The sequence below is a fragment of the Bifidobacterium sp. M3-N-101 genome (assembly GCF_023656805.1).
Taxonomy (GTDB): domain Bacteria; phylum Actinomycetota; class Actinomycetes; order Actinomycetales; family Bifidobacteriaceae; genus Bifidobacterium; species Bifidobacterium breve.
Genome location: NZ_JAMOKQ010000004.1, coordinates 1 through 57671, shown reverse-complemented (window position 1 = coordinate 57671; position 57671 = coordinate 1). Strand labels below are relative to the sequence as shown.

The 57671-nt window shown below is 59.5% G+C and carries 49 protein-coding genes, 1 pseudogene and 1 riboswitch (1 of these 51 running past the window's edge); of the genes and pseudogenes, 14 read left to right on the top strand and 36 right to left on the bottom strand.

Annotated features, from left to right (window positions below):
* The 6 genes from gmk to efp all read right to left on the bottom strand — a co-directional run.
* Window positions 1-372: the 5' portion of a guanylate kinase gene (gmk, locus tag NBH12_RS03890; RefSeq protein WP_250819190.1), read on the bottom strand. The gene continues 219 nt to the left of window position 1, outside the view; the window shows 372 of its 591 coding nt (coding positions 1-372); it begins with the start codon at window positions 370-372; its stop codon lies beyond the left edge, outside the window.
* Between the two features lie 36 nt (window positions 373-408).
* Complete coding sequence (gene pyrF, locus NBH12_RS03885) at window positions 409-1329, bottom strand: orotidine-5'-phosphate decarboxylase (protein WP_050824747.1); 921 nt, start codon at window positions 1327-1329, stop codon at window positions 409-411.
* Complete coding sequence (gene carB / locus NBH12_RS03880) at window positions 1329-4712, bottom strand: carbamoyl-phosphate synthase large subunit (protein ID WP_003832606.1); 3384 nt, start codon at window positions 4710-4712, stop codon at window positions 1329-1331. The genes pyrF and carB overlap by 1 nt, the downstream gene beginning before the upstream one ends.
* A 1-nt stretch (window position 4713) precedes the next feature.
* On the bottom strand, window positions 4714-5901 hold the full coding sequence (gene carA, locus NBH12_RS03875) for a glutamine-hydrolyzing carbamoyl-phosphate synthase small subunit (protein WP_003828697.1): 1188 nt from the start codon (window positions 5899-5901) through the stop codon (window positions 4714-4716).
* Window positions 5902-6124: 223 nt separating this feature from the next.
* Window positions 6125-6655, bottom strand: coding sequence for a transcription antitermination factor NusB (nusB, locus tag NBH12_RS03870; protein ID WP_003828696.1), 531 nt, complete (start codon window positions 6653-6655; stop codon window positions 6125-6127).
* A 54-nt stretch (window positions 6656-6709) separates the two neighbouring features.
* A complete protein-coding gene (gene efp, locus NBH12_RS03865) occupies window positions 6710-7273 on the bottom strand; it encodes an elongation factor P (RefSeq protein ID WP_014483972.1) in 564 nt (187 codons plus the stop codon).
* 127 nt (window positions 7274-7400) lie between these two features.
* Here efp and NBH12_RS03860 point away from each other — a divergent pair, with 127 nt between their 5' ends.
* Both NBH12_RS03860 and NBH12_RS03855 read left to right on the top strand, forming a co-directional pair.
* A complete protein-coding gene (locus tag NBH12_RS03860) occupies window positions 7401-8117 on the top strand; it encodes an ABC transporter ATP-binding protein (RefSeq protein WP_003828694.1) in 717 nt (238 codons plus the stop codon).
* Window positions 8114-8902: an ABC transporter permease gene (locus tag NBH12_RS03855; protein WP_014483974.1), complete on the top strand. Its 789-nt coding sequence runs from the start codon at window positions 8114-8116 to the stop codon at window positions 8900-8902. The genes NBH12_RS03860 and NBH12_RS03855 overlap by 4 nt, the downstream gene beginning before the upstream one ends.
* A gap of 217 nt (window positions 8903-9119) precedes the next feature.
* Here the strand turns inward: NBH12_RS03855 and NBH12_RS03850 are convergent, their stop codons facing one another.
* The 3 genes from NBH12_RS03850 to NBH12_RS03840 form a co-directional block, all read right to left on the bottom strand.
* The gene (locus tag NBH12_RS03850) at window positions 9120-10556 is read right to left on the bottom strand and encodes an EAL domain-containing protein (protein ID WP_236716303.1); all 1437 of its coding nucleotides are present in this window, start codon (window positions 10554-10556) and stop codon (window positions 9120-9122) included.
* A 67-nt stretch (window positions 10557-10623) separates the two neighbouring features.
* On the bottom strand, window positions 10624-11577 hold the full coding sequence (locus NBH12_RS03845) for a hypothetical protein (protein WP_236716304.1): 954 nt from the start codon (window positions 11575-11577) through the stop codon (window positions 10624-10626).
* An 88-nt stretch (window positions 11578-11665) separates the two neighbouring features.
* The gene (locus tag NBH12_RS03840) at window positions 11666-12817 is read right to left on the bottom strand and encodes a glycoside hydrolase family 18 protein (RefSeq protein WP_236716305.1); all 1152 of its coding nucleotides are present in this window, start codon (window positions 12815-12817) and stop codon (window positions 11666-11668) included.
* A 400-nt stretch (window positions 12818-13217) separates the two neighbouring features.
* On the opposite strand from NBH12_RS03840, the gene NBH12_RS03835 reads away from it, so the two are divergent.
* A complete protein-coding gene (locus tag NBH12_RS03835; protein WP_065465751.1) occupies window positions 13218-15485 on the top strand; it encodes a glycosyltransferase family 2 protein in 2268 nt (755 codons plus the stop codon).
* A gap of 391 nt (window positions 15486-15876) precedes the next feature.
* Window positions 15877-16113 carry a cupin domain-containing protein gene (locus NBH12_RS03830; protein ID WP_250819189.1) on the top strand — a complete coding sequence of 79 codons (237 nt, stop codon included), beginning with the start codon at window positions 15877-15879 and terminating at the stop codon, window positions 16111-16113.
* A 31-nt stretch (window positions 16114-16144) separates the two neighbouring features.
* On the opposite strand, the gene NBH12_RS03825 is transcribed toward NBH12_RS03830, so the two are convergent.
* Window positions 16145-17149, bottom strand: a complete 1005-nt coding sequence (locus NBH12_RS03825; RefSeq protein WP_250819188.1) for an AEC family transporter — start codon at window positions 17147-17149, stop codon at window positions 16145-16147.
* Between the two features lie 168 nt (window positions 17150-17317).
* Between NBH12_RS03825 and NBH12_RS03820 the strand changes: the two genes are divergently transcribed.
* A complete protein-coding gene (locus NBH12_RS03820; RefSeq protein ID WP_350448190.1) occupies window positions 17318-17581 on the top strand; it encodes a DapH/DapD/GlmU-related protein in 264 nt (87 codons plus the stop codon).
* Between the two features lie 9 nt (window positions 17582-17590).
* On the opposite strand, the gene NBH12_RS03815 is transcribed toward NBH12_RS03820, so the two are convergent.
* On the bottom strand, window positions 17591-18265 hold the full coding sequence (locus NBH12_RS03815; RefSeq protein ID WP_003832622.1) for a sugar O-acetyltransferase: 675 nt from the start codon (window positions 18263-18265) through the stop codon (window positions 17591-17593).
* Between the two features lie 114 nt (window positions 18266-18379).
* Here NBH12_RS03815 and NBH12_RS03810 point away from each other — a divergent pair, with 114 nt between their 5' ends.
* Window positions 18380-18580: a hypothetical protein gene (locus NBH12_RS03810; RefSeq protein ID WP_032739535.1), complete on the top strand. Its 201-nt coding sequence runs from the start codon at window positions 18380-18382 to the stop codon at window positions 18578-18580.
* A gap of 173 nt (window positions 18581-18753) precedes the next feature.
* Here the strand turns inward: NBH12_RS03810 and NBH12_RS03805 are convergent, their stop codons facing one another.
* The 3 genes from NBH12_RS03805 to NBH12_RS03795 all read right to left on the bottom strand — a co-directional run bounded on the left by NBH12_RS03805 (window position 18754) and on the right by NBH12_RS03795 (window position 23492).
* Complete coding sequence (locus NBH12_RS03805) at window positions 18754-19437, bottom strand: endonuclease III domain-containing protein (protein ID WP_176662447.1); 684 nt, start codon at window positions 19435-19437, stop codon at window positions 18754-18756.
* A 16-nt stretch (window positions 19438-19453) separates the two neighbouring features.
* Complete coding sequence (locus tag NBH12_RS03800; protein ID WP_051994500.1) at window positions 19454-20812, bottom strand: MATE family efflux transporter; 1359 nt, start codon at window positions 20810-20812, stop codon at window positions 19454-19456.
* A 175-nt stretch (window positions 20813-20987) separates the two neighbouring features.
* Entirely contained in the window at window positions 20988-23492 is a 2505-nt protein-coding gene (locus NBH12_RS03795) for an excinuclease ABC subunit UvrA (protein WP_003832628.1), read from the bottom strand.
* 282 nt (window positions 23493-23774) lie between these two features.
* On the opposite strand from NBH12_RS03795, the gene NBH12_RS03790 reads away from it, so the two are divergent.
* Window positions 23775-24641, top strand: a complete 867-nt coding sequence (locus tag NBH12_RS03790) for a LysR family transcriptional regulator (RefSeq protein ID WP_003832630.1) — start codon at window positions 23775-23777, stop codon at window positions 24639-24641.
* A gap of 55 nt (window positions 24642-24696) precedes the next feature.
* Here the strand turns inward: NBH12_RS03790 and NBH12_RS03785 are convergent, their stop codons facing one another.
* The gene (locus NBH12_RS03785; RefSeq protein ID WP_217296475.1) at window positions 24697-26103 is read right to left on the bottom strand and encodes an MFS transporter; all 1407 of its coding nucleotides are present in this window, start codon (window positions 26101-26103) and stop codon (window positions 24697-24699) included.
* 140 nt (window positions 26104-26243) lie between these two features.
* Here NBH12_RS03785 and NBH12_RS03780 point away from each other — a divergent pair, with 140 nt between their 5' ends.
* Window positions 26244-27167 carry a LysR family transcriptional regulator gene (locus NBH12_RS03780; RefSeq protein ID WP_032739536.1) on the top strand — a complete coding sequence of 308 codons (924 nt, stop codon included), beginning with the start codon at window positions 26244-26246 and terminating at the stop codon, window positions 27165-27167.
* Window positions 27168-27564: 397 nt separating this feature from the next.
* On the opposite strand, the gene NBH12_RS03775 is transcribed toward NBH12_RS03780, so the two are convergent.
* The 10 genes from NBH12_RS03775 to NBH12_RS03730 all read right to left on the bottom strand — a co-directional run bounded on the left by NBH12_RS03775 (window position 27565) and on the right by NBH12_RS03730 (window position 40597).
* The gene (locus NBH12_RS03775; RefSeq protein ID WP_032739537.1) at window positions 27565-28806 is read right to left on the bottom strand and encodes an AGE family epimerase/isomerase; all 1242 of its coding nucleotides are present in this window, start codon (window positions 28804-28806) and stop codon (window positions 27565-27567) included.
* Between the two features lie 46 nt (window positions 28807-28852).
* Window positions 28853-29083 (bottom strand): hypothetical protein, encoded by a 231-nt coding sequence (locus tag NBH12_RS03770; protein ID WP_016462385.1) that lies wholly within the window; start codon window positions 29081-29083, stop codon window positions 28853-28855.
* Window positions 29084-29432: 349 nt separating this feature from the next.
* Window positions 29433-30458, bottom strand: coding sequence for a LacI family DNA-binding transcriptional regulator (locus tag NBH12_RS03765; RefSeq protein ID WP_065454151.1), 1026 nt, complete (start codon window positions 30456-30458; stop codon window positions 29433-29435).
* Window positions 30459-30620: 162 nt separating this feature from the next.
* Window positions 30621-33308, bottom strand: coding sequence for a glycoside hydrolase family 2 protein (locus tag NBH12_RS03760; RefSeq protein ID WP_250819186.1), 2688 nt, complete (start codon window positions 33306-33308; stop codon window positions 30621-30623).
* A gap of 71 nt (window positions 33309-33379) precedes the next feature.
* Complete coding sequence (locus NBH12_RS03755) at window positions 33380-34198, bottom strand: ABC transporter ATP-binding protein (protein ID WP_032739540.1); 819 nt, start codon at window positions 34196-34198, stop codon at window positions 33380-33382.
* A 4-nt stretch (window positions 34199-34202) separates the two neighbouring features.
* Window positions 34203-35120, bottom strand: coding sequence for an ABC transporter ATP-binding protein (locus NBH12_RS03750; RefSeq protein ID WP_014483991.1), 918 nt, complete (start codon window positions 35118-35120; stop codon window positions 34203-34205).
* On the bottom strand, window positions 35117-36160 hold the full coding sequence (locus tag NBH12_RS03745) for an ABC transporter permease (protein ID WP_250819185.1): 1044 nt from the start codon (window positions 36158-36160) through the stop codon (window positions 35117-35119). Before NBH12_RS03745 ends, NBH12_RS03750 begins: the two co-directional genes overlap by 4 nt.
* A gap of 13 nt (window positions 36161-36173) precedes the next feature.
* Window positions 36174-37163, bottom strand: a complete 990-nt coding sequence (locus NBH12_RS03740) for an ABC transporter permease (RefSeq protein ID WP_003832644.1) — start codon at window positions 37161-37163, stop codon at window positions 36174-36176.
* A 9-nt stretch (window positions 37164-37172) separates the two neighbouring features.
* Complete coding sequence (locus NBH12_RS03735; protein WP_016462379.1) at window positions 37173-38891, bottom strand: ABC transporter substrate-binding protein; 1719 nt, start codon at window positions 38889-38891, stop codon at window positions 37173-37175.
* Between the two features lie 314 nt (window positions 38892-39205).
* Complete coding sequence (locus NBH12_RS03730; RefSeq protein ID WP_014483994.1) at window positions 39206-40597, bottom strand: GH1 family beta-glucosidase; 1392 nt, start codon at window positions 40595-40597, stop codon at window positions 39206-39208.
* Window positions 40598-40876: 279 nt separating this feature from the next.
* Here NBH12_RS03730 and NBH12_RS03725 point away from each other — a divergent pair, with 279 nt between their 5' ends.
* Together NBH12_RS03725 and NBH12_RS03720 are read left to right on the top strand one after the other, a co-directional pair.
* Window positions 40877-41962, top strand: coding sequence for an SGNH/GDSL hydrolase family protein (locus tag NBH12_RS03725; RefSeq protein ID WP_003832651.1), 1086 nt, complete (start codon window positions 40877-40879; stop codon window positions 41960-41962).
* 54 nt (window positions 41963-42016) lie between these two features.
* Window positions 42017-43921 (top strand): sialate O-acetylesterase family protein, encoded by a 1905-nt coding sequence (locus NBH12_RS03720; protein WP_003832653.1) that lies wholly within the window; start codon window positions 42017-42019, stop codon window positions 43919-43921.
* 16 nt (window positions 43922-43937) lie between these two features.
* On the opposite strand, the gene NBH12_RS03715 is transcribed toward NBH12_RS03720, so the two are convergent.
* Window positions 43938-44417, bottom strand: coding sequence for a response regulator transcription factor (locus NBH12_RS03715; RefSeq protein ID WP_171844491.1), 480 nt, complete (start codon window positions 44415-44417; stop codon window positions 43938-43940).
* Window positions 44418-44445: 28 nt separating this feature from the next.
* The gene (locus tag NBH12_RS03710) at window positions 44446-44730 is read right to left on the bottom strand and encodes a hypothetical protein (protein ID WP_226792375.1); all 285 of its coding nucleotides are present in this window, start codon (window positions 44728-44730) and stop codon (window positions 44446-44448) included.
* 134 nt (window positions 44731-44864) lie between these two features.
* Between NBH12_RS03710 and NBH12_RS03705 the strand changes: the two genes are divergently transcribed.
* Window positions 44865-46244, top strand: a complete 1380-nt coding sequence (locus NBH12_RS03705) for an ATP-binding protein (RefSeq protein WP_003832655.1) — start codon at window positions 44865-44867, stop codon at window positions 46242-46244.
* 290 nt (window positions 46245-46534) lie between these two features.
* Here NBH12_RS03705 and NBH12_RS03700 read toward each other — a convergent pair whose 3' ends face one another.
* Both NBH12_RS03700 and NBH12_RS03695 read right to left on the bottom strand, forming a co-directional pair.
* Window positions 46535-47578, bottom strand: coding sequence for a zinc-dependent alcohol dehydrogenase family protein (locus NBH12_RS03700; protein ID WP_003832657.1), 1044 nt, complete (start codon window positions 47576-47578; stop codon window positions 46535-46537).
* 40 nt (window positions 47579-47618) lie between these two features.
* Window positions 47619-47939, bottom strand: a pseudogene (locus NBH12_RS03695) (MerR family DNA-binding transcriptional regulator).
* A gap of 75 nt (window positions 47940-48014) precedes the next feature.
* Window positions 48015-48084: riboswitch (Fluoride riboswitch) on the top strand.
* A 62-nt stretch (window positions 48085-48146) separates the two neighbouring features.
* On the opposite strand from NBH12_RS03695, the gene NBH12_RS03690 reads away from it, so the two are divergent.
* The 3 genes from NBH12_RS03690 to NBH12_RS03680 all read left to right on the top strand — a co-directional run bounded on the left by NBH12_RS03690 (window position 48147) and on the right by NBH12_RS03680 (window position 49617).
* The gene (locus tag NBH12_RS03690; protein WP_052788240.1) at window positions 48147-48683 is read left to right on the top strand and encodes a fluoride efflux transporter FluC; all 537 of its coding nucleotides are present in this window, start codon (window positions 48147-48149) and stop codon (window positions 48681-48683) included.
* Window positions 48683-49048: a fluoride efflux transporter FluC gene (locus NBH12_RS03685; RefSeq protein ID WP_003832658.1), complete on the top strand. Its 366-nt coding sequence runs from the start codon at window positions 48683-48685 to the stop codon at window positions 49046-49048. The genes NBH12_RS03690 and NBH12_RS03685 overlap by 1 nt, the downstream gene beginning before the upstream one ends.
* An 80-nt stretch (window positions 49049-49128) precedes the next feature.
* Window positions 49129-49617 (top strand): GtrA family protein, encoded by a 489-nt coding sequence (locus NBH12_RS03680; RefSeq protein ID WP_052788256.1) that lies wholly within the window; start codon window positions 49129-49131, stop codon window positions 49615-49617.
* Window positions 49618-49701: 84 nt separating this feature from the next.
* Here the strand turns inward: NBH12_RS03680 and NBH12_RS03675 are convergent, their stop codons facing one another.
* From NBH12_RS03675 to rpsL, 7 genes are all read right to left on the bottom strand, one after another.
* Window positions 49702-50766 carry a YeiH family protein gene (locus NBH12_RS03675; protein ID WP_003828658.1) on the bottom strand — a complete coding sequence of 355 codons (1065 nt, stop codon included), beginning with the start codon at window positions 50764-50766 and terminating at the stop codon, window positions 49702-49704.
* A 114-nt stretch (window positions 50767-50880) separates the two neighbouring features.
* Complete coding sequence (locus NBH12_RS03670) at window positions 50881-51696, bottom strand: LysR family transcriptional regulator (protein WP_003832660.1); 816 nt, start codon at window positions 51694-51696, stop codon at window positions 50881-50883.
* Window positions 51697-51713: 17 nt separating this feature from the next.
* Complete coding sequence (locus NBH12_RS03665; protein ID WP_052788241.1) at window positions 51714-52445, bottom strand: DUF4391 domain-containing protein; 732 nt, start codon at window positions 52443-52445, stop codon at window positions 51714-51716.
* Window positions 52446-52652: 207 nt separating this feature from the next.
* Window positions 52653-53852, bottom strand: a complete 1200-nt coding sequence (gene tuf / locus NBH12_RS03660) for an elongation factor Tu (protein WP_003828654.1) — start codon at window positions 53850-53852, stop codon at window positions 52653-52655.
* A gap of 173 nt (window positions 53853-54025) precedes the next feature.
* Window positions 54026-56149, bottom strand: coding sequence for an elongation factor G (fusA, locus tag NBH12_RS03655; protein WP_003828653.1), 2124 nt, complete (start codon window positions 56147-56149; stop codon window positions 54026-54028).
* Window positions 56150-56182: 33 nt separating this feature from the next.
* Window positions 56183-56653 carry a 30S ribosomal protein S7 gene (gene rpsG, locus NBH12_RS03650; RefSeq protein WP_003828652.1) on the bottom strand — a complete coding sequence of 157 codons (471 nt, stop codon included), beginning with the start codon at window positions 56651-56653 and terminating at the stop codon, window positions 56183-56185.
* Between the two features lie 5 nt (window positions 56654-56658).
* On the bottom strand, window positions 56659-57030 hold the full coding sequence (rpsL, locus tag NBH12_RS03645; RefSeq protein WP_003813881.1) for a 30S ribosomal protein S12: 372 nt from the start codon (window positions 57028-57030) through the stop codon (window positions 56659-56661).
* Window positions 57031-57671 lie beyond the last annotated feature (641 nt).

The window sequence follows — 57671 nt, the reverse complement described above, 5'->3', positions numbered from 1 at the left end:
CTCAAGATCAAGCTCAGAGGCGCGCTGCTTGACGCGGCGGGCACCCTGCAAATCGATCTCCAGAATCGTGGGTGTACCAGCAGCCAGATGCTCTTCGACGGGCTTTAACAACGTGCCGTAATGGGCCATTCCATGCACCACTGCGGTTTCCAAGAACTCCCCCGCCTGTTCCTTGGCCAGGAACTCGTCTTCTGACAGGAACCAGTAGTTCACGCCATTGACCTCACCAGGGCGCGGATCGCGCGTGGTGGCGGAAACGGACACCCACACTTCCGGGTGATCGGCGCGCAGCTTGGCCTCCACAGTGCCTTTGCCTACGGCGGTCGGCCCGGTCAGGACGATCAGACGGCCAGCGTGAGTGTTCTCGGTCATGAATTCCTCCAATGTGCAGTAGCAGATTCCTGTGGGTTACTGGTTTTCGTCGCCCTCAGCGGTGGCTTCCATTAGCGCCTGGCGCACGTCGAGCGCAATCGACTCGGTGGCCTGGCTCAGCGAAGCGATATCCGGCCCGTGCGAGGCGATGAAACGGGATACGGTGACCAGCACGTTGCTGCGCGTGCCGCGGAACACGGTTTTCAGGTCCTTGGCTTCGGCACCCTGCCAGCCGTAGCCGGGAGAGAGAATAGGGCCGGTGAATTCGGAGGGGTTCACACCGGAGTCTTTCATCCACTGGCCAATGGTCGCACCGATGATAAGCCCGACCGAGCCCATACCGTCGATGCCTGCATTGTGCTGCTGCGCGTTGGACGCGATACCGAATGCCACGGTACGTCCCCGGTAATCGCCGGACTGACGGATGGCGGTTTGCAGACTCATGCCCTCCGGGTTGGACGTCAACGAGGCGATGAACACACCGCGTCCGTTTTCCAACGCTTCGGTAATCAATCCATTCAGTGAACGCGCGCCATAATACGGCAGCAGGGTGATGGCGTCCGCCAATAGCGGCGCACCAGGCTTGAAGTAGGCATCCGCAATGGCGGAGATGGTAGTGGAGAGCCCTCCACGCAGGCAATCCACGATAGTGATGACACCCATCTGACGGGCAGCGTAGAGCACACGCTCGAGCGCTTCAAAGCCCTTGGCTCCATAGCGCTCGAACATCGGCGTCTGGAATTTGACGGCTGCGGCCCGACCGTTGGCGGCCTGCAGCATGCGCATGGAGAACAGCTCGGCACCTTCGGCGTCGACATTGTACCCCCAGTCGGTGAGGAGTTTGCGGTGCGGGTCTATGCCGACGCACAATGGCCCGTATTTGGCCATCGAATTGCTCAAACGCAGGCCGAAATCGGAACGCTGGGCCTGCAACTCCTCATCGCTGGGCGCAACCATCAGAACTCCTGTTTCTCCAATTCGAACAGCTGCTTCGAATGCTCCTGGATGCTCATGATCTGATAATCATTATGCTTCACGGCCTCGATGGCGAGCAGTGCGGCTTGGAACTCGGTAATGGTGGTGAACTGCGGCAAATCGGCGGCGATGGCGGCGGCGCGGATGGAGTAGCCATCGGAGCGGGAGCCGCGGGAGTTCGGCGTGTTGAGAATCATGTCGATCTTGCCCTCTTCGATGAGCTGAACCACATTCTTGCCCACGGATCCGGCGGCATGATGCACCTCAACCGGAGCTTCCGGATCGGTGTCCACACGGGTGCTGATCTTGTCCACGATGTTTGAGTCGATGCCGTAACGGCGCAGCACGGAAGCGGTGCCCTCAGTGGCCCAAAGCTTGAAGCCAAGCTCTTCGAGGCGTACTGCGAGCAGCGGCAGCTGTCGCTTGTCAGTGTCGTTCACGGAGATGAACACGTTGCCGTGGGTCGGCAGGCCACCGTCATAGGCGGCGAGCTGGCTCTTGGCGAAGGCGTGCGGGAAGTCACGGTCGAAGCCCATGACCTCACCGGTGGAACGCATCTCAGGTCCGAGCAGAATGTCGACGGTCTTGCCCACCGGAGTGCGGAAACGCTTGAACGGCAGCACGGATTCCTTGACCGCGACCTGCTGGCCGGGGTGGATGTCGCCACCGTCGCCCTTGGGTAGCAGCAGACCGTTAGCGCGCTGGTCGGCAATGGTCTCGCCGGCCATAATGCGAGCGGCGGCCTTGGCCAGAGCCACACCGGTGGCCTTGGATGCGAACGGCACGGTACGGGAAGCACGCGGGTTGGCTTCGATGACGTACAGCGTGTTGGCCATGAAGGCGTACTGCACGTTGATCAGACCCTGCACGTGGCAGCCGGCGGCGATGGCGTAGGTGCCTTCGCGCAGACGGCGAATCTGGTCGTCGGACAGCGTAGACGGCGGCAGGGTGCAGGCGGCGTCGCCGGAATGGACGCCGGCTTCCTCGACGTGTTCCATAATGCCGCCGATGTACAGCTCCTTGCCGTCGAACAGCGCATCGACATCGATTTCGATGGCATCCTGCAGGAACTTATCGATCAGCAACGGGGAGGGCAGACGGCCAGAGACCACCGTATCGGCCTGGGCCTCGGCAAGCGCGCGATCCACGTACTTGTTGAGCTGCTTGTCGTCATAAACGATTTCCATGCCGCGGCCACCGAGAACGTAGCTCGGGCGCACCAGCACCGGATAGCCGATGCGATGTGCGGCTTCCTTGGCCTCTTCGAGGCTCAGGGCAGTGCCGTAACGCGGGGCATTCATCTCCGCCTTCTTAAGGACCTCGCCGAACAGCTCACGGTTCTCGGCCAAGTCGATGGACTCCGGGGTGGTGCCGAGAATCGGCACACCGGCGGCCTTCAGACGCGCGGCCAGCGAGAGCGGGGTCTGGCCACCGAGCTGGACGATAACGCCCTTGACCGGGCCCATCTTCTTCTCGGCCTCGTAAATCTCGAGCACGTCTTCGAAGGTGAGCGGCTCAAAGTAGAGGCGGTCGGACATGTCGTAATCGGTGGACACGGTTTCCGGGTTGCAGTTGACCATGATGGTGTCATAGTCCTTGCCGAGCTCCTGCACGGCGTGCACGCACGTGTAGTCGAACTCGATGCCCTGACCGATGCGGTTCGGGCCGGAACCCAGGATGATGACCGCCTCGCGCTCACGCGGACGAAGTTCGGTCTCATCGGCGTAGCAGCTGTAGTAGTACGGCGTGGCCGCATCAAACTCTGCGGCACAGGTGTCGACGGTCTTGTAGACGGGCTTGAGGCCATAGTTCCAGCGCAATTCGCGGATGGTGTTCTCGCCTTCGTCGCCGAGGCTGCGAAGATGGGCGATCTGCACGTCGGACAGGCCGGCGAGCTTCGCCTTCTTGAGCAGCTTCGGGGTCAGAGTCTCGGCCTCGCGCACGGCCTGTGCAGTCTCGTTGATGAGCAGCAACTGCTTCAGGAACCACGGGTCGATCTTGGTGGCCGCATACAGCTGATCCAGCGTTGCGCCACCCCAGATGGCACGCATGAGCTGCAGGTAGCGGTGTTCGGTCGGCGTATGAATGGCCTTGAGCAACTCAGCTACCTCATCTGCGGACGGCTTGTCGCCGTCCCAGTTGAAGCCCATGTGACGCTTGTCAATGGAGCGCATGGCCTTGCCGAGGGACTCCTGGAAGTTGCCGGCCAGAGCCATGGCCTCGCCCACGGACTTCATGGAGGTGGTCAGGGTGGGGTCGGCACCCGGGAACTTCTCGAATGCGAAGCGCGGCACCTTGGTGACCACGTAGTCGATGGTCGGCTCGAAGGAGGCCGGCGTGGACTGGGTGATGTCGTTGCGAATCTCGTCCAGCGTGTAGCCGAGAGCCAGCTTGGTGGCGATCTTGGCGATCGGGAAGCCGGTGGCCTTGGACGCCAGAGCGGAGGAACGGGAAACACGCGGGTTCATCTCGATGACGATGATGCGACCGGTCTTCGGATGGATGGCGAACTGGATGTTGCAGCCGCCGGTGTCCACGCCCACGCCGCGGATGATGGCGATGCCGATGTCACGCAGCTTCTGGTATTCGCGATCGGTCAGGGTGAAGCAAGGGGCCACGGTGATGGAGTCACCGGTGTGCACGCCGACCGGGTCGATGTTTTCAATCGGGCAGACGACCACGACGTTGTCGTTGCGGTCGCGCATGAGCTCGAGCTCGAATTCCTTCCAGCCTTCGATGCCCTCTTCGATCAGGACTTCGTCGGTGGGCGAGTAATGGATGCCGGCGCCGGCGATGCGGTGCAGCTCCTCTTCGTCGTGGGCGATGCCGGAGCCCAGGCCACCCATGGTGAAGCTCGGGCGTACGACCAGCGGATAGCCGAGTTCTTCGGCGATCTTGTCGCATTCCTCAAGGCTGTGCGCGATGCGGGAGCGGGCGGATTCGGCACCGGCCTCGTCCACGACCTTCTTGAACAGCTCACGGTCCTCGCCGCGGTCGATGGCTTCCAGGGAGGCCCCGATCAGCTCGACATTGTACTTCTTGAGCACGCCTGCCTCGCCCAACGCCATGGCGGCATTCAGCGCGGTCTGGCCACCGAGGGTGGGCAGCAGCGCGTCGGGGCGTTCCTTGGCGATGATCTGCTCGAGGATCGGGGTGGCGATCGGCTCGATGTAGGTGGCGTCGGCCATCTCCGGGTCGGTCATGATGGTGGCCGGGTTGGAGTTGACGAGGATGACGCGGATGCCTTCCTCACGAAGGACGCGGCATGCCTGGGTGCCCGAGTAATCGAACTCAGCAGCCTGACCGATCACGATCGGGCCGGAGCCGATGACCATCACGGATTTGATGTCGGTGCGCTTCGGCATATCACTTACCTTCCTTGGGGTTGTTCTTCATAAGTTCGCAGAAACGGTCGAACAGGTAGGCCGCATCGTGCGGACCGGCTGCGGCCTCCGGGTGGTACTGCACGGAGAACGCGGGAATGTCCACGCACTGCAGGCCTTCGACCACGTCATCGTTCAGATCGATGTGGGAGACGAACACCTTGCCGTACTTGCCGTTTTCGAATGGTGCATCGACCTGCTTGCCAATCGGGGCGTCGACCGCGAAGCCGTGGTTGTGGGCGGTGACCTCGACCTTGCCGGTGGTCAGATCCTTGACCGGCTGGTTGATGCCACGATGGCCGAACTTCAGCTTGTAAGTGCCAAAGCCGAGCGCACGGCCCAGCAATTGGTTACCGAAGCAGATGCCGAAGAACGGGTAGCCGGCATCGAGCACCTGACGCAACAGTTCGATTTCGGGGCCGGCCTGTTCCGGATCGCCCGGGCCATTGGAGAAGAAGACACCGTCCGGGTTCAGGGCTTCGAGTTCGGCAAAGGTGATGGTGGAGGGCACCACGTGCACGCGACATCCGCGCTCGGCCATACGATGCGGGGTCATGCCTTTGATGCCAAGGTCCACGGCGGCCACGGTGTACAGCGGCTCCTTGCCTTCGTATTCGCCGCACGGCTCGATGGTGTAAGTCTCCTTGGTGGAGACTTCGTCGTACAGGCTCAGGCCCTGCATCGGCGGGGTGTTCTTGACATCCTCAAGCAGTTGCTCGATGGTCTTGAGCTTGCCGGTAGCGGCATCGACCAAAGCCTCGCCGGAGAAGATGCCGGCGCGCATCACGCCTGCGGAACGCAGGTGGCGTACCAGCTTACGGGTGTCGATATGGCTCAGGCCAACGATACCGTTCTTGACCAGGTCATCGTCCAAGCTGCCCTCAGCACGCCAGTTACTCACGTTCGGGGAGGGATCACGCACGATGTAGCCGGCCACCCAGATGCGCGAGGATTCGGGATCCTCGCCGTTCACGCCGGTATCGCCGATGTGCGGGAAGGTCTGCACGACGATCTGGCGATCGTAGCTCGGATCGGTGAGCGTCTCCTGGTATCCGGTCATGCCGGTGGCGAAGACGATCTCACCGGTCGTCTCGCCCAGGGCGCCATACGGCTCCCCCACATATACCTGTCCGTCTTCCAAAACGAGGACTGCATCGTCCTTGTCATACATCGGAATTGCGATGGTTCCGGACTCGTTCTGGCTCACCAAAACCCCCTTATGTTTTTCGGGTATTCGTACCAAGGTTAACGGCCAGCGCAGACTCACACGCCGGTGCGCGCGAAGTCTCGCCCCGCTGGCGGGGCAGCCGGCTCACAACCGGCTTGGACAATCACAGCGGAAAGTTGTTCCGCCCATAAAAAAGCCTCCCGGAGGGAGGCTTGAAAACAAATGACTAATCGACCGTCGGCTGGGTCTCAGCGGACGGGGCGGCGGGCTCGGATGCAGGAAAATCGGTTTGACCGGACTGGTCCGGTTCGTTCGATTCCTCGGCGGGCTCATCGTCCACCGATCCCGCGGGCTCGGTGTTCTTCGCATTGCACACCGCGGAAAGCAGGCCGTGGATAAAGGCAGGTGAATCGTCATCGCACAGGGTCTTGGCCAATGCCAGGGCCTCGTCGATGGCCACCTTGTCCGGCACCTCGTCGTTGAACAGGATCTCCCAAGCAGCGATACGCAGGATGTTGCGATCGACCACGCCCATGCGCCTGACCTTCCAACCCGTGGAGTGATCGTCCAGGGTCATGTCGATCTGGCGGCGGTGTTCGGCCACGCCCTTGACGATGTCGATGGCGTAGTCGGGAAGCGGGGTCTGAGCACCGGGATGCGCGATGCGCTCATCAAGCAGGGAAAGGATGTCCTGACCCTTTTCGTCGGCCTCGTACAGAGTGTTCAACGCCCTTTTGCGCGCGGTGGAACGTGCCATACTGCTGCTGGTCCTTTGGTTCGACTGTCGACTAGGTATGTTGCGTGGAGAAGATCAGTTTTCGCGGCCGGTGTAGGAGCCATCCTCGGTGTTGATCTTGACGCGGTCGCCCTCGTTGATGAACAGCGGCACCTGAATCTCGGCGCCGGTCTCCACGGTGGCGGGCTTGGTGCCGGCGTTGGAGCGGTTGCCCTGCAGGCCCGGCTCGGTGTGGGTGATGGTCAGGATCACGGAGCCCGGCAGGTCGACGTTCAGCGGAGTGCCGTCGTGGAAGGAGATGAGGCAGTCGGTGCCTTCGAGCAGGAACTTGGCCTTGTCACCCACGAGGGTCTTCGGAATCATGATCTGATCGTAGGTGGTCATGTCCATGAACACGAAGTTGTCGCCGTCCTCGTAGGAGTACTGGAGGGTACGGTTGTCCACGGTCTCGAATTCCATCTTCATACCAGCATTGAAGGTCTTGTCGACGATTTTGCCGGAGAGCACGTTCTTGATGGTGGTGCGCACGAAGGCAGGGCCCTTGCCCGGCTTGACGTGCTGGAACTTCATGACGGTCCACAGCTGGCCGTCGAGGTTCAGGACGGATCCGTTCTTGATGTCGTTAGTAGTCTGTGCCACGTTATTCACCTATTTCAAATTCAAACTAGCTTAGGCAAAGCCCAAAAATTGCCTTGGTTATTATGCCACACCGGGTATACAGGAAGTGAACGCTGGGGTTTCCCACGTGAACCCCCGACTAGACTGGATGAATATGCGACCCTTCTTCGAAGCCATGTCCGTGTCCTGCGTCGTCCCCGCGCAATCGCCGGCAGACGACGAACGCACGGTGTTCGACAACCTGTCCTTCGGCATGGAGCGCGGCGACATCATCGACCTGGTGGGCCCATCCGGCTCCGGCAAATCGAGTCTGCTGACCGCATGCGCCCGACTCAACCCGCACGCGCACGGCACGTTCGTCCTCGACGGCGTGGGCAGTGACGAATTCAGCGCGCAGCAATGGCGGCGGGACGTCTCCTACCTGCCGCAAAAACCGATCCTGACCGGCAAGGACGTGGCCGAGGCGATCCGGCTGCCCTGGACGCTCGCGATTCGAGGCAAGGAGGGTAAGGCCGCGCGGCTGCTGCCCGACGAACGCATCCGCACGACCCTGGACGCGATGGGATGCGAGGACATCGACCTGACGCGCACGCCGCATGACCTGTCGGGCGGCCAGGCGGCGCGCGTGGCGTTGGCCCGCACGCTGCTCACCGACCCGAAAGTGCTGCTGGCCGATGAGGTGGACGCCGGACTCGACGACGACAACGCATCCAAAGTGGCCGCGATCATGGCGGACGCGGCCGCACACGGCATGGCGATCATCCGCATCCGACACCGTCCGCCGGACGGACGCGCCACCCGCACGCTGATGCTCGATGCGGGGCGGCTCACCGATCTGACGCGGGATAAGGAGGTGCGCCCATGAACGGCGCCTACGACATCGACGTCTGGGGTCTCGTCCTGGCGTTGGGCATGGTGGCCGCGGCGGCCATCATCAGCGAACTCATGCACATGGGCATCGGCAGGACCCTGATGTGGTCGGCATGCCGCGCCCTCGTGCAGCTGTGCGCCATGGGATTCATCATCAGCTATGTGATTCGCTCGAACAGCGTGTGGATGGTGTTCGCCCTGATGACGGTCATGCTGATCGCGGCGGTGCAGATCGTGATGTCCCGCGCGCACGGCATCCCCAAGGGCCTTGCCGGACCGATCTTCCTGAGCTTGGTCATCACGATGCTGCTCATGCTGGCGTTGGTCACCGAACTCATCGTGCGCCCGCACCCATGGTATGCGCCCCAGCTGGTGGTGCCCCTGACCGGCATGCTGCTGGGCAACACCGTTTCCGCGCTTGCTGTCGGACTGAGCCGATTCTATGAAAGCATGGAGGAACGCCGCGACGAGGTGGATATGATGCTGGCCCTGGGGGCGACGGCATGGGAGTCCGCCCGCCCATCCGTCATCTCATCGATTCGGCTGGGACTGCTGCCCACCACCGCTTCGCTGGCCTCCAGCGGCATCGTGACCATCCCGGGCATGATGGCGGGTCAGGTGATCGCCGGCGGAGATCCGCTGAACGCCGCCAAATACCAGTTCGTGGTCTTCGGCGCCATCGCCGCGCTGACCTTGCTGGCCGACGGCCTGATCATGGCCATGGTCTATCGCACCTGCTTCACCGCCGACGATCAATACCAACCACCGAAAGCGCGATAGCTGGGTTCTGCTCACGATGCTATTTTTGTTTTCAGTCTTGCAACGGTGAAGCTGTCGCGTGCGACGAGACTGGTGGAGATTCGCATATGCTGGCTGATTTTGCGGTCATTGGCTAAACGGGCTTACTCATTGATTTAGCACATATGATTCCATCCTGCCATATTTCCTCCAAGCATTTCCCGAGATAAAGCAATCGTGATATAACCGAGAATCGTCTCTACTCAGCTTGCCTCGGGGCGGCTTCGGGCAATGAAGTGCCCATGGTTTCGAGACGCATGAGGAACTCGTTGGCGTTCATGGCGTTACTCAACAGCGTGCCCTCCGCAAGCGTGCCTCCGATGGAACGGATGAACTCAACCTGATCCAAAGTCTCCACGCCATCGAACACCACATGGAACGCATCATTATCGCGCGAAATATCGAGCGTTCGCTGCATGATCTGCTTCGCGCGAGGCGTACGGAAATCGCGTACCACCGTCTTGTCGAATCGTGCGAAATCCAAAGGCAAATGCGCGAACGCAGCAACCTCCGAATACGTTGTGCCAACATTGGTCAAACCCAACTTGACATTCGGCAAAGCGACAAGATCGGCAACCTCATCGTCAACTTCATCATGCGCCACATGAATGGCATGCGACCCCAACTGCAGACCGAAACGCAGCTGTGGCTGTTCATGAGTCAACTGCTCCAAGCGCTCGTGGAAGATGGACGCGCCTAATTCCGAACCATTCATGCAAATGTCCACAATATCCAATTCGGGCGCCACCTGGCGGAATGCAGTCATGTCTTTCACGCAGGTTTCCAGCACGTCGAGCGTCAGCTGCACGCTCATGTTGAGGCGATGCGCTTCGGCCGTTACGAAATACGGTGCCAGCGTGCGGCCCTTCGCGTCATGCACGCGCACAATCGTATCCAGCGAAGTGATGCGTTTCGTATTCACATCAAAAATCGGCTGGTAGAGCACGGAAATCGTATTGTCTTCGATCGCATGGCGAAGCACATCGGACACGTTGACGTAATCGTCTGAACCATTTTGCGCGGCGAGCGTGGCCGTCGTGCCGTCGACCACCGGCAGATTGGAACTTTCCGATTCGTAAATATGCGCGCTCGCATCGGCAAGCAGCACGGCGAAACCGTCCGTCGCATTCGAGAACGAAATACTGCTCGACACGTCCACGGAAACCTCGCCCTCTTCGGTATGCACCGGCATGACGGCAAGGTTGCGCATGCGCGTGGCCAACTCCTCCACATCACTGGTTGACGTCACATCGGTTACGAGCATGGCGAATTCCGCGCCGTTCACGCGAGACAATGTGGCATTGTCCGGTAGCAGCTGGCTTAAACGCATACCCACTGATCGCAGCACGGCATTGCCGATTTTGCGTCCATAATGTTCGTTGACGGTGCGCAAATGCTCCACGCCGAAATACACCACGGCAACCAGATTATGCACATTTTCGGTCTGCAAACTCTTCAGATGCCCGATGAACGCACGATACGTGAGTGCTCCGGTCAGCGCATCCGTTTCCGATTCGGTGCGCAGCAGCGTCACTTCCTTGTTCACGCGCAACGATTCAGTAAGCACTTCACCGCAAGTGAGCAATATCGTTTCGTCGGTCGACGTGAACGGACGATTCCAAATGCTGCGTTCCATCGCAAGATAATACTGTCGCGAGCCGGTGGAAATAGGCGCGGAATATTGGTAGGAATATCCTCTTTTATCAAGATTGTTTGCATCGCTGACGAAACAGCGCATGCGGGTGAGGCCACGATTGATACGCCTCACCACGGTCTCCTCCGGCACTTGATTCGGCAACGGCAGTGCGTCGCTCACATTCGCAATGCATTTCAGCGCACTTCGGGATCGCGCGAGCCGGCTCATCGTATCGACCGTCATCAGTAACAGTGAGTAGGCGATCAGTGCCAGCATGAACACGGAAAGCACGGTGGCGGTATCCGAACCAATATTGGCGAACTCCAGAATTTTCAGGAATCCACACAATCGCCAGCAAATCAGCCAAAGCCATGGCAAGAATGTGGGACAGCGAATACTCGTGCATGGCTTTACGAATCGGAATTTGCGCAAAAAAGAACGTTACAATATCGCAAATCAATCGAACAATCGGCACTGCAACAGTCATAATCAGCAATGGCAGCAACCAATTCTGAAATTGATAAGGATTAAATGCAGCATTGACAGAATGCTGGTTGATAGTAATCGACAGTACGTGAGAAGTATTCGCAAATAGTATTTTGATTAATGGAATTGGCACAAGTGTTGTTCCGGCGCGAAGAATGCCGATTTTCAGGCTGCGTGCGGTGATGATCGACGTGATGATGGTGACGATGATCAGGAACATGGCCACGTCGGGAAAATAGCCGGTTACCAGCAGTATGACGGTCAACGGCGGCAGCACGGTGTGTTCGGCGGCAACGCGATACGACGAACGCTTTTTGTGGTAGACCAGGCACAGCAGAAAACACAGCGACCATATGCAGATGCGCGCGGGGCCTTCCATAAGTCGCTGCACGCCTTCCTGTGCATGGAATGCGATTGCGGCTGCGAGAAACAGCGTGTAAATAATGGCCAGAATGGTGAGTCTGACCGGCTTTCCGATGCCATCTTTTGACTGGCTGCCGGTGGTTGCCTGATGTTTCGATTGCTTCGATGCCATGATTGCCTGATTTCGTTCCCTTGTTTCACGGTTTCACGGTTTGCGCTGCTTTTGTTGGGAAATAGCGCCTGCCTGTGTGTCTGCTTGCCTATAGCACCGGTCCGATGATGCGCCACGGTGCGTTGGGGCCTTCCTCGGCGCTGTCTGGCTGCTTGTTTTCGTTGTTGCCCAACGATTCGTAGATATTGCCGTTCCAGATCACCTTGTCGCCTTGCTTGTACAGTACGTCTGGCTCCCATGTGGGGTAGGCCTGCTGCGAGGAATTCCAGCGTGCATTATCGAAATCGACGAGCGTGCCCGGTGTGCCTCGGAATCCTGATCCTAGGGTGGTGGCAAATTCGCCGTCCGTCTGTTTCATGCCACTGCAGAACGTTTTGAGCGTGTTGGTGTTCGTATAGTTTTCGCCGCATTGCTGGTCGCGGTTCAACGACCACATGCTTAAGTGGCCCAGGCTTGTTTCCAGTGCGAACGTGTTGATTTCGCGCGCATTGTCGAGCGTGAAATACTCGTTTTTGGTGTCGTTCTGGCCGATGAGCACGGTAGCTCCCAGCAGTTCCCAGATCTGATGGTCGCTGAAGAGTTTGCCACGACTGTACAGCAAGGTTTTGTATTGCGCGTGGGCCGCGTTCAACGAGCTTTTAATCAGGGTTGATTGTGTGATCGACGTGGATGCCACGTTGAAATCCATGGTCATGAGATTCACGGTGGAGAGCGTCACGCCAGCGTCCAGAAACGCATTCACGGTTTGCATTCCTTGCGTTGTAAGGCCTTTCGCGTCGGCTGGAAGCGTCAGGCTGATTGTCAGATCGTGACTGGTATCGTCTTTTCCTTTGTTTTTCGCTTTTCCATTGGCGATGAGTTTTGCCGCGGCTTGCGCTCGCCGGGTTGCGGTTTCACTGTAGCCGTCGAGATTCGTGTTTTCGATATCGAAGTCGAGCGAGGTGACGTGATAGCGGTCGATCACCTGCTGGTATGCGTCGGCAAGCGCGTCGACGTCAGTGCATGCGGAGGCCAGTTCGGTGCCGTTCTGGCCTCCGAAGCTGACGGTTACCGTACGGTCGGTTTTGTAGGTTTGCGCGATGCGGCTGTCAAGATCAAGCGTGGAGGCCGCTTCGTCGAGCGTGTAGTAGCCGCCCCAGCTTGGCTGGCAACCGTCGCCGGCGGTGACGAATCCGAGAATCACATTCCGGTAGACGTTGCCTACCTTGGATTCGAACTCGTATGAGGGTGTTGTGGTCACGTCTACATAGCCACCGAACCAGGGTTCGGGCAATTTCTTAGCCGCCGTTCGCGTGAACGTGATCCACGACCATGTGCCGGCAGCAACGAGCGCGATGCACAGTATCGCTATGAACAATCGGAGGAAGGAAAAACGCCTTCCCGGAAACAAGGGTTTCATCATTCCCTTTCAAAAATCGTCCAGTCGTCATGCCGATGGGGTCATCGGGTGGCCGAGCAGGCTGTGCCTCCCCCCGCTTGGCTTCAGTGCACAGGCGGGGGATTTTACGGGGGATTGGGTGTTCCTCTCGTGCGCTGGCTTTCTTATATCTCGCTTACATCAAGGGAGTGTAGTATGTGGCTGGTACGACGATTTAGGCAGTGACGCGTATGTTTTTTGCGCCGGTGAGGCGTTGTTGACGATGCAAAGGGGGTTTGAGGTGGCAAAAACAGGGGGTAATAAAGGCGGCGATCGCAAGCATCAATGGGGAGCGGAAACCTCCACGCAACCACTTGCGATTATGCATGACAAGCCTTCGCCGACGCGAGTTGTGCTCGGCTATGTTGCGATTGCATGCACGGTTATTTCATGGCTTGTCTACATGATCACGATGATTCTGTCGTTGTTCGTCAACAATCCCTCACTCACATTACGTTTCGTGGTTGAAGGCGTGCTGTACATGACGATTGTGACCACGCTGATTTTCAGTGCGCTCGTCTACTTGACCACACGGCAAGGGGCGCTATACCGCTTCATCCGGCATGAGCGTGTGCCTCGAGCGATGCTCGATGACCATTTCGCACACAACTACGGCAAAGGCATCACCGTACTGATTCCGTCGTATGTGGAACAGCCAAAAGTCGTCGAAAAAACGATCTGGTCAGCCGCATTGCAAGAATTTCCCGATTTGGCAGTCGTGCTCTTAATCGACGATCCTCCACATCCCAAAAATGACGAAGCGCGTGCGATCCTCAAAGCAAGCCGTGAACTCATGCCAAAAGTGCTCGCCGAATTGGCGGCGCCAGCCGAACGCTTCACGAAAGCGCGAGATGAAACCGCTGCGGCGCTCGCCAACCAGGTGAGCGCAAGACGTAGTGTGGTCGCACACTGTGCGGAAGACTATCGTGCGGCCGCGCAATGGCTGGAACATAAGGCCGATACTTGGCTGATCGAAGATCATACCGACGATTTCTTCTGCGATCAGGTATTGCGCGGTCTTGCGCGAGACTTGCGTTTGACGGAACAGGCGTTGAACGAATCAATCACTTTGCAGCAGCATGTCGACGCGAATCGCATTCTGCAACTGTACGAACGTTTGGTGCGTATCTTCACCGCAAAAGGATGGTCTTTCGAACGCAAACTGTACGCATCGACTTCTCGCGAAGGCAACAAGGCCATGAATCTGAATTCGTTCATCGGGTTGATGGGCCACTCGTTGAAGCGTGTGGAAACGTCGGATGGCGTGATTTTGCGTGACGTGCGCGAGGACGAATCTCCGGATTTCGTGATGCGCGATTCCGAATATGTGCTGACATTGGATGCCGATTCCATGCTGCTGCGCGATTACTGCCTGCGTTTGGCGTACCAGATGGAACAGCCGGGCAACGAGCGTATGGCCGTGATTCAAACCCCGTATTCCTCGTATCGTGGTGCGCCGACGCGAATCGAACGCATAGCGGCCGCCACCACCGACATTCAGCACATGCTGCATCAGGGCATGACGTACTATGATGCCACGTTCTGGGTGGGCGCGAACGCGGTGATTCGCAAGGCCGCGCTTGACGACATTTGCGTGGTCTCAACTGAGGGCACGCGCACGGTGAAAACGTATATTCAGGATCGCACGGTGATTGAAGACACCGAATCCAGCATTGATTTGGGCTATTTCGGCTGGCATTTGGTTAATTATCCGGAGCGGTTGAGTTATAGTGCCACGCCTCCGGATTTCGGCTCGCTGGTGGTGCAGCGGCGACGTTGGGCGAACGGTGGTCTGCTAATCATCGGCAAATTCTTCCGCATTGTGCATGCCCGGCATCAGCAGGGCAATGATGTGAAGCTGGGCGAGTGGGCGTTGCGCGTGAACTACATGGCATCCATCGCATGGTCGAGTTTCGGCTTGATGTTCCTGTTGGCGTATCCGTTCGATCAGCGGTTGCTGAGCCCGTGGGTGGTGCTCGCTTCGTTGCCGTATTTTGCCACCATGTCGAGTGATTTGAAACGTAACGGGTATAAGCGTTCTGATATTTTCCGTATTTACGGTTTCAATATCGTGCTGTTGACGGTGAATCTTTCCGGTACGCTCAAGTCGATTCAGCAGGGCATGACGAACACGAAGATTCCGTTCGCGCGTACGCCGAAGGTCAATAATCGTACTGCGTCTCCGGCATTGTATGTGACGATGCCGTGGGTGATCATTATTTATTCGTGCATGGTGTTCTATGCCGATACGTTTTCGCATAATTGGGGTAACGCGGTGTTCGCCGGATTCAATGCGATCGTGACATTCTGGGCGCTGACCGCATATATCGGCATCTGGCATTCCGTGCAAGACATGGTGCTCGGCCTGATTCGCTGGTTTTTCGTGCCGATCAAGGAGCCGCAGCAGGAGGCGGCCCACAAGAGGGCCTCCTGGCGTGACGCCCTCTATTTCGGCGATCGCCAAATGATTTACGAGTCCCGCCCGTTATAGCATGCTCCCCGCGGCTGTCTGCACAATCCGTGATTTGCGGTCTTTTTTCGGGTTGTGCAGACGGGTTTAGATATCACGGCGTTGCCACGCCGATTATCGTGCGAACGTTCTGCGCATCCGCTCAACAGCCGGTTGCTTCGAAAAGCAGATAATTGCGGATCATTTCGTCGATATATCCGCTGACGGTGGTTGGAGAGATGCGCCGGCCGCTTGCGGCGGAATTCGCATTTGTGCATGTCTGCTTACATGTCCGATACATTTTTCCCAACGAATTGACAGGAACACGCATCATTCCTCCATGACTTGGGCGGTTATATGGAGCATGTCAGCAGTTACGGCGGCTGGCGAGGTTCCTGATGAACCCCATAACTGAACCCTTCTTCTCTCTGCTGTGGGCGGGCGCGGCTACTACCAGGAGTGGGGCAAGGAGCCGGTCGAGCTCAACCCCGGCGACGTGGTGTACGTGGTGCCGGAGACCAAGCACTGGCACGGGGCCGCGCCGGATTCCGATTTCGCGCATATCGCCATTATGAATGTGGTGGACGGCGCTTCGAACGAATGGCTAGAGCCGGTCGAAGCCGAATACGACGCGCTGCGCTGCATTGATGAGGCCGCAAAGAGTATGTGATGAAAGCTGTTATGTGCCTATGCGCGGCGCACTAGAACACGACCGCCGACACGATCGTCAGCGAGGCCAGCGAGAACAGCGTGCTTACGAGCACGAAGCCGACCGCATAGTCGGGCATGTTGTTCTTGCGGCCGGTGAACATGGCGATGGTGGTCATGGTCGGCAGGCCGGCGATCACGGTAATCATCAGAATCATGTCGTGAGTGATGGGCAGCTGCGGCAGCGCGCTGGCCAACGCGGTCAGCAGCGTATAGAAAGCGAGCGGGAATGCGATCATCTTGGCGACTAGGCCAACATAGAGTTCGTAGCGTTTGAGGACGCCCCACCACTTGGTCAGCGCGAACAGGCCACCCAAGTAGATCAGCGACATCGGCGTGGCCATATTGCCGATGGTGTGCAGCGGCTTGAGGATGATGTCCGGCACCTTGACGCCAAGCAGAATCAGAATCAGGGCGAGCATCACGCCGATGAAGGCGGGGTTGACGAATCGTTTAAGCAGGCCGAGTACACGGATGCCGAATGAGGGGCGGGTGACCGCCGGAGAATAGTCGCTTGCGGCATCGCCTGCCGCTTCAGCAACCGGCTCACATAGCCATACACCGTACGTCCACAGCAATGTCTGGTCGATGATCGACATCAAGGCCACGTAAATCGCGCCGTTCTGCGGCCAAAGTGCCATGATCAACGGAATGCCGATGAATCCGGCGTTGCCGAAAATCAGCGATGCCTGAAACACATGGCCACGCGAACCTTTGAGCCTCAACAGCTTGGCGACCAGCCAGAACACCAGGATGAGCAGCGCATACATCACGGCGGTCAGCAGCATCACGCCCCAGTTGGCGGCAAGCTGCGCGCGGTCCGCACCGTCGACGGCGTTCGAGAACACGAGCACAGGGATGAGCACATTGAGCAGCAGCGAGCACATGCCGTCCAGCGCCGTCTGGCCATAGAACCGGAGTCTCACACATCCATACCCGACCATCAGCATGATCAGGAATCCGACCAACTGACCAATCATGACGCCAAACTGTCCCATGCACGCTCCTCTCGCTCGTTCCCTCCCCCGTGATTTCCTGTCACTGGTTCATATAGGCAGCCATCTGGACAGGCTCGGCGGCACACGCATCAGTATGTTCGATACCACCACATGCCAATCCACTTCTCGTTCAACCGTTCCCCGTGCTAATGCGCCGCCGGCCACCCCGTGTTGCCGGTGCTGCGCGAGCACCATTACACGTATTGCATTCCGGTGACACTCGGGCGCAACGTGTGGGTCGGCGCCAATGTGTCGATTCTGCCGGGAGTCACCATCGGCGACAATTGCGTGATCGGCGCCGGTTCAGTCGCGGCGCATTCCATCCCCGCCAACTCGGTCGCTTACGGCGCACCTTGCGAAGTCGCACGCGAAATCGGCGACAAGGACCGCGAGTGTTTCTACAAAGACCGCAAGCTCGACGTGTGGGAGTGAGCTTTCGCGCTACTGCTCTTTGACCTTAAAACGCTCACTGAATTGACGGTCGCGCCAGTAGTAGACGTCGTCGCGTTCGTTGATTTCGCGAATTACCTTGCACGGGCTGCCGTAGGCGACCGTGTTGGCGGGGATGTCCTTGGTGACCAGCGAGTTGGCGCCAATGACCGCGTTGTCTCCAATAGTGGCTCCGGGCAGTACGGTCACGTTCGCGCCAATCCAGACGTTTTCACCGATGTGGACTGGCAGCGAATACTGGGCACCCTGATAGCGCAGGTCCGGACGCACGGGATGGCCGGTGGCCACAAGCGTGACGTTGGGGCCGATCATGGTGTGGGATCCGATGAAGATCTCACCATCGTCCACCAGCGTCAGGTTGAAGTTGGCGTAGCAACGCTCACCCCAATAGGTATTGCAGCCCCAGTTCGCATACACCGGGCATTCGAGGTACAGGCCCTCCCCCGCGGCGCCGAAGAACACCTGCATGAGTTCGGTGCGGCGTTTCGGATTGGTCAGCGGTGTGGCGTTGAGTTCAAGCTGGAGATCGCGTTGGGCGGCCTGCAGATCAAAAAAGCCGTCCACATCATCCGGCAGGTAGACCTCGCCGGAGAACATAAGCGCCATTTTCTCGCGCGTCGCATCATCGATAATCGGCTTGGCGATCGGCTTGTCTTCGGTCATCATTGGCTCCTGTTCGGCGTTTTGGCGATTGTGTCGGTCGAACTATTCTGTCACAGACTCGTTTTCAACACCCAGCATTGAGCGCAGCCAGTCGAGCTCGGCGGCAATTTCGGCATCGTGCACGGCGATGGTGCCGCGGCGATAGGGGTCGTCGATCTGCTCGATGGAGAGCGGATTGCCGGCGTCACAGGCATCACCGTCAAGGCTGGCGCCACCGTGCAGGTCATCGACCGCAACCCGGACAAGACCGCAGCAGCAGCGGCTGAAGGCGTCACCAATCAGACCCCATGGACCGGCGGTTTTAAGGTTGTCAAGTAAGCGGCATATCGCAGCGAATCATTCTCAATAAGAAAAGTGTGAGGCAAACGCACAATATCAATCAATCGCACATTCGCGGGAATAGCATCAAACAGCCATTTCTTGGATTCAGATGTGCGATTGGCACCGTGCGGGCCTCACACTTTTCTTATTGAGAACGATTCGCCGTGCAGTCAAGCCCTCCATCCACCCAAAAAGGACTCGCTTTTGGCCGCGTCGTCGCGGTAGGCCTTGCCTAACTCGTCAATGAGCCCATGGAATTCCTGCAAATCCTTGACACTGAGGCTCGTATCCAGCACCACGGGCGAATAGGCCCTGTGGAATGCCGGATAGCCGGCCGGCACGTCGAATCCAAGGAAGGCGAATAGTCGGCGAGCATAAGTATCGGCCACGAATGTGCGGCGCGAAAACACATATAGCATCAGGTCGTCGGCCGTTTCGCCCCCGATACCGAATAATCCGAGCAACTCGGTCCGCAATTCGGCGTCGGGAATATCTGCCGCGCCCTCAGGTGAGGCTCCGCAACGCTCCACATACCATCGGCTCAGTGACTGTACCGTCTTGGATTTGTTGACATAAAAGCCGGATGGGCGAATAAGTTCCTGCAGATGCGCTAGCCCCATAATCGCCAGCTTATGGGGTTCGAGCACACCCTCCACGTTCAACGCCGCAAGCGAACGATTCACATTGCCCCACGCCGTATTCTGCGTCAGCACCGCGCCCACCATAATCTCGAATGTGGTTTCAGCCGGCCACCATCCGGTCGGGCCAAGGGCGGCAGCCATGGTGCGGTACAGCGATTCGATATACGCGGGAGAAGGAACGCTCGGCACCCGCTTTGCACTTCGATTATTCATAGTTGCCATCTACCATTCACCGCAATTCATGCAGGATTCGCCGCATGAACGGGATAGTGACTAGGAATGTCAGCACGTCGGACACCGATTGTGCCATTTCCACGCCGAGCACGCCGAACGTCATCGGCAGAATCAGTACGATCGGTGCCAAAAACAGACCTTGTCGGCACAGGGCCAGGAATGAGGCGATGCCGGTGCGGCCCATGGTCTGGGTCATCATATTGCCCATCATGTTGAAGCCGTTGAGAATCACCGTGCAGCATTGGATATGCAGCGCGGCCACACCCACCGCGACCACGGCCGGGTCGGAGCGGAAGATCTCGACCAGTTGCGGTGCGAACACCCACAGCAACACCGCCAACGCCCCGAGCACGCAGGTGGCGAGCCGCACGCAGAACCAGTACCCTTCTTTGACGCGCGCGAACAGGCCGGCACCGTAGTTGTAGCCGCACACCGGTTGGAAACCTTGGCCGAGGCCGACGATCACCGAGTTGGCGCCCAACATGATGCGCATCACAATGGCCATGCCGGCGATGGCCGCGTCGCCGAACGGATTGGCGGCGATGTTCACGCAGGTCACGGAAATCGAGCCGGCGCCTTGGCGGATCAGCGAGGGCAGGCCGCCGCCGGCCACTTCGCGCATGAGCAGCACATCCGGCTTGCAATTGCGCAGGGACAGTTTCATCACGCCGAATTTGCGGCTCATTGTGGTCAGAATCGCGAAACTCACCGTCTGGCAGATGGCGGTGGCGAGGCCGGCACCGAAAATACCCAGGCCGGCCACGAAAATGAATAATGGCGCGAGCAGGAAATTCAGCAGTGCGCCCGACACCAGCCCGATCATGCCGAATGCCGACTGGCCTTGGTATCGCAGCAATCCGTTGAGCGCAAACGAACCGCATACGCAGGGTGCGGCGACCAGCAGCGGTGTCAGATATTGCACGGCGTATGGGGCGATCGTGGAGGTCGAACCCAGCATGACGACCAACGGCCGCAGTATCAGCAGCCCGATCGCGGCAATTACCAAACCGGAAATCACCGCGCCCGCGAAGCCCACGGCCAACAGTCGGGAGGCACGTTCGTTGTTCTGCTTACCAAGTTCGCGACTCATCGAATTGCCCGCGCCGTTGCCGAAGAAGAAGCCGAGCGCCTGCATCACGGTCATGATGGAGAACGCGATGCCGATGGCACCGGACTGCGCGGTGCCGAGCTGGCCAATAAAGAACGTGTCCGTGAGATTGTAGGCAGTGGTCACCAGATTGGAGATGACGGCCGGCAGGCATAGTTTGAGGATCAGCGGTTTGACCGGCTGCCCGGTCATCTGCTGATATTTCGCGTCCGCGCTTGCGCGTCTCATGCCATGAACCTGAACCACGGACGGTTATCCTACTCGCGCCTTGCCCTATGCGAATGCGCGTGACCGCCATACGGGTTAACATGTCATTCTCGGGAGTGAGCCAAAGAAAAGATAAAGCCACAGCCCGTGCCACGCCCACACCGGCTCATGCCATATTCCTAAAAAGCGCCGTGGTAAAGATGTCCGTTGAGCCTTACCCTAAATACCGCCCAGTAATGCTGCTTGGGTTGGCCGCGACCTGTTCCGGCGTTCCGGTGGCGACGATGCGTCCGCCGCTTTCGCCGCCGCCCGGACCCATGTCGATGATCCAGTCCGCATTGGCGATCACGTCAAGGTCATGTTCGATGACCACGACTGTTGCGCCGCTCGCCACAAGCCGGTCGAACACGCCCAGCAGCACACGCACGTCGAGCGGGTGGAGACCGATGGTCGGCTCATCGAACACGAATACCGCGTCCGATTGGGCTTTGCCCATTTCGCTGGCGAGCTTCAACCGCTGGGCTTCGCCGCCCGAAAGCGCCGGCGTCGGTTCGCCGAGTGTCAGATACCCAAGACCCAAATCATGCAAGGTGGTCAGACGTGCGTGGACCTTCTTGAGGTCGTGGGTCACGGCCAATGCCTGATCCACGCTCATTGCCATGAGTTGGGGCAGACTCAGTGAAAGGTGAGATTCTCCCTTAACCGCACGCCGAATCGCGCCGGCTTCAGACGCATACCGGGAACCGCCGCAGTCCGGGCATTCGATGGTCACGTCCGGCAGGAACTGCACGTCGAGTGAGATCGAACCGGTGCCGTCGCACGTGGGGCAACGCAGCCGTCCAGTGTTGTACGAGAAATCGCCGGCCTTCCAGCCGCCCGTCTTGGCCGCATCGCATCGGGCGAAGGCGCGGCGCAGTTCGTCGTGAATATCGGCATAGGTGGCCACGGTGGAGCGCACGTTTGCGCCAATCGGCGTGGCGTCGATGAGATTCGCACGATGGATGCCCTCGGCCTCAAGTTCACGCACATGTTCCGGCAACTGCTCCCCCGCCGCCTGCGCTTTGAGCGCGGGAATCAGCGATTCGAGCACCATCGTGGTTTTACCGGAGCCGGAGACGCCTGTCACCGCCACGAGCCGGCCGCGCGGAATATCAACGTCCAGCGGCTTGACCGTATGCAGCTGGCTGGTTGTCATGCGGATGTGGCCAAGGTCGAACACCTGCGGTTCCGCCACGCGCTCACGGATGCGCGCGCTCACATTATCGGCCAAGAACGGCGCAATACGACTACTTGGATTCACTGCCACCTCGCCGACCGTGCCTTGCGCGATCACGTGTCCGCCTTCGGCACCGGCAACCGGCCCCATTTCGATGAGATGGTCGGCGGCTTTGAGCACGCGCACGTCATGGTCCACGACCACCACGGAATTGCCATCCGCCACCAAATCATGCATCACGCCGAGCAGTCCGTCCACGTTCGAGGGATGCAGGCCGATGGATGGCTCATCAAGCACATACAGCACGCCAGTGGTGCGGTTGCGCACGGCTCGGGCGAGCTGCACACGCTGGCGTTCGCCGGTCGAAAGCGTGGCGCCGGCGCGATCAAGCGCCAGATAGCCGAGGCCCAGATCCAGCAGCCGTCGGGCCACATCCAGGAACGATTCGCAGATATTGGTGGCCACCGGATGCATGTCGGCGGGCAGGGATTCCGGCACTCCGCGCACCCAATCCACCGCCGCAGCCAAGGTCATCGCACTGGCTTCGGCCAAGTTCAGCCCGCGCACATGCGGGGCTCGGGCGGCAACGCTCAGTCGAGTGCCGCCGCAATCGGCGCATGGCCCCTCCTTGAGAAACCGGGCCACGCGCTTCAGACCTTTCTCGTCCTTGGCCTTGGCGAGCGCATTCTCCACCGTGTACACGGCGTTGAAGTAGGTGAAGTCGAGTTCGGCGAAATCGTCGCCTTTCTTCGGCTTATAAAGGATGTGCTTTTTGACGGCCGGCCCATTGAATACGATGTCGCGCTCCTCGGGCGTGAGCTCGCTGAACGGCACGTTGGTGCGCACGCCCATTGCGCCGCACACCTGCTTCATGAGGTCCCACATGAGCGAGCCCCACGGCAGCACCGCGCCGTCGTCGATGCTTTTCGATTCATCCGGGACCAAAGCCGCGCGGTTCACTTCGCGCACGATGCCGGTTCCAGAGCAGGTCGGGCAGGCACCGGCCGAGTTGAAGGCGAGTGCTTCGGCACCGGGCGCATGGAATTCTTTACCGCATTGCGCGCAGGTGATGGGCAGGCCGGCCGCCACGTTGAGCGTCGGTTCGTTGCGCGCCCCGCAATGCGGGCACACGTGCGAGCCCACGCGGGAGAACAGGAGTCGCAGACTATTGAGCAGTTCGGTCATCGTGCCGAACGTCGAACGGATACCGGGCACGGTGGGCCGCTGGTGCAGGGCCAGCGCGGCCGGCACATGCAGCACTTCGTCCACTTGGGCGCGGTTGGCTTGAGTCAGGCGGCGGCGCGTGTACGTGGACAGCGCTTCCAGATAGCGCCGCGAGCCTTCCGCATACAGTACGCCGAGCGCCAGCGAACTTTTGCCAGAACCGGAGACGCCGGCCACTCCCACCAGTTCGCCCAGCGGAATGTCGATGTCGACGTTCTTCAGGTTATGTACGCGCGCCCCGCGCACTTCGATTGCCTGTGGCCGTTGATTGTTGGTCATGCTCGGCACTGCTCCGCCACCACCTTACTGTCTGACCTATTATCAAGCGTCACACCGTTACCTCTTTCTCGACCTCGCCCTAGACCGCCGCCGCACGAGCTTCATGGTCTCCAGTATCATCACGACCAACGACGGCAGCCGAGAGGCTTTCGCTATTGAGCACCGCTTCTCGCATGCTGTTCGCCGCGTCATTACCGAGACTATCCGCGTTTAGCATGATGAGTTCACGGACGGCGGGCATAATGGCAATAGAAGTCCGTCCACACCGAAGGAGCCCCGAGGATGGAACTACGAGTCCTGCGATATTTTCTGGCGGTCGCCGAAGAAGGCAATATCACGTGGGCCGCGCAACTGCTGCGTATTTCCCAGCCGACACTCTCCCGCCAGCTCAAACAGTTGGAAGAGGAGTTGGGCGTCACGCTGTTCGAACGCGGCAGCCATACCATCACGCTCACCGAAGAGGGCCGGCTGCTGCGCGAGCGTGCGCAGACCATCGTCTCGTTGGCGGACAAAACCGAATTCGAATTGAAGCAGTCAGACAGCGAGCTCAGCGGCGAAATCGCCGTGGGCTGCGGCGAAGTACGCGGCATGACATTGCTGTCTCAGCGCATGGCCGCATTCCGCGAAATCCATCCCGGCGTGCGATTCCGGGTGATCAGCACCACGTCGGACATCATCCAGGAGCAGATCGAGCAAGGCCTCATGGATTTCGGCTTGCTTACCGATCCGGCGGACGTCAGCCAGTATGAATTCCTGCGTACCGGCACCACGGAGCGCTGGGTCGCGATGGTTCCCGAAAGCCACCCGTTGGCAGAGCGCGAATCGTTGACACCACAGAATCTCAAGGATGCCCCGTTGCTCTTCCCAGTGCGTACGCCTGTGCACAATCTGCTGCTGAACTGGTTCGGGCAGTACGCCGATCAGGCGAGGGCGAACATCGCAGGCTACTGCTCGCTGACAAACAACGCCGTCGTCATGGTGACCAACGGATTGGGTCTTTTCCTAGGCCTCGATTTAGGCATGTGCTATCCCGGCGTCCGAGCCGTTCCGCTCTCCCCCGCATTGCAGACCGGCTCGGCCATCGTCTGGAAGAAACAGGCCGCGACCTCGCCGGCCGCCGCGGAATTCGCCCGATTCCTGCTGGACTGAAGCATACGGTCCGAGGATATTCTCACACGGAATCGAAGCGTGGTGCCGGATTCCTCTACTCAGCCCAGCGCAGCCGGGCGTAGGCGAATGCGGCGACGAGCAGCACGGCGGCCGCGACGAACACGGCACGCAGGGAGCCGTCAAGCGAGGGCATGAAGGTGGCGACCACGCCGATCGCCCCGCCGACCTGGCGGAACGTGTTGAACACCGCGCTGGCGATACCCGCCTGCCTCTGCTCCACGCTTACCAGCACCAGTCCGGACAGCGCCGGCGTGACCAGCGCGCCGCCAAGGCCGACGACGCTCAGAGCGACGGCGATCACCCATGCAGGCATCGGAGCCGACACCAGCACCGCGGCAAGGAAGCCGACGGCCATGGCGATCAGTCCGATGGACACGGTGAACCGGGTGCCCATCGAGTTGATGACCTGCCCGCTGAACACGTTGGTGACCACCATGACCACCGCGGAGGGGATGAACACCAGACCGGCGGCGAACGGGCTCATGCCCTGCTCGCTTTGCAGGAACAGGGTGGAGATGAAGACCATGCCGAACCAGTTGAAAATCATGATGAAGCCCACAATCAGCGAGATGCGCATGCCGTCGTTGCGAAACAGGTTCAGCGGCACCATCGGATGCCTGACCTTGGCCTGCGCAAGCACGAACAGCACGAGTGCGGCGATGCCGACGGCCAGCATCGCGAGCGTCACCGGCGAGGAGATGCCCAAGGAGCCGATTTCGATGACGCCGGCCACCAGCGAGGCGAGGCCGATCAGCGCAAGCGCCTGACCAAGCCAGTCGAACGAGATGGCACGGGTGGGCGAGGGGGCGACCTTCGGCGCGAGGGCGAGCACGATCAGGCAGAACGGCACGTTGACCGCAAAGATCAGACTCCAGTGAATCGGCGTGAGCAGACCACCGAACAGCGGGCCGAACGCGGACGCGGACGCCGAGCCGGCACCCCACAGGCCGAGGGCGAAGGCACGGCGGCGCGGGTCGGGATTGGCCTCATTGATCAAGGCCATCGACGCCGGCAGAATCAGGGCTGCGGCCACGCCCATCAGGCAACGGCCGACGATGAGCACCAGCATGGTCCAGGCGAAGGTGCTCAGCAGCGAGGCCACACCGAACAGCGCCGTGCCGAAGAAGAACATGCGCTTGGCACCGAACTTGTCGGACAGGCTACCGGCAAGCAGCAGCAACGAGGCGAACAGCAGCGTGTAGCCGTCGATCATCCACTGCTGCAACGCCATGTCGCCGCCAAGGTCAGCGGTGATGGTAGGCAGGGCCACGTTGACGATCATGGTGTCCATGCCGGTCAGGAAGAACGCCAGCGACGTGGCGAACGTGGTCAGCCCTGCGCTGTAGCGGGCCGAGCGACGCGATGCGCGACGGGCCTCACGCTCGAGGCCTTCGTCTTCGCATACGAGGCCGAGCGCTGCGGATTCGTTGATTGATGTCATATTCACCTATATTCCATTGGTTTATATGTTTCCGTTTGGTTATTGCAGTAGCTATGATATTCTTTGAGACACCAGTAAAACAGCAGTTTACAAATACTTATGGCTCACAGTTCATAAACCATTGGTTAATGGAGGTCGTAATGTATGACAGAAGACTGGATGCGGTGATCGCCGCCGCGCAGACCGGCAGCTTCGCCAAGGCCGGTCGTCTCCTGCATATTTCCACGCCGGCGGTGGCCAAACAGGTCAATACGTTCGAAAGGGAATACGGTCTGACGCTGTTCGACCGATCGCGCAGTGGCGTGCAACTCACCAAAGCCGGCAAGGAGTTCATCGAGGACGCGCAGATGATCGTGCGCCAATGCGAGGAGATTCTACGCCGTGCGCAACGGCGCAGCACCGACGACATCGCCACCGTCCGCCTTGGCGTTTCCATTCTGCGCCCCGGCCGCCGCATCCTCGACCTATGGCAGCGCGACGCTGGCAAACACACCGACATCCGCCTGGAACTGGTGTCGATGCCCGATGACTCCGAAGCGATCAACGACATCATCACCCATCTCGGCGAAGACGTCGATCTGATCTCCACGGCCTTCGACACCGGCTATTGGGATGACACCTGCAACACCCTCGCCCTCGATTCCGAGCCGCTGTGCGTGGCGGTGCCACGCAATCACGCATTGGCGAGACGCGCACGGCTCACCCTGAAAGACCTCGAAGGCACACGCATCCGTATCCTCAAACGCCATCGCGGCGCCAACGACACGGCCCGGGATCTTTTGGAACATCACCCCGCCATCGATCTGATTGACATCGACCACTACGATCTCGACACGTTCAACGACTGTGCCGAATCCGGTGACCTGCTCATCTCCAAACCCATGTGGGCCGGCATTCACCCGCAGCTCGTCAACGTGGCCGTGGACTGGCCCGAACCGGTCATCATGCACTACGGACTGCTCTATCCGCTCGACGCAAGCCCGGCGATTCACACATTCATCTCCCGCATCGCCGAACTATCCGGCCTTGCCGACCGCACTTCATGCCAAGCTGACAGGATGTGATACCGCAGCCCTCCGCCCCAAGCTTTGGCGATACCGGGTGCGACGCGGCGACGATCGTCACGTTGGGCGCGATCATCGTTCCGTCGCCGATAGTGATCTGCGCGTCATCCACCAACGTGCAGTTGAAATTAATGTAGACGTTGCGGCCCAAATGAACGTGATGCCCGCCCCACATCGCGTGATATGGCACCTGGATATACGCGCCATCGCCATAGTGTCCGCCTCGTTGCTTATCGCTCTTTCCACACAGCTCACTCAGGCCAAGAAGCAGCCCTCTCCATAGCAACCAGTGAGGCCACCATTCAACGCGAACGGTGGCCCCACTTATTATAGGCGTCTTATAGGCACTGAAAAAAGGAAGTATGCCGATAAGACAAGTCGAAACCGGAACGCCCGGTCAGTCGCCGGACTGCTTGGCGGCCGGCGCGATGGACAGCGACGGGTCGTTGAGCGGGATCATCATCGACTGGGTGGCGTGGTACAGGTCGGATTTGCCCGGCCAGACCGTGTTCAGCAACCGGTTGTTGCGGTCGAGCTGGTGGAACCAAGAGCCGTTGACGCGGTCGATGACGTATTCGTCGGCGTACTGCAGGAACTCGGCGTAGCGCTCGGCGTATTCGGGCTTGCCGGTCACGTGGGCCAGCGTCGAGGAGGTGTTGATGGCCTCGGCGAGCGTCCAGTGCATACGGTCGTGGACCACCGGCTTGCCTTCCCAATCAGTGGTGTAGACGATGCCGGGTGCGCCGTCGGCGTCCCAGCCGTCCGCGACCGCGCGATGGAACAGGTGCTCGGCCACGTCGATCAGTTTCGCCTTCTTGGAATCGGCGATGGGAGCGCTCAATGCATACTGCGTGATCAGTCGGGCCCATTCGATGCCGTGGCCCGGGGTGGCGCCGTACGGCTTGAACTGGTCGTCCGGCTTGTCCCGGTTGCATTCGAGATCGAGGCTCCAGTCCTCGTGGAAATGCTCAGGAATACGCCAGTCGTTGTTCTCCGACCAGCCGATTACATGGTCGATGATGCGGCCCGCGCGCTTGCGCCAGGATTCGTCGCCGGTGACGTCCGACACGACCAGGAACGCCTCGACCGAGTGCATGTTGGCGTTGAGGCCACGATACGGGTCAAGCTCGGTGAAGTCCTCGTTCCAGGTGTCCACGGACAGGCCGACCTCGTCATCCCAGAAACGATTGAGAAACACGTCCTGCGCGTCGGCCAGCAGTTCTGCCGCGCCAGGGCGGCCAAGCAGCGTGGCTGAAGAGGACGCAAGCAGCACAAACGCATGGGCGTAGCACTGCTTGGTACCGACGTGGCCGCCCTCGGGGGTGACGGCCGCGTACCAGCCGCCGTTCGCGTCGTCATGCAGCTCGCCACGCAAGCCGCGCAGGCCGGCGTCGACCAACGCCCCGGCGCCCGGATGACCCACGAACGCGGCCAGCGAGTACACGTGCGTCATACGGCAGGTGATCCACGTCTCGCGGTTGCGGTCCTTCCATGGCGTACCGTCGTCGCCCAGCCAATACGAGCCGCCGCCCGGAGACGGGAAGGCATGACCGAAGTCCATGAGATTATCGCGTTGCTCGTTGAGCCACGCCCTGTTTTCCGGCGCACCGAGCGCATATTTGGCTTCGACGTTCTGCATTTGCTTCACCCTTTCATGTGCTATGAGCAAGGAGCTCGAACAATATCTATCGGTTCATTTCCGCGAATACCAAAGAGGCATAGGTGGTGACAGCCACTGCCGAGAGAAGGACAATGGAAGTCATCCCGATTACCCCCTCCGCGATAGCCGGAATCGCTGTCGCAAGAGCTGTGCCCATAACGACGAGAAGGATTCCGACGGCGAACAGTGCGACTGCCTTCGCGACGGTCTTTCCCGAGGAATGGGCAGTAGAAGCAGTAGCTGCGTAGGTGTTCATGAGAGTCTCCTTCGATTATTGACAGTACCTAGCGTCGTTGCCTAACTGAAGCGCTTAAGTACAGTATAAGACATTAAGCTTAGCTCGACACGCCAAGAATGACGTAAATATGCTCAAAGCGTCATGTATCGCCATGTAACAGTACGTCAAAGTAACTTAATCGCTTGACTCCGCAACCGCTTGAAAAATCAAGGACATCGATGCCGATCTCAGCCATGCGCGGCCAGAGAGACCAACCAGACGCACTGGTGCATCACTGGCGGCATCGAACACCATCGACACCACGCCATTGCCCCATGCAAATCGTCAGTTGTCACCCAATGCCACGATGCTCATCTGCCCTGTTCACTCACCGTTCACGGGGGGGCGCCACGGAATCACGCACCATCAATTCATATGGTGATTCGGTGGCGTTAGACACCTTTTCGCCATCAATCTGCTTGAACAGCATAGGCACCGCACGGCTGCCCAAGCGGGGAATATCCCGCCACAGCGCGGTGATGGACGGTGTCGTAACGGTGCACATGAACGAATCGTCCCATGACACGATGGAGATGTCATCCGGCACACTCAACCCCTGTTCCAAGGCCACGCGCATGCCTTCGATGGCCATCACGTCATTGTCGTACACAATCGCCGTGGGCGAATCGGGGAATGAAAGCAGGCGGGAGGTGCATTCTCCGCCCTGCTCCGGCGTGTAGTCCGAGTGCAGGCAATCGTAGCGCATGCCCAGCGCCACGGTCTCCTCGTTGAAAATACGGTCACGCACGAACGTGTGCGCAAAGCGTTCCGGTCCGGCAATACGTGCAATGTGCCGGTGCCCCAGCTCATGCAGACAGTCGACAATCTGCCGCGCACCGTGGGCCTCATCACTCGACAGCGTCGGCAACCCTTTGGTCACGGATGGGTCGGCGATCACCAACACCGGCGATTCGGGATGTTCCTTATACAGCTCGATTCGAGGATCGCCGATTTCCACATTGGTGACCAAGGCGGCGTCCACGCTGCCGGAAGCAATCCAATTGCGATGGATGCGCAAAGCGCTGCTTGTGTCCGGCACGATGCGCAGCAGCAGCGAATAGTCGCGCTTTTCCAGTTCGGTGCCCAGACCGGCGATGAGTGCCATCGCATACGACTCCACGGCGAACACCTCGGGATTCATGCTCAGCACCAGACCGATCGACCGTGTGCTCGCATCGGATAATGCCTTGGCAGCGCTGTTCGGCTTCCACCCCATCGTTTCAGCGACTCGCAACACCTTTTCACGGGTCTCGCTGGAGACGCCGGGCTTGTCGTTCAGCGCATACGAGACGGCACTGCTGGAGACGCCGGCCGCCCGCGCGACGTCTGAAATGGTGACCTTGGCCTTACCCATACTGCCTCCTACGACGTAAATCAAACGGTTAAGTTCATTTAATCATGCCATACCATTTCCGACTCCGGCGTTTCCAAGACCGTGAGCGCCGCATCGACTGTGGTCCGAACCGATATCCGATGAACTCGGTCCGGACCAGCAGATCCGCGAGGCCAATGGCGCTCAGCGCTTCAGGTCGTTGGCGCAGCGCAACACGTTTGCCGCAACGAACGCTTGCGGGTCTACCGTGGCATTGCTGGCGATATGCCAGGTCACCGATTCGCCCGGCAGCAAAGTTGCCAGACCACCGTCGATGGAGGCCGCGGAATCGACTTTGTCGGCCATGCAGAACAGGTCACGCACGTAACCCGTGGCTGTGACGGTCAGAGCATAGCCGTCATCCGCCGGCTCCGCACTCGCCTTGAACGGCGTGGGCTCGAGCTTCTGGTCGATGACGTCGGTGCCGTTGTAGATTACGCGGGCAAAGGCGTCGTCGGACGGGGTAGCCACGATAAGCTCGTTCGTCGCATCGCCGAACATGGAGACGTCCGCCGGCAGCGGCAATCCGATATGCCCGACCGCGTCGAGAGTCACGTCGAACGAGGTCGAGGCGAGCGTCTCGCCGGCCAACGTCATGCGGCGCACCGTCCAAGTGCCGGCCCACGGCGCGAGCGTGTCGTTGAGCACGATCAGTTCGAGATGGTCAGGGGCGACGGGGTTGCCTTCCCAGCTCAGGTCCTCGCGGGCCTTGTCGGAGACGCGAGGCTGAATCGTGGCCAGACGCGGCGCGAAGAAGTCGCGGGAGGCGTACCACAGGGGCTTGCGGTGGCCGTCGTAGTCGACTGCGGCCCAGGAGACGACCGGCCAATCGTCGTTGAGCTGCCAGATCAGTGAGCCTGCGTTCACCGGTTCCAGTGAGCGCATATGCTCCACGCCGAAGCGGATGGCCTGCGCCTGCTGCAGCTGGCATGCCCAGTGCCAGTCCTCGATATCGGCCCAGTTGTCGGTGTCGATCAGCCAGTTGCGGGTGCCGTCGGCGTTGTAGCTCACCTCGTCGATGGTGCCCGGTGTCAGATGCGAGCGCATGCCACGGGCGAGCTTATAGTTGCCACCAGAGGCTTTCTGGTGCACGAGCATCTGCTTGCCGAACGGTTCGAGCTTGTCATCATGCACCACGCGGGTGAGCGTGCTGAACGCGGGCGGCGCCTGGTAGCCGAATTCGTCGGCGAAGCGCGGCGTGTAGTCGAGGTACTTGCGGTAGTCCACACGGTTCCACACATCCCAGATGTGCATGGTTCCGTCGATGTCCTTGTTGGCGTCGGTGAACTTGGTGAAGCTCATCGGGGAGCTTGGCAGGTAGACGTGCACCGGGTCGAGTTCGGCCAGCAGGGACGGGAAGAGATCGGCGTAATAGTAGTCGCCCCAGCCCTTTTCTCCGTAGCCGTAGGCGTTGGGTGCCTTGTCGTCGTCGCGCAGGGCCTGCTTGTAGCCCCACCATTCGGAGTAGGCCACATAGTTCTCGTTGGAGCCGTTCCACACGGTCAGGCTGGCGTGGGAACTCAGGCGCGCGATCTGCTCGCGAGCCTCGGCCTCCACTTCGGCGCGGGTGTCGGCGTCTTCCGGGTAGGCAGCGCAGGCGAGCATGAAGTCCTGCCAGACCATGATGCCGGCACGGTCGCACATCGCGTAGAATTCGTCGGCCTCATAGATGCCTCCGCCCCACACACGCACCATGTTCGAGTTGGATTCCACCAGATCGTTGACGCCGCGGCTGTAACGCGCGTCGTCCACCTGGGAGATGAAGGCGGAGTCGGGAATCCAGTTGTAGCCGCGCGCATGCACCGACACGTCGTTGACGTAGATCTGGAACGGGCGTCCGGTCTCGTCGGCGGCGGTGTCCACACGCACGGTGCGGAAGCCGACTTCACCGGCCCACTGTGCCTCGCCATGCTCGCCGAGACTCACCTGCACGTCGTACAGCGGCTGGTCACCGTAGCCGCGCGGCCACCACAGTTCCACGTCTGGAATCTCGACGGTAATCGAGCCGCTGTTACACCCTTGGGCGATGACGCCGGCCAGTTCCAAGTTCACATCATGGCCACCGACATGCACCATGAACGGCACAGCCGGCTTAGAAGAGTGCACATCGCCGGGAGACATCAGGCGACCACCACCGGCACGCTCGATGTCCACATTCACAGTCAGCACGCCGGTGCCGTCCGCGCGGACATCCACCAGTGGGCGCACGGACTCGATGCGGGCCTCGTTCCACGAGTCAAGGCCTATCGGACGCCAGATTCCGGCGTTGGCCACGTCGATGCCCCAATCCCACCCGAAGGAGTAGCTGGGCTTACGAATCTGGTTGAAGGCGTGATGCTCGGTGTGTGGATAGTAGCCACGTCGCTGTTCTTCGGTATCGGAAAAGCGCACGGGAGACATGAACACCACGGAAAGCGTGTTCTTGCCGTCGCGCAGGTAGGGGCGCGCATCCCAGCGGTAGGTGCGGTGGAAGTTGCGGGTATTGCCGACGATCAGCCCATTGAGCGACACATAGGCAACGGTGTCGAGTCCATAGGCCACCAGATCATGGCGGTCGTTGCCGTCGTTATGCCAGTCGAATTCGCAGGTGAATCGCCAGTCGATGTCACCGATCCACTGCTGCCTGTTCTCGTTGTCGCCATCGAAGGGATCTTCGATGAGTCCAGCATCGAGCAAGTCGATGGTGGCCTCGCCTGGAACCGTGGCGGGGATGCCGGCAGTGAGCCGGTCACGTAAGGCCTCAGGCGCGAGTTCCGGGTTCAACGCGGTGAACGTCCAACCAGAATTCAGAGGGGTGAAGGTGTGAGGGGTGTAGGTGGTGTGGGTGGTCATAAGAAGTCCTTACATTCACATGTAGGCTCCTCGGCAATCGGGGAGCCTACGAATGGCTAATACGGTGGAGACTACCGTCCAGCGGCCGCAAGTTCCTTGAGTCGACGTTCCGGGTCGGGGGCAGCTCCGATCAGGGTCTTGGTGTACTCCTCCTTCGGGTGGAGAATCACCTCGTCCGCCGGTCCGTGTTCTACGAGCTCGCCCTTGCGCATCACCATGATCTCGTCGGAGAAGTGGCGGGCGGTGGCCATGTCGTGTGTGATGTACAGCACGCCGAGATTTTCCTCGCGCTGCAGGCGAGCCAGCAGGTTCAGTACGCCGAGGCGAATCGAGACGTCCAGCGCGGAGACCGGTTCGTCGGCGATGAGGATGCTGGGCTCGGGGGCCAGGGCGCGGGCGATGGCCACACGTTGGCGTTGACCGCCGGACAGCTCGCCGGGCAACCGGGAGGCGAAATCCTCGCCGGGGGTCAGACGTACACGGTCGAGCAGTTCGATGACACGTTTGTGTACTTCCGCGTTGCTCATACCGGGATGATGGATCTTCATCGGACGAGCAATGTGGTGTTCGACCGTATGGAATGGGTTCAGCGAGGCATACGGATCCTGGAACACCATCTGCACGGTCTTACGGAAGATGTGGTCCGCCTTGCGTCCGTGGTGGTCCACCGGCTTGCCGTCGATGAGAATCTGCCCCTCGGTCGGCACCTCAAGGCCCAGAATCATCTTGGCGATAGTGGACTTGCCGGAGCCGGACTGGCCGACCAAGGCCACCGTCTTACCGGATTCCAACATGAAACTCGCATGGCTGACGGCCGTGAACTTCGTGGTTTTCAGGCCTTCGCGCAGGTCAAACTGCTTGGTGACATCCTTCAATTCAAGCGTGGTCATGATCTCACTCCTTGGTGGCGAACGGCGAGGTACCCATGGCCAGGTCCTCGGAACCGGTGCGAATAAACGAACCACGGTCGCCGGTGAGCGACGGGAAGCTGTCCAGCAGCTTGGCGGTGTATTCGTTCTGGGGATGGGTGTAGAGCTCCATCGCATTGTTCATCTCGACAATCTCGCCCTTGCGCATCACGGCGATGCGGTCGGAGATTTCCAGCAGCAACGGCAGATCATGGGTGATGAAGATGACAGCAAAGCCAAATTCGTCCTTCAGGCGGGTGATTTCGCGCAGAATCTCGCGCTGCACCACCACGTCCAGAGCGGTGGTCGGCTCGTCCATAATCATCACCTGCGGGTCGAGGGCCATTGCCATGGCGATCATCACGCGCTGGCGCATGCCTCCGGACAACTCGTGCGGGTAGGCGTTGAGCCTGTTACGGTCCACACCCACGCGTTCCAATAGCTCGCCGCATTTGTCGAGCCGCTCTTTCTTGCTCATGTCCGGGCGATGAGTGGTGAATACGTCGCCCAACTGGTCCTTGATCTTCTTGACCGGGTTGAGCGAATTCATGGCGCCTTGGAAGACCATTGAAATCTTCTCCCAACGGAACATGCGCAGGTCGTCGCCTTCCAGCGCACGCACATCAATCGGGTAACCTTCGCGCGAGTTGAACACCACACGGCCGGAGGTGACCACGGCTGGCGGCTTAAGTAGACGGTTCACGCCGTAGGCCAACGTGGACTTGCCGCAACCGGATTCGCCGGCCAGGCCGAGCACTTCGCCACGACCAAGCTTGAGGTTGACGTGTTTGACGGCTTGCACGGTTTTCTCAGCTCGGTATTCGACGCAGAAGTCGTCAATCTCCAGCACCGGATCCTGCTCGTATACCGGCGGCAATACGTTGTTCTGAATGGTTTCAATCATGATGCCACGGACTCCTTTGCTGCGACATGGGCAACATTGCCTGCGGGGAATGCGGCGTCGGACTTCGCCTTGCCGGCCTTCTCCTCGAGCTTCCACTTCTTGATCTGGCTGCGGGTGGCGGCCTTGAGCTTCGGGTTGACGATCTCGTCCACGGAGAAGTTGATGAGGGCCAACGCCGCGCCGAACAGTGCGATGCACAGGCCGGAGGGCACGAACCACCACCATGCGCCGAGGATCAGGGCCATGCCGTTCTGAGCGTAGTAAAGCATGGTGCCCCAGGTGTATGAGTCAGTGGCGCCCAAGCCCAGATAGGACAGTCCGGCTTCGCCGAGAATTGCGGCAATCACGGCCTGCATGGCCTGGGATGCGAGCAGCGGAATCAGGTTCGGGAAAATCTCGACGAACAGGATGCGCCACGGCTCCTCACCGGCCACACGGGCGGCCAGCACATAATCACGCGAACGCACGGACATCGTGTAGCCACGCAGCACTCGTGCGGGTCCGGCCCAAGAGGTCAGGGCCAGCACGCCGGCCACAAGGAACGCGGATTTGTTGGGCATGTAGCTGGCGATGACGATCATCAGCGGCAGACCGGGGATGACGAGCATCACGTTGGAGAGCAGCGAGAACGCCTCGTCGGTGGCACCGCCGACGTATGCGCCGAGGATGCCGAAGAAGCTGGAGAGGGCCACGGCCAGGATGCCGACCGTCACGCCGATGAACAGTGATCCTCGGCAGGCGTAGGCCAGCTGGGCGAACACGTCCTGCCCGGTCTGGGTGGTGCCAAGCCAGTGTTCAGCGCTGGGGGCGGTCAGGCCCACATCGCTTACCTTGTTCGGGTCCTGGACGAAGAACGGCACGACGATGGCAAAGAACGCGGTGACGCCGACGATGGTCAGGCCGATGGCCAGCTTTGGAGTCATGGGCGGGAGCATCGAGTCGGCTTTGCTCTTGCGCTTGTTGCCGCTTGGAGCCTGTAGTTCCTTCTTTTCGGCCTCGGTCAGGTTCGAGGCCGTCTTGGATGATATTGCGGTTGACATGATGCCTTTCCTTTCAGCCCTGAGCCCGGGTGCGCGGATCGATCAGGCCGTAGATCAGATCCATGAACAGGTTGGCGCCGAGCACCGAGATGGTGATGATCATGAAGATGCCCTGCATGAGTGCATAGTCGTTATTCTGCACGGCGGTGAGCAGCGCGAAGCCGATGCCGGGGTAGGAGAACACCGATTCGGCAACGATCGAGCCGGCAACCACGAATCCCAGGGAGATCGCAAAGCCGGAAATCGAGGGCAGGATGGCGTTGCGAGCCGCGTAGGAGGTCATGATCTTGAAGCGCGACAGGCCCTTGGCTTCGGCCGTCAGGATGTAGTCCTCGGAGAGGGTGGAGACCATCATGTTGCGCATGCCGAGCATCCAGCCGCCAACCGACGACAGCACGATGGTGATGGCCGGTAGCATGCCATACTTAATCACCGAGGCGATGAATGCCCAACTCCAGCCCGGGGTCACGCTCCAGACGTCATAGCCGCCGAACAGCGGGAAAATCGGGTTCTTCAAGCCGAAGAAGTACAGCAGGATCAGCGCGAGCCAGAAGTACGGGATGGACTGGAACAGCGTGGTGACAGGAATCAGGTTGTCGATCCAGGAACCGCGCTTCCATCCGGCGAGCGTGCCGAGAATCGTGCCGAACACGAAGGCGAGAATCGTGGAGATGCCCACCAGACCGACCGTCCATGGCAGGGTGTCGCCAATCACGGAGGACACAGAATTCGGGAAGTAGGTCACGGAGACACCGAGGTCCCCGCGGAAGATGTTGCCGAAGTAGCTGAGGTACTGCTGCCACATTGGCACCGAGGAATCGGAACCAAGCATCAGCTCGACGGCATGACGGGTGGCCGGAGTCACCTGGCCCTTCTGAGAGAGCTTGGAAATCAGCTGGTCGACGGGATTGCCGGGCATGATGCGCGGCAGGAAGAAGTTGAGTGTGAGCGCGGTCCACAGAGCAATCAGGTAAAATCCCAGTTTTCTCAAGACGTATTTCATGATTTGTCCTTACTGCTTCGGTTCGAGATGCTGCAGGATGATGCCCATATCCCAGGCCTTCCATGCGGCGGGCAGCGCGTACATGTTGTCTTCGGTGGGCCAGCCGGTTACCTTGGAGTCGTTGAATTCGGTGAGCATCGAGTTGATATAGACGGGAATGTACGGCACGTCGTTGGTGATCTCCTGCTGAACGATGGCGTACTGCGCCTTGCGCTCGGCCTCGTCCTCGGTGGCCGCCGCATTGGCGACCGCCTTGTCGACGACCGGGTTTGAGTAGCGGGCGTAGTTCTGACCGCCGGAGGTGTCGCCGACCTTGGCCATGTTGTCAGTGGTGTAACGCGGGCTGTACGTGTAATACGGATCTGAGGTGACGCCGAGTCCAAGCGAGTCAAGCGAAAGCTGGTAGTTGCCCTTCTGCTCGTTTTCGTTCCACTGGTTCCACGCCATCTGGGAGGAGACGATTTCGATGCCGAGTGGCTTGAGCTGCTGCTTCAGGGTGTCGTTGATCAGGATGTAGTCAGACCATCCGGCCACTGTCTGGATGGTCATGCTCAGCTTTTCACCGTTCTTGTAACGGTAGCCGTCCTGGCCCATTTTCCATCCGGCGTCCTCGAGGATCTGCTTGGCTTTGTCCGCGTCGCCGGTTTCCGGTGTGTATTGCAGGCTGTCGTCGGTGATCCATTTGGCGTCGCGGTCCGGCATCAGCATGGTGGGCGAGCCCATAGCTCCCGAGCCGGCGCCGGCAAGGGCGTTGAGCTGGGTGCGATTCATGCCGTAATAAATGGCTTGGCGCACTGCCGTGTCGGTCTGAGGCCCCTTGCACCCGGCTTCGGCGTTCGAACAGGTCATGACCACGGTGGTCAGGCGGGGCGTGTTCACGGCGGAGATGCGCGGGTAGTTCTTGAGCAACATCTTGTAGCTGGGGATGTAGGCGCTCATCCAGTCGACCTGTCCGGCCATCAGCGTGCTGGTGGCTGCGGAGGCGTCGTTCAGGGCCACATAACGCACGCCGTCAATCTTCGGCTTGCCGTTCCAATAGTCCTTAAAAGCCTTGAAGCTGTAGGACTGATTGGTGAACTTATCCAGCTTGAACGATCCGGTGCCGATCGGGTCGGCATTGGTGTAGTTCATCGGGTCCTTGACGTTCTTCCAGATGTGCTCGGGCACGATGGCCTGGCCGCCGAGGATGCCACCCTCCTGCATGTATGCGCCGGTGAACGGCTCATCGAATTCGGTGCCGTCCGCGTTCTTGGTCGGGAAGATCAGTTTGACGTGAGTATCGTCGATGACCTCGGCGGTGCAGGCCGTGCCGTTGGTGTTGAGGGCCGGGGTGTTGTGAATCAGGTTGAAGGTGAAGGCCACGTCTTTGGCGGAGAACGGCTCGCCATCCTGCCACTTGACACCTTTTCGGGTGGTGATGGTCAGCTCGGAGCCGTCTTCGTTCCACTCGTAGCCTGTGGCAAGCATCGGGGTCGGATCCTCATCCGAAGCGAGGTTATACCAGTACAGGGTCTCGTAGATCACGCCCAGCGTGGGACCGAGCGCTGTGGGAGAGAACGGGTTGAAGTTCTCGTTGAACGTGCCGGTCGTTCCGTTGAAGATACTGACCACGGTTCCGTCAGCTGCCGTGTTCGACCCGCCGGAGCAGGCTGAGACAGACATCAGAGAAGCGATGGCGGCCAGCGCTGCAATCGTGCGCCGTATGCCCTTTCTCACTTTCGACGTCATCGTCAATCCTTTCGATTGTTCTTGATTCTCCTTTGCCGGCTTCTTCACCGGCAATCTCCAGCGGTACTGTAACTCAACCGCTTAAGTAATTATGATGATAACTTAAGCGGTTGCGTAAATCAACCATGACTACGTCGCGCGTGTCTTATTGTTGTCACAACTCACACTACGCGCCCTACAGCTTGAAAAAATATTGCAGTTACTTACTTTTACAAAAAAATGTTGCATCAGATTTGTTATCGGATGCAACATTTTCCGTATACGTTATTTCACAGTATTGTACTGAACCACTTAATTATTCAGTCAAGCAGTTGTCACCGCTGCTCCTGAGGGATGGCATGCTCGGCGATCAGCCGCTTGTACCATTTGAAGCTATCCTTCGGGATGCGTTCCTCGGTCTCGTAGTCCGTGTACACGATGCCGAAGCGCTTGGTGTAGCCGAAAGCCCACTCGAAGTTGTCGAGCATGGACCACACGAAGGAGCCACGCAAGTCCACGCCGTCCTCGATGGCCTTGAGCGCCGCTTCGAAGTGCCGCTTCAGGTAGGCGATGCGCTTGGGATCGTGCACGGCCTTGGTGCCATCCGCCTCGATGACAACCCTATCTCCGCCCTCGACCGCGATGCCGTTCTCGGTGATCATCAGCGGAATCTCCGGATAGTTGTTGTGCACGCGCATCAGCAGGTCGTACAGACCCTTCGGGTCGATGTTCCAGCCCATGTCGGTGTGTTCGCCGGGCGTCGGCAGCCAGTCGACGTCGCTGGCACCGGGCGCGGTGGAGGCTGCGGTGGACTGCGGGAACTGCGGGCGATCGCTCATAGCGACCAAGCCGGAGGAATAGTAGTTGATGCCAAGCACGTCCAGCGGCTGGTGGATCTGTTCCAGGTCGCCGTCCTTGACGAACTCCCAATCGCAGATGCCCTTGGTGATGGCGAACAGTTCGTTCGGATAGTAGCCGCGCAGCATCGGGTCGAGCCACACGCGGTTGCCGATCAGGTCGAGACGGTGCACGGCGTCGGCGTCGCCACGGTTAAATTGAAGGTTCAGCGTGACCGACAGTTGCGACTTGGCACCGACTTCGCTGCGCACGGCTTGAGCCATCAGGCCATGGGCCAGATTCAGATGGTGCACAGCCGGGAAGGCTCCGGGGCCGAGGCCCAGACCGGGCGCATGTTCGGTGGCGCCGTAGCTCAGGTAGGAGGAGCACCATGGCTCGTTCAGGGTGGTATAGGTCTCGATGCGGTCGCCCAGGCGGTGGGCCACGACCTTGGCGTAATCGGCCAGCTTGTAGGCGGTGTCGCGGTTCAGCCAACCGTTCTTGTCGCCGAGGTACTGCGGCAGATCCCAATGGTACAGCGTGACCGTGGGCTTGATGCCCTTGGCCAGCAGTGCGTCGACCACGCGCTCGTAATAATCAAGGCCTTCCTCGTTGACCGGGCCGTCTTCGGTCGGCATCACGCGCGGCATGGCCACGGACAGGCGGTAGGAGTCCACGCCGAGGTCGGCAAGCAAATCGATGTCCTTGTGCCACAGATGGTAGGAGTCACAGGCCACATCACCGGTGTTGCCGTTCACGGTTTTGCCGGGCGTGTGGGAGAACGTGTCCCAAATCGATGGCGCGCGGCCGCCCTCGGTGGCGCCGCCTTCGATCTGATACGAGGCCGTGGCCGTACCAAACTGGAATCCTTCGGGAAATGTCATGGTCATATTGCTCCTTTGTCTGGCCATCATCGGTGTGTGGAAGATTACCCTCCACAGCGAGGGAATATGGGTTATATGTCGGGCTCTCACCGTGTCCGCGACACGCGGGTCTTGCATATCTCGGATCGTTGGGCAATAGTGTACCATGAAATCTGAAGCGGTTAAGTCGCTGTGTTGTGTACGGTTTTGGAACCATGTCGAGGAGAACGGACTCACCCCCCCCCCACGCCGACGCCTGCCAGACGGCACCTTTCCGCCAAGACCCGCACCAAGCAAGGAAGCAGCATGCAGCAGATCACTCCCAACAATCCCGTGATTAGGACCATGGGCCGCATCGACATCGACGTCCCGGACCGCCCGGTATGGGTGTTCCCCTACACGCAGGCCACGTTCCGCTGCACCGGCACTTCGGTGGGTGTCCGACTGATCAATCGCCATAACTATGGCGACAGCACACTCGGCGCGGTGATCGATGGCGTGCCTTATCGGGCGCGCATCACCGAGAATGACGCAGAAACCACCGTGATGCTCGCCGAGCATCTGCCGGACATCGGACATGAGGTGGTGGTCTATAAGCGTCAGGACGGCGAGCACTATCTGGAGATTACCGGCTTTCTCATTGACGATCAGGCCCGGGTGTTGCCGCCGGCCACACCTGCTCCCATCCGGCGCATCGAGGTATACGGCGATTCCGTATCGTGCGGCGAACGCAACGAAGCCGCGCTGTACACCGGCAAGGCCGACCCGGATACGGATCTGAGCCCCTACAGCAATTCGTGGTATTCCTATGCGGCCATCACCGCGCGCAATCTCGGAGCGTCAGTGAACATCGTGGCTCAAGGCGGTGCTTCGCTGCTGGACGGCATCGGCTGGTTCTGCGGACCGGATTACGTGGGCATGGAAAGCATCTGGGACCGCATCGAATACAACCCGTTCCTCGGCGGAACCAAGCCATGGGATTTCTCACGCTACACCCCGCAGGTCGTGGTTGTGGCGCTCGGACAGAACGATGCGCATCCAGTCGATTTCATGGCAGCGGACTATCAGGGCGAGCAGTCGGTCCAATGGCGGGCGCGATACGTCGATTTCCTGCGAACGTTGCGAGGCAAGTATCTCCAAGCCACCATCATCTGCGCCACCACCGTACTGCAGCATGACGCCAGTTGGGATCAGGCAATTGATGACGCCGTGCGTGTTGTCTCAACCGGCGACCGCAACAACGGCATCGCCCCGGACCCGAAGGTGCACCACTTCCTGTATTCGCGCAACGGTTCAGCCACGCCCGGTCACCCGCGCATCGCCGAACATCAGGAGATGGCGGACGAGCTCACCGCCTTCATCGAATCCCTCGGCCCTGCGATTTGGGACTGACCACCGTAGGCAACCCATCGGGACCCGCCGCTTACCATCAAGAGAGGAACTCACATGAGCGCATCACCACAGACGGCCACCGGCCCGGCACCCGGCGCCAACGCCAGCGGCGTGGACGAAAGCGCAGCCGAAGCCGCACGGAACAAGCCAATCGGCACCGCCGAGTTTCGGCCTTCCGCCATCTTCTCCCATGACATGGTGCTGCAACGCGGCAAGCCAATCGTATTGTTCGGCACCGGCACGCCTGGACGGCCCGTCGTGACCGTGCTGAGCACGGCAGATGGCAGCGCACTGATTCGCCGTCAATCATCGCGCTCCATCACGGACAGTGTCAGCGCCATCGGATCGATCGCCCCGGACGGCACCTGGATGGTTACGCTACCGCCGCTGGAAGCCGGTGGACCGTATACGCTGACCATCTCCGACCGCACCAGCGTAACGCTTAAGTACTTTAACGTCATGGTCGGCGAAGTATGGATTGCCAGCGGGCAAAGCAACATCGAATTCGAACTGCACAACGACCGTGATGCGGATTCGGCCATCGCCGCATCCGATGATCCGCTGCTGCGCTTCTTCAATGTGCCCAAGTTCGGCGTGGTGGACAGCGAACTTATCGCGGCCGAGAACCAGTCGGCCTGGCGAGCCAGCTCCCCCGATTCCTGCAGCACGATGTCCGCAATCGCCTATTATTTCGCACGCAAACTACGGCGGGACCTGGGACCCGACGTACCGGTCGGTATCGTCGATTGCTATATCGGCGGTACGTCGATCACCTCGTGGATGAGCGAACACATGCTCACCGCCACCGAGGCCGGGCGCGGCTATCTTGACCGCTACCATCAGCAGATCGACGGCAAAACCGATCAGCAGTTCCACGACGAAACCGACTCCTGGCAATGCACCTTCAATGCGTGGAATGAGCAGATCGCCGCCGCACAGGCTGCAGAACCGGACATCACGTGGGATGTGCTCAACGCCCGGTACGGTGAGTGCCCGTGGCCGCCGCCCGTCACCCCGTTCTCCCAATATCACGTCACCGGCGCATTCAACGCGATGGTGCGCCGGTTGGCCCCGTTCTCCACGCGCGGCGTGCTGTGGTATCAAGGCGAAGAGGACGAGCAGCGGTACGCCTCGTATCGCGAACTGCTGGGTTGCATGATCGGTGAATGGCGGACGTTGTGGAGCCGGCGCGCAGGCGGCGATTTCAGTGATAGCTACGATGTGGGGCGGATAGTCGCCGATGATGCCGCGCGCGGCCACGGTGCCGAACCAATCGCCGACACACCTGCCGCATCGGTCGGAAACGAGGCGGAACTGCCGTTCATCATCGTGCAATTGCCACGTTGGATCGATCAGAAGGAATACAACAGCGGCATTGATCGCATGTTCTGGCCTCATATCCGCGAAGCACAAGCTGATGCAGCACGTATCATTCCCGACGTGTATCTGGCGGTCACGTTCGATACCGGCGAGTTCAACAACATCCATCCGACCGACAAACGTCCGGTTGGTGAGCGCATTGCGCTGCAAGCCGAAGCCCATGTCTATGGTCTTCCCGTCCACGCCGATGGTCCCGCATTCGTTTCGCTGGCATCCGCCGGCGAAATGGCCGATGAGCTGCAGGTGCGTTTTGACAACGCCGACGGCCTGCATTTCGGACCGTGGTCTGGGAGCGACGATGTCGGTCACCTACCGGCAGTCCACTCGTCTGAATCCGGGGAAACAGAACCCTTGTGGACCGTGAATCGATGCGACGCGGCGGCTTCCGGCTTCGAAATCGCTGGATCGGACGGCATCTATCACCGTGCGGACGCACGGATCGAGGCCGATACCGTGGTGCTTCATGCCGACGCGGTATCGCATCCGATCTGCGCACGTTACGGCTGGTTCAGTTGGGGCCCGGCACCGCTGTTCAACGCTTTTGGCCTGCCTGCGGCCCCATTCCGAATTCACAAGTAGCTTCGCTGATGGCGCCTTACTGCACTGCCGGCAAGCGCACGGTCAGCTCGACCGGATTACCGTCCCATTGGGCCGACATCTCCCCCGCGTCAAGCATCAGTCCACCCACCTTGAGCAGGTGTCTTTCCTCGATGCCGGTACATCGCAGCAATGCCTCGACGCGCAGCACCAGCTCATCCAATTCGACCGGCTTGACCATGTAATCATCCACACCGGTATGGAAACCGTGCTTCTTCGAAGCCATGTCGTCACGCGCAGTCACGAAGATAATCGGCAGATGATCATCCATTTGCCGCAGTTTCGCCGCGAACTCGACCCCATCGAGGCCGGGTATCATAATGTCCGAAATCACGAGGTCGATGATTCGCCCATGTATCGCCGTATACGCCTCGTTGACCGACAGACACCCGTACACCGTGTACCCCGCGTCACGCAGATACATGCACATGATGTCGTTGAGTTCCTTCTCGTCCTCCACGACCATGATGGTTGCCATATCCATCCCCTTCCACTTCCTCAAAGGTTCAATATATTTCAGGTTGCTCCAGCGTCTTGCTCTCGCTGCCATCAGTACTATCAGCGGCACCACCGGTGTCGTCGCCGCGCATCAACAGGGAGTTCGCACGCCGGCATACGTCGAAGTTCACACCATGCAGATGGTCGATTGCCGGCTCGTTGCGCTCGGTCATGATCTTGCATATCCGCTTGGCGAGAGGCCCTGCACCGAGCCAGCAGAGGAAACCCGGGATCGCCAGCGCGACCATCAGGGCCATCAGTCCGCCCAGATACGAGAACGTCAGATTCACCATTTGCACGGCATTTTGCACCAAATTCCTACTTTAAAATTCGGTATTTTGCACCAAAACCATGTTCTGAAATGCGGAATTTTGCACATACAAGGCAGAAAATGTTACTCTCGTAAGGGATTCGGAAAGGAACTGCCATGCTTGAGCGCAAAATCTCGGACGATCTGCTGGAATGGAAGCGGAACGGCACTGGCAAAGCACTGCTGCTGACCGGCGCCCGTCAAGTCGGCAAGAGCTACGCAGTACGCGAGTTCGCCAAACACGAATACACCCATTACCTTGAAATCAACCTGTACGAGAACAAGCAAGCAGCCAAAGCGCTCGCATCTGCGAACGACGTGCAGGAGTTCATCAGCCGTCTGACCTTGTTTTCACCTTCGACGCTCATCCCCGGCGATACACTGGTTTTCATCGACGAGGTGCAAGAAGCACCGGACGTGATGACCATGGTCAAGTTTCTGATGGCTGACGGCCGTTTCGATTACGTATTCTCCGGCTCCATGCTTGGCACCGAGTTCAAGGGAGTACGCTCCTACCCCGTTGGCTCGGTCATCGAAAAAACCATGCGTCCCATGGATTTCGAGGAATTCTGTTGGGCCATCGGCGTACAGAAGACGACACTTGAAAGCATCCGAGAATCCTGCCAGTCGGCCACGCCAATCGATCAATACATTCACGATGCGATGATGACGAACTTCCGCACCTATCTGGTAGTCGGCGGTATGCCGGAAGTCGTGCAGCGTTTTCTGGACACCAAGGGTGATTTGGCGGCTGTTCGCGCGGTGCAGAACGAGTTGAACCGTCAATATCGCCACGATATTTCGCAGTACGCGGGCAGTCGCGCTTTGCAGGTGCAGGAGATCTTCGATCAACTTCCCGCCCAGCTCATTGACGGCAACGGCAGATTCGCCGTTTCCTCCATCAGCCCCGGCGCCCGATACGACCGCAACCAAAAGGATTTCCTCTGGCTCGTCGATGCAGGTGTGGCACTGAAAACCAACTGCATCACCGAACCGAAATCACCACTGAAGCGCACCTCGCAGTCGCCGAAGTTCAAACTGTACCAGTCTGATACCGGTATGCTCATGGCGCGATATCCGCAGCCAACCGCTCAGGCCGCATATCTCGATGATTCATCCCCGAACCTGGGCGCCATCTACGAGAACGTAATCGCTCAGGAGCTGACGGCACAGGGCATTCCGCTGTATTACTACATGGCGAAGAAACATGGCGAAGTCGATTTCATCGCCGACACAAACGCCGATTCCGTGATGCCGTTCGAGGTCAAGTCGGGGCGAAGCTACCGCACGCACGCCGCCATCGACGCCGTATTGGCCAATGCCGAATATCGCGTCTCGCAGGGCGTGGTGTTGTCCCGCTCCAATATCGTGCAGGACGGCAGAACAACCTATCTTCCGCTGTATGCCACGTACTGCTTGCGAGATGTCTGCAATCTTGCCTCACCCTCGACCGTCAGCACCATCGGCGACTTTTCGCTGACGGTGCACCCCGTGTAGGCTTCGCATCGGCGCAACCTGGCTCAAGCCGTTTGCCACGTACGGCGCCTTCGGCATCACTGACGAGACCCTCGCTCAGGCCACCGAGCAGTACAAGGCGTTACTCGCCAAGTAGTCGTTTTCAGCGAACAGTTCTCAATAAGAAACATGTGAGCCTTTATCTCGGCAAACCAAACAAGGGGATGCCTGAAACGTTGCAATTCCGGGCATCCCCTTGATGTTCGATTGTGTGGTTTTGGGCGAATTGCTCACACGGTTCTTAACGAGAACCGTTCTCTGCGCGCCCGACCCTAGAACCGAATCAGCGCCTTGATCACCTTGCGCTGATCCATCGCCTCATAGGCGTCCTGAATATGGTCGAGGTCGTACTCGGCGGTGAACACGCGGCCGGGGTTGATCTCGCCCTTGAGCACCGCGTCCAGCAGACCCTCATCAAGGTCATAGTGGCGTACGGGAGCCGGGCCGCCCTTGATACCGATGTTGCCGTAGAACGTGCCTTCGGCGCTGATCTCCACATCGTGCGGCAGGCCCACACGGCCAATCACGCCACCACGGCGAATCAGGCCAATCGCCGTGTCGAAGGACTGCTTGGAGCCCACGCATTCGAGAACTGCGTCCGCACCGTAACCGCCGGTCATCTCCAGCACCTTGTCGATGGCGGCCTGGTCACGCTCCGGCACGATATCAGTCGCACCAAATTCGCGAGCGAGCGCCGCGCGATCCTCGTGACGGCTCATGGCAATAATGCGCGTGGCACCGCGCATCTTAGCGGCAATCACACCGCACAGGCCGACTGCACCATCGCCCATGACCACGGCGGTGTCACCAAGCTTGACCTCGGCAGAAGCCGCCGCGTGATAACCGGTGGACATCACATCGGAAATGGTCAGCAGCGATGCGAGCTGCTCATCGGAATAATCTTCCGGTGAACCGGGCACCTTGACCACGGTGCCGTCCGCCTCGGGCACACGCAGGTATTCGGCCTGACAAGCGGAGAAGTAGCCGCCGTGCGGGCACACGGATTCGAAGCCGGCCTTGCATACCGGGCACTTGCCGCAGCTGTACGGGAATGGCACGACCACGAAATCACCTGGCTTAACGGATGCGACCGCCGCGCCAACCTCTTCGACCACACCGATGGACTCGTGACCCACCTGGCTGTGCGCGGCCTGTCCGCTCAGCCCACGGAAGAACCACAAATCAGAGCCACACACGCACGTGCGCACCACACGGATCACGATGTCATCATCCTGTTCAAGCGTCGCCTTCGGCACTTCTTCCACGGCCATCTTGCCAGGCTCCACGAAAATCGCGGCTTTCATCATTTCGGTCATGTCAATCACTCCTTTGTTGGGAATATCTGTCTATTGTCGTTTATTGTTTGACGTCGGTTTGCAGGCGCTTCACCTGTTCGATGATGTTCCGGTTTTCTTCGATGAGCTGCTGCGCCTCCTCGTCGCGCCCCTCAGCCTTAGCCCGCCAGTACAGTGTCTTGAACGATACGTACGCCTGCTGCATTCGAATGGATTCGGCTTTGGCAGCGAGACGCAGGGCCTAGGCGCGATGCCCCGAACTCGGGTCGCGAGTGATGGGGGCGATAATGCCGATCTGCTCGTAGTAGCGCAGCGTGGACTCCGGAAGCCTGGAAATCATCGACGCCTCGCGAATCGTATGCCATGCGGTCGTTGTGCTCATATCGACAACTCTAAAAACCTCAAGTACTTGAAGTAAAACGGCGACACACCCATGGATGTCTTCTGCACGAGTAGGCTGGGATTCGGCGATGGGACCCGCCTGAACTTGTTTCGAACCGCACACTGCTGATAGTTCCTACACACGATTTGACATTGCATGAAATCGTTGTGTCTTCAGCAGGATTCAGCGGTTTCAGGAAAGGCTACTATGGGTTCGCAATCCCCATTCGCAGGCGCCCGGCCGATTACGCACACGGCCACTCCCCCGGCGCGCAAGCTCCCCGATATTCATCTTGATATTGTGTTGGTCGTCTTCTGCGGCGGCACTATTGGCACCGCGATTCGCTATGCGTTCGCGCAGATTCCCGCGGCTGGCAGCTTCCACACCGGCACGTTTGTGGCCAACATGCTGGCTTGCTTCTGCTATGCAGGGCTGACCGCTTACTTGGCCGGCGCTTCCCGGTTCGGTGCACGTTCCAAAGAACTTGCCAGTCGCGGACTCGGCATGGGCGTATGCGGTGGTTTGTCTACGATGTCGACACTCGCGCTGGAAGGTTTTGCCGCAATCCGCGACGGTCAGGTGGCGGTCGGCATTGCCTATCTACTGGTGACGTTCGCGCTGGGTCTGGTTTGTGCGTCTGCCGGCGTGTGGACAGGAACGCATCTGGCCGGCTCCTCGAACGTATCCGCCGAAGCGTCCGCTGATACGAATGCCGCTACGACCAGCAAGGGAGGTAAGGCGTGATGACCGTATTCCTACCAATCTTGGTCTGCCTGTGCGGCGGCGTAGGCGCCTCCTGCCGCTATCTGCTTGACGTGACCATCAAAACGTACTGGCGGCGCGCATTCCCACTTTCCACGTTCACCATCAATCTCATCGCCGGATTCCTAGCCGGTTTGGTCGCGGCGCTGGCCCTCGGCGGGACACTTGATGAACCATGGCGGCTAGTGCTGGCCACCGGTTTCCTCGGCGGCTTCTCCACATTCTCGACCGCAATCAACGAAATGGTGACGCTCTTCCGTAAACACCGCTACCCCACCGCAGCGGCCTATCTGGTGCTGTCGCTGAGTGTGCCGGTCGTTGCTGCGGCCTGCGGTTTTCTCGTCTGACCGCCACGCCGATTCCTGACGCGGTCAGCGGCATCATTGCGAGGTCGAACGTCACAGGTACATCCGGGAGGTATATGGGCATGGCGAACAATGGAGCGGATGTGAAGCCGAATCAAGGTGTGGGCGCCACAAATACCTCGACCACAACGAATACTGCGGAAAATACCGTGGGCACGGCAACCCCGAAGCGAAATGGACTCGCCGTGTTGGGCAAGCATATGAGTGTTTCCGCCACACAGACCATTGTGGAGTATGCGACGTTCGCCATTCTGCACTTGATCGGCGTACCCTCACAGATCGCCAACGGCATCGCCGTGGTGTGTTCGGCGACCTACAACTTCGTGATGAACCGCAACGTGACATTCAAATCGTCCAGCAACTTCACCCGTTCCGTGGCGCTGTTCGTGCTGCTATGGGGCTGGTTCGCTGTGGCGTTCGTAATCATGGTGGTAATCGCCTTCGCCATCATCGGCATGCAACGTGCGATGTCCTCAACGACTAGGCAGAACACTCATGGCAATCATCACGACAACATCCTCAGTCAACGCGGATACCATCGCGCCGACTGATTGCACCGACATATCACGACAACGAATAGGAGGCATATGACTCATTCATATGCCTCCTATTCGTATTTCAGAACACTTATCAGATCAGAAGAACAGCACCGCGACGCCCGCCGCGAAGCACATGAGCAGAATCGAAGTCAGGAAGCTGGCGAGCATCGGCTTCTTACCCTTGGAAGCAATGGCCTTGAAGTTCACGTTGATGCCGAGCGCGGCCATGGCCATGCCGAGCACGATGTACGCGAAGTCCACGAGCTGCGGGGTGATGAAGGCGATGAACGGCACGAAAGTGCCGATGATCGAAGCGCCGATAAAGCCGAGCATGAACCACGGGAAGGCCACGGTCTTCTTGCCGGTGTTCTCCACCTCAGAGTGCTTCTTCTCCCACCAGATAGCGATAATGATGGCGGCAAACACGAGCATGAGCACGCGGGAGAGCTTCATGATGGTGGCGATGTCCACCGCGCCGAAAGCGTCGCCGGCGGCGACCGCGTGGGCGATTTCGTGCAGGGAAGCACCGGCGGTGATGCCCAGCTGGTCCTTGGTCATGCCGGTCAGCGGGCCGAGCGCGATCTCCAGCAACGCGAACACAGTACCCATAATGGCTACGATGGCCACGGCCATGGTCACGTCGTTATCCTTCTCGTCCTGCTTGTCCTCAGACACCTTGATGGAACCGGCCAGACCCATGACGGCGGCCGCACCGCAGATGCCGGTGCCACCGGCGGTCAGGATGGCGAGCATCGGGTCGACACCGAGCTTGCGGGCGATGGCATAGCACACGATGATGGTCAGCGTGACGACCACAGCGGCGATCGGCAGACACTTGATGCCCTGCGTGAACAGCACGGCGAGGTTGAGCTTGAAACCGAGCAGGATGATGCCGAGGCGCAGCAGCTTGTTGGAAATCAGGCCAGCGGCGTCCTTGACGCCTGCCTTGCGGCCATCATTGGAACCGACGTAGGCACTGCGGATCGGGAACTGGATGATCATACCGATGAGCAGCGCGATGATAAGCGCGCCGAACAGGCTGAATCCGGGGAACTGCTTGAGCCAGGAGGCGAACAGCGAAGCCAGCAGAGTCAGAACGCCAATGAACAACATGTCAACGGCGGCAATGCGCTTCCACCATTTTGTACAGAACTCTCTCATGGTGTCTATTGAATCTCAAGTGTTTACATCGGTCAAATCATTGCTACCAATACATATCATCGATTTTGCCGATACCACATTCTGGCTCCCCTCTGACGGGAGACAAGGCACTGACTATCCGCGCAACACAGCGATAATCGCTTCCACCAGCTCTCGCTGATCGTGCGTCAGGCCGGATCTCGGCACCAAGGCATAGAAACGGCGCACGAATTCGTCTCCGAGCTTTCGCGCCGGCACTCCAGAAGGCACTGCGGCTTCCGAAATCAGCGACTGCCCAAAGCCGGAAGACAACGCCGCCGCAATCGCGGCATTGCTGGACACCTCCATGGTGCGAGGCGGCAAACCCTGCATGGTTTTGAAATACAAATCCGTGTAATACCGCACACCGGAACCGTGCTCGCGCACCATCCATACGCCGTCTGGTTCTCCCGCCAAGACCAGCCGGTCCTCGCACAGGGTGACACGATCCACCGAATCATTGACGATCGGCTTTTCCACCACGCCCAAATGCACGGCTTTCATGCTTGCTTGGCCAAGAATGGCGTCCGAGTTCATCACCTGCACGGCAAAATCGAACCCATCCATGTTCCGGGCCATGACCGGCAATGCCTTGGGAAGCAATATTGCGGCGGTCGTATGCGAGAACGAGACCGCCAATGGCTCGCGATCCTCCTGCACGCGGGCAATCTGCTCGCGCGTATCACGCCATAATCCATCAATACCAATGGCAGTCTGATACAGCATCCGCCCGGCCTGCGTAGGCGTCACATCGCTTTTCGCATTGCGCACGAACAGCGGAGCCCCGACCATCTGTTCCAATTGGGCGATGCGCGACGACACCGTCGACTGCGACACTTTCAGCTCGTCAGCAGCCAACGTGAACTGGCCCACCTCATATACGGCGACCAGGGTCTCAAGCAATGGGAACATGGTTCAACTGTAACGCCTTATACTTCGCGCATCTGCGCTAATTGCGTCTTTGCCTTGTGGAGTTTGGCGTAAATTTCGTTACGCTGTGCCGGATTCTTAGCACGCTGATGATCTCGCGTAAGTTTGTCAACATCGGCTTCGAGTCGCGCGATCTCGCCATGCTGCACGATGCGTGCATCCAGATTCTCGAAGTCCGTGGTTCCCAAAATCGCTTGCGAGCACAAGGAAGCCCACAGTTCATCAATGGTGGAGCCGGTCAACTCAAGCTGGCACTCCCCTGCCGGCTGCCAGTCGTCTGCATACACGTGATAAATAAGCGTGTGTCCGGCACGCCCCGGCTGTGCACGACGCACCGCGAACGCGCATTCCTCGCGCGTTCTGCCTTCGAACGGCACCTCGCGCACACATGCAAACACAATGCCCGACTTGCGTTGTCCGGCAATAAGTTCGATGACTTCAGAAGGTATTTCAGTGGCTTTAGCCGTAAGTTTAAGACCGATAATCAACACTTCTGGAATAAGTTTGCCATCCGCAAGTCCAGTGTTGGCAGAACGAGCCAGGGCCAGCATGGTGATGGATTCAATCTCATTCACAAACCGCTGCTTAAGCTTGCCGGAAATCGGTGCTTTGCCCACGAACAGAGCCTTCGGCAATATGCCCTTGGCCTCCGGAATCGCCGTGGAAACAGGCAGTCCCAGTGAAATTGCGGATACGGAACCACAGTGAGAAGCCTGTGCACCAGTCATCATCGACCTTCTTTCCCGGCCTGCCATCAGTGTCATACCCTCGCAGTGCAGCAGTCCGTTTATCTATTGGAAAGCAACACTAGCGCATCCAGGCCGGAAGTCGTGGTACATATCCATATCCTGCTGCGGTTATAGGAAATCCCCTCCGAGTTTCCTCGAAGGGGATTTTCTATAACGCTAGTTCAAGCGAAGATTCTTGTCTGATGAAAATCAGGCGAGGATCTTGGTCACACGACCGGAGCCAACGGTGTGGCCACCTTCACGCACAGCGAAGGTCAGGCCTTCCTCCATAGCGATGGGCTGAATCAGCTCAACGGTGAAGGTAGCGTGGTCGCCCGGCTGAACCATCTCGACGCCTTCCGGCAGCTCGATGACGCCGGTGACGTCGGTGGTGCGGAAGTAGAACTGCGGACGGTAGTTGGAGAAGAACGGCGAGTGACGGCCGCCCTCGTCCTTGGTCAGCACGTAGACTTCGCCCTCGAACTTGGTGTGCGGGGTGACGGAGCCCGGCTTGGCCACAACCTGGCCACGCTCGACATCTTCACGACCAAGACCACGCAGCAGCAGACCGGTGTTGTCGCCAGCCTCGCAGGCGTCCATGGTCTTGTGGAAGGTCTCGATGGAGGTGACGGTGGTGGTCTGGGTCGGACGGATACCAACGATCTCGACCGGAGTGTTGACGGCCAGCTGGCCACGCTCAACACGACCGGTGACAACGGTACCACGGCCGGAGATGGTGAAGACGTCCTCGATCGGCATCAGGAACGGCTTGTCGAGGTCGTGGACCGGGGTCGGGATGTAGTCGTCGACGGCGTCCATGAGGTCCTTAACGGACTGGACCCACTTCTCGTGGTCCGGAGCGTCGTCGTGCAGAGCACCGTAAGCGGAGGTGTGGATGACCGGGCAGTCGCGGTCGAAGCCGTTCTCGTCGAGGAGGTCGCGGACCTCTTCTTCGACGAGCTCGATGAGCTCCTCATCCTCAACCATGTCGCACTTGTTCAGGGCGACAAGGATCTTCGGGACGCCCACCTGACGAGCGAGCAGCACGTGCTCGCGGGTCTGAGCCATCGGGCCGTCGGTGGCGGCCACAACGAGGATGGCGCCATCCATCTGGGCAGCACCGGTGATCATGTTCTTCACGAAGTCGGCGTGGCCCGGGCAGTCGACGTGAGCGTAGTGACGCTTCTCGGTCTGGTACTCGATGTGGGCGATGTTGATGGTGATACCGCGGGCGGCCTCTTCCGGAGCAGAATCGATCTGGTTGAAGTCGTACTCCGGGTTGACATCCGGGAACTCCTCGTGCAGCACCTTGGAGATGGCAGCAGTCAGGGTAGTCTTACCGTGATCGACGTGGCCGATGGTACCAATGTTAACGTGCGGCTTAGTACGCTCGTACTTTTCCTTTGCCATTACTTTTGTCCTCCTGGACGTCTCGTGAGTTTCCTGCACCCTTTCGCGCAGGCACTCGCTCTATTCTACTGGGTTTCTGGGTTATGTGCCACTTTGAAGAGCCAGAACCCAGTCAGCGGTACAGAATGTTACCGCTGACTGGCGACACTGGCTACTTCATCGTGAGGCGCGTGTCACTCGCCGCGCTGAGCCTTGATGATCTCCTCGGAGACGCTCTTCGGCACCTCGTCGTAGGAGTCCATCTCCATGGTGAACATGGCGCGGCCCTGGGTCTTGGAACGCAGGTCGCCGATGTAGCCGAACATCTCGGACAGCGGGACCTTGGCGTCGATGACCTTGACGCCGACACCGTCGGTCATGGACTGGATGTTGCCACGACGCTGGTTCAGATCGCCGATGACATCGCCCATGTACTCTTCCGGCGTACGAACTTCGACCTTCATGATCGGTTCGAGGATGACCGGCTTAGCCTTCGGGGCAGCTTCCTTGAAGCACATGGAACCTGCGAGCTTGAAGGCCATTTCGGAGGAATCGACCGGGTGCATCTGACCATCGGTGACGGTGGCCTTGACGCCCACGACCGGGAAGCCGGCGAGGATACCGGACTCCATGGCCTCCTTGACACCAGCCTCGATGGGGCCGATGAATTCGCCGGAGATGTGGCCGCCGGTGACCTTGTTCTCGAACTCGAAGGTCTTGCCCTCGGTGGTGTCGAGCGGCTCGAAGTTCATCAGGACCTTTGCGAACTGGCCGGAACCACCGGTCTGCTTCTTGTGGGTGTAGCCCTGGTCCATGACGGCCTTGCGGATGGTCTCGCGGTAAGCAACCTGCGGCTTGCCCTGGTTGCACTCCACCTTGAACTCGCGACGCATACGGTCGACGATGATGTCGAGCTGGAGCTCGCCCATGCCGGCGATCAGGGTCTGGCCGGACTCTTCGTCGGTCGTGACCTGGAAGGTCGGATCCTCTTCGGCCAGCTTGGACAGGGCGATGCCCATCTTCTCCTGGTCGGCCTTGGTCTTCGGCTCGACGGCCACCTGGATCACAGGATCCGGGAAGGTCATGGAGTCGAGGGTGATCGGATCGTCGATGGCGCACAGGGTGTCACCGGTGGTGACGTTCTTGAGGCCCACGAAGGTGTAGATGTTGCCGGCGTCAGCCTGCTCCATCGGGTTTTCCTTATCGGCGTGCATCTGGAAGATCTTGCCGATACGTTCCTTCTTCTCGCGGGTGGAGTCGAGCACGGAATCGCCGGGCTTGACGGAACCGGAGTACACACGCACGAACACGAGCTTGCCGTAGAACGGGTGGGTGGAGATCTTGAAGACCAGAGCCGAGAACGGATCGGTCTTGACCGGCTTGCGGTCGATCTCGACGGACTCATCGCCAGGCTTGTAGCCCTTGATGGCCGGCACGTCCTCCGGGGACGGCAGGTAATCGACGACGCCGTCCAGCATAGGCTGAACGCCCTTGTCCTTGAAGGCGGAACCGCAGAAGATCGGGAAGGCTTCCTTGGCGATGGTGAGCTTGCGCACGCCAGCGCGGATGTCTTCCTTGGACAGGTCGCCGTCCTCGAAGAACTTGTTCATGAGCTCGTCGTCGGCTTCGGCAGCGGCTTCCACGAGCTTCTCGTGGTATTCCTGGGCCTTGTCCTTGAGGTCGTCCGGGATCTCGGTGGTGTCGTACTTGGCGCCGAGCTCCTCGGTGCCGTTCCACACGTAGGCCTGCATCTCAACCAGGTCGACAACGCCAGTGAAGTCGTTCTCGGAACCGATCGGCAGCTGCATCACGATCGGAGTAGCGCCCAGCTTCTCCTTGATGGTGTCGACGGAGTAGTAGAAGTTCGCGCCGAGCTTGTCCATCTTGTTGATGAAGCAGATACGCGGAACGCCGTACTTGTCAGCCTGACGCCACACGGTCTCGGACTGCGGCTCCACGCCTTCCTTGCCGTCGAACACGGCAACGGCGCCATCGAGCACACGCAGGGAGCGCTCCACCTCGGCCGTGAAGTCCACGTGGCCAGGGGTATCGATGATGTTGATCTGGAACTTGCCCTTGGTGTCGTGGGACTGACGGCTCCAGAAGCAGGTGGTAGCAGCGGACTGGATGGTGATACCACGTTCCTGCTCCTGCGCCATGAAGTCCATGGTGGAGGCGCCGTCGTGGGTCTCGCCGATCTTGTAGTTCTTACCGGTGTAGAACAGAATACGCTCGGTAGTGGTGGTCTTGCCGGCATCGATGTGGGCCATGATGCCGATATTGCGGACGTCGTGGAGGTCCGAAATCTCTTCAGCCATCGTTTTTCCTTAGCTTTCTTAGGGGGCTTAAGACTACCAGCGGTAGTGAGCGAAGGCCTTGTTGGCCTCAGCCATCTTGTGGGTGTCCTCGCGACGCTTGACGGAAGCGCCGAGACCGTTGGAGGCATCGAGGATCTCGTTGGCGAGACGCTCGGCCATGGTCTTCTCACGACGGGCGCGGGAGAAATCGGTCAGCCAGCGCAGCGACAGGGTGTTGGCGCGGTTCGGCTTGACCTCGACCGGCACCTGGTAGGTAGCGCCACCGACACGGCGGGAGCGAACCTCGAGGGACGGACGGATGTTGTCCAGGGCGCGCTTGAGCACAGCCACCGGCTCCTGGTCGGACTTCTCCTTGACCATATCGAGCGCAGAGTACACGATGTCCTCGGCGATCGACTTCTTGCCGTCAAGCAGAATCTTGTTGATGAGCTGCGCCACCACGGTGGAACCGTAGATCGGATCGGGCAGCACGACGTGCTTCTTGGAAGGTCCCTTACGTGACATATCTCTTACTTCGCCTTCTTTGCTCCATACAGGGAACGACCCTGCTTACGGTCCTTGACACCCTGGGTATCGAGCGCACCACGCACGATGTGGTAACGCACACCCGGCAGATCCTTCACACGGCCGCCGCGCACGAGCACGATGGAGTGCTCCTGCAGGTTGTGGCCCTCGCCCGGAATGTAGGCGGTGACTTCGATGCCCGAGGACAGACGCACACGGGCGACCTTACGCAGAGCCGAGTTCGGCTTCTTCGGGGTGGTGGTGTAAACACGGGTGCACACGCCACGACGCAGCGGGCTTCCCTTCAGGGCCAAAGTCTTGGACTTCTTCGGCTTTGCCTGACGTCCCTTACGGACGAGCTGTTCAATAGTAGGCAACTTGAATTCTCCGATTCAGTGGTTTCTCTTGCTTTCGTGTGACCGCCGCACTGCGCCACACTTCTCAGCTCTCCGGACGCTCGTCTGCTGACGGCATCCGACGAATCGGAAAAGATAGCCCAGTCCACCGGCCCGATGGCCTTCTCCCCTCCCGTCGGCGCATTGCTGCGTGCGATCAGCGGTTTGAAGGATATCCCAGCGTGCACACCTATTACATAAGGCATGCCGTTGGCACACACAAATATCAATACTACGATTTCGCCGGACAACGACGCGCCGGAGAGTATTTGCCCCACACTCTGCCTCACACAGCAGGTGCCCCCGCGGAGACTATGTCGCACGGGGGCACCGCCAAGGAGGTTCAGCTATCCATCATTCACCACATACCAACTGTGTTATCTAGCACGTCCATGTGCTCTTCCATATCCAATGGGAACATCCATTTGCGGCCCGGCCTCTTTGCCGTATCACCTTGCCGTTTCCTCACTTATAGTATAGCAAAACCGCCCCTGCGAAACCCCGTTGTCTAAATGAAAGTGCAACACCCGTTAGATTGGAAATTGCCTAGAAAACCAGTCCGAAGGGATGTCGCACCTATGGGAGAAGTATATTCGCACCTGTCGGAAGAGGAACGCCAGGTC

Coding starts and splice junctions, on each gene's coding strand:
- pyrF (WP_050824747.1), bottom strand. CDS start 1,329: ATGGTTGCGCCCAGCGATGAGGAGTTGCAGGCCCAGCGTTCCGATTTC.
- carB (WP_003832606.1), bottom strand. CDS start 4,712: ATGCCGAAGCGCACCGACATCAAATCCGTGATGGTCATCGGCTCCGGC.
- carA (WP_003828697.1), bottom strand. CDS start 5,901: ATGTATGACAAGGACGATGCAGTCCTCGTTTTGGAAGACGGACAGGTA.
- nusB (WP_003828696.1), bottom strand. CDS start 6,655: ATGGCACGTTCCACCGCGCGCAAAAGGGCGTTGAACACTCTGTACGAG.
- NBH12_RS03860 (WP_003828694.1), top strand. CDS start 7,401: ATGAATATGCGACCCTTCTTCGAAGCCATGTCCGTGTCCTGCGTCGTC.
- NBH12_RS03855 (WP_014483974.1), top strand. CDS start 8,114: ATGAACGGCGCCTACGACATCGACGTCTGGGGTCTCGTCCTGGCGTTG.
- NBH12_RS03850 (WP_236716303.1), bottom strand. CDS start 10,556: ATGGAACGCAGCATTTGGAATCGTCCGTTCACGTCGACCGACGAAACG.
- NBH12_RS03845 (WP_236716304.1), bottom strand. CDS start 11,577: ATGGCATCGAAGCAATCGAAACATCAGGCAACCACCGGCAGCCAGTCA.
- NBH12_RS03835 (WP_065465751.1), top strand. CDS start 13,218: ATGCAAAGGGGGTTTGAGGTGGCAAAAACAGGGGGTAATAAAGGCGGC.
- NBH12_RS03825 (WP_250819188.1), bottom strand. CDS start 17,149: ATGGGACAGTTTGGCGTCATGATTGGTCAGTTGGTCGGATTCCTGATC.
- NBH12_RS03815 (WP_003832622.1), bottom strand. CDS start 18,265: ATGATGACCGAAGACAAGCCGATCGCCAAGCCGATTATCGATGATGCG.
- NBH12_RS03805 (WP_176662447.1), bottom strand. CDS start 19,437: ATGAATAATCGAAGTGCAAAGCGGGTGCCGAGCGTTCCTTCTCCCGCG.
- NBH12_RS03795 (WP_003832628.1), bottom strand. CDS start 23,492: ATGACCAACAATCAACGGCCACAGGCAATCGAAGTGCGCGGGGCGCGC.
- NBH12_RS03790 (WP_003832630.1), top strand. CDS start 23,775: ATGGAACTACGAGTCCTGCGATATTTTCTGGCGGTCGCCGAAGAAGGC.
- NBH12_RS03785 (WP_217296475.1), bottom strand. CDS start 26,103: ATGACATCAATCAACGAATCCGCAGCGCTCGGCCTCGTATGCGAAGAC.
- NBH12_RS03780 (WP_032739536.1), top strand. CDS start 26,244: ATGTATGACAGAAGACTGGATGCGGTGATCGCCGCCGCGCAGACCGGC.
- NBH12_RS03775 (WP_032739537.1), bottom strand. CDS start 28,806: ATGCAGAACGTCGAAGCCAAATATGCGCTCGGTGCGCCGGAAAACAGG.
- NBH12_RS03770 (WP_016462385.1), bottom strand. CDS start 29,083: ATGAACACCTACGCAGCTACTGCTTCTACTGCCCATTCCTCGGGAAAG.
- NBH12_RS03765 (WP_065454151.1), bottom strand. CDS start 30,458: ATGGGTAAGGCCAAGGTCACCATTTCAGACGTCGCGCGGGCGGCCGGC.
- NBH12_RS03760 (WP_250819186.1), bottom strand. CDS start 33,308: ATGACCACCCACACCACCTACACCCCTCACACCTTCACCCCTCTGAAT.
- NBH12_RS03755 (WP_032739540.1), bottom strand. CDS start 34,198: ATGACCACGCTTGAATTGAAGGATGTCACCAAGCAGTTTGACCTGCGC.
- NBH12_RS03750 (WP_014483991.1), bottom strand. CDS start 35,120: ATGATTGAAACCATTCAGAACAACGTATTGCCGCCGGTATACGAGCAG.
- NBH12_RS03745 (WP_250819185.1), bottom strand. CDS start 36,160: ATGTCAACCGCAATATCATCCAAGACGGCCTCGAACCTGACCGAGGCC.
- NBH12_RS03740 (WP_003832644.1), bottom strand. CDS start 37,163: ATGAAATACGTCTTGAGAAAACTGGGATTTTACCTGATTGCTCTGTGG.
- NBH12_RS03735 (WP_016462379.1), bottom strand. CDS start 38,891: ATGACGTCGAAAGTGAGAAAGGGCATACGGCGCACGATTGCAGCGCTG.
- NBH12_RS03730 (WP_014483994.1), bottom strand. CDS start 40,597: ATGACCATGACATTTCCCGAAGGATTCCAGTTTGGTACGGCCACGGCC.
- NBH12_RS03725 (WP_003832651.1), top strand. CDS start 40,877: ATGCAGCAGATCACTCCCAACAATCCCGTGATTAGGACCATGGGCCGC.
- NBH12_RS03720 (WP_003832653.1), top strand. CDS start 42,017: ATGAGCGCATCACCACAGACGGCCACCGGCCCGGCACCCGGCGCCAAC.
- NBH12_RS03715 (WP_171844491.1), bottom strand. CDS start 44,417: ATGGCAACCATCATGGTCGTGGAGGACGAGAAGGAACTCAACGACATC.
- NBH12_RS03710 (WP_226792375.1), bottom strand. CDS start 44,730: ATGGTGAATCTGACGTTCTCGTATCTGGGCGGACTGATGGCCCTGATG.
- NBH12_RS03705 (WP_003832655.1), top strand. CDS start 44,865: ATGCTTGAGCGCAAAATCTCGGACGATCTGCTGGAATGGAAGCGGAAC.
- NBH12_RS03700 (WP_003832657.1), bottom strand. CDS start 47,578: ATGACCGAAATGATGAAAGCCGCGATTTTCGTGGAGCCTGGCAAGATG.
- NBH12_RS03690 (WP_052788240.1), top strand. CDS start 48,147: ATGGGTTCGCAATCCCCATTCGCAGGCGCCCGGCCGATTACGCACACG.
- NBH12_RS03685 (WP_003832658.1), top strand. CDS start 48,683: ATGACCGTATTCCTACCAATCTTGGTCTGCCTGTGCGGCGGCGTAGGC.
- NBH12_RS03680 (WP_052788256.1), top strand. CDS start 49,129: ATGGCGAACAATGGAGCGGATGTGAAGCCGAATCAAGGTGTGGGCGCC.
- NBH12_RS03675 (WP_003828658.1), bottom strand. CDS start 50,766: ATGAGAGAGTTCTGTACAAAATGGTGGAAGCGCATTGCCGCCGTTGAC.
- NBH12_RS03670 (WP_003832660.1), bottom strand. CDS start 51,696: ATGTTCCCATTGCTTGAGACCCTGGTCGCCGTATATGAGGTGGGCCAG.
- NBH12_RS03665 (WP_052788241.1), bottom strand. CDS start 52,445: ATGATGACTGGTGCACAGGCTTCTCACTGTGGTTCCGTATCCGCAATT.
- tuf (WP_003828654.1), bottom strand. CDS start 53,852: ATGGCAAAGGAAAAGTACGAGCGTACTAAGCCGCACGTTAACATTGGT.
- fusA (WP_003828653.1), bottom strand. CDS start 56,149: ATGGCTGAAGAGATTTCGGACCTCCACGACGTCCGCAATATCGGCATC.
- rpsG (WP_003828652.1), bottom strand. CDS start 56,653: ATGTCACGTAAGGGACCTTCCAAGAAGCACGTCGTGCTGCCCGATCCG.